Annotated in this window: 58 protein-coding genes and 3 tRNA genes (2 of these 61 only partly in view); 46 read left to right on the top strand and 15 right to left on the bottom strand. The window is 71.7% G+C overall.

The genetic code is table 11. The features are described 5' to 3' along the window. Window positions 1–513, bottom strand: the 5' portion of a protein-coding gene (gene tenA, locus DMP15_RS06070) for a thiaminase II (protein ID WP_100878750.1). The gene continues 156 nt to the left of window position 1, outside the view; 513 of the gene's 669 nt are visible here — the first part of the coding sequence; the start codon lies at window positions 511–513; the stop codon falls past the left edge of the window. 211 nt (window positions 514–724) lie between these two features. Between tenA and DMP15_RS06075 the strand changes: the two genes are divergently transcribed. Further along, window positions 725–955, top strand: a complete 231-nt coding sequence (locus DMP15_RS06075; protein ID WP_224401401.1) for a hypothetical protein — start codon at window positions 725–727, stop codon at window positions 953–955. 6 nt (window positions 956–961) lie between these two features. Here the strand turns inward: DMP15_RS06075 and DMP15_RS06080 are convergent, their stop codons facing one another. The 6 genes from DMP15_RS06080 to mrf form a co-directional block, all read right to left on the bottom strand. Beyond that, a complete protein-coding gene (locus tag DMP15_RS06080; protein WP_157818347.1) occupies window positions 962–1,483 on the bottom strand; it encodes a hypothetical protein in 522 nt (173 codons plus the stop codon). A gap of 210 nt (window positions 1,484–1,693) precedes the next feature. Continuing rightward, window positions 1,694–3,394: a class I adenylate-forming enzyme family protein gene (locus DMP15_RS06085; protein WP_073576505.1), complete on the bottom strand. Its 1,701-nt coding sequence runs from the start codon at window positions 3,392–3,394 to the stop codon at window positions 1,694–1,696. A gap of 183 nt (window positions 3,395–3,577) precedes the next feature. After that, entirely contained in the window at window positions 3,578–6,622 is a 3,045-nt protein-coding gene (locus tag DMP15_RS06090; protein WP_337825531.1) for a helix-turn-helix transcriptional regulator, read from the bottom strand. 70 nt (window positions 6,623–6,692) lie between these two features. After that, window positions 6,693–6,971: a hypothetical protein gene (locus DMP15_RS06095; protein ID WP_337825532.1), complete on the bottom strand. Its 279-nt coding sequence runs from the start codon at window positions 6,969–6,971 to the stop codon at window positions 6,693–6,695. A 91-nt stretch (window positions 6,972–7,062) separates the two neighbouring features. Beyond that, on the bottom strand, window positions 7,063–7,242 hold the full coding sequence (gene rpmF, locus DMP15_RS06100; protein WP_161151242.1) for a 50S ribosomal protein L32: 180 nt from the start codon (window positions 7,240–7,242) through the stop codon (window positions 7,063–7,065). Continuing rightward, the gene (gene mrf / locus DMP15_RS06105) at window positions 7,242–8,495 is read right to left on the bottom strand and encodes a ribosome hibernation factor-recruiting GTPase MRF (protein WP_337825533.1); all 1,254 of its coding nucleotides are present in this window, start codon (window positions 8,493–8,495) and stop codon (window positions 7,242–7,244) included. Before mrf ends, rpmF begins: the two co-directional genes overlap by 1 nt. Before the next feature lie 81 nt (window positions 8,496–8,576). Here mrf and rpmG (DMP15_RS06110) point away from each other — a divergent pair, with 81 nt between their 5' ends. From rpmG (DMP15_RS06110) to rplA, 14 genes are all read left to right on the top strand, one after another. Next, on the top strand, window positions 8,577–8,744 hold the full coding sequence (gene rpmG, locus DMP15_RS06110) for a 50S ribosomal protein L33 (protein ID WP_020623297.1): 168 nt from the start codon (window positions 8,577–8,579) through the stop codon (window positions 8,742–8,744). Next, window positions 8,744–8,986: a 30S ribosomal protein S18 gene (gene rpsR, locus DMP15_RS06115; RefSeq protein ID WP_073576501.1), complete on the top strand. Its 243-nt coding sequence runs from the start codon at window positions 8,744–8,746 to the stop codon at window positions 8,984–8,986. Before rpmG (DMP15_RS06110) ends, rpsR begins: the two co-directional genes overlap by 1 nt. 3 nt (window positions 8,987–8,989) lie before the next feature. After that, window positions 8,990–9,226 carry a 50S ribosomal protein L28 gene (rpmB, locus tag DMP15_RS06120; RefSeq protein ID WP_073576500.1) on the top strand — a complete coding sequence of 79 codons (237 nt, stop codon included), beginning with the start codon at window positions 8,990–8,992 and terminating at the stop codon, window positions 9,224–9,226. Beyond that, a complete protein-coding gene (gene rpsN, locus DMP15_RS06125) occupies window positions 9,226–9,531 on the top strand; it encodes a 30S ribosomal protein S14 (RefSeq protein ID WP_073576499.1) in 306 nt (101 codons plus the stop codon). Before rpmB ends, rpsN begins: the two co-directional genes overlap by 1 nt. Before the next feature lie 126 nt (window positions 9,532–9,657). Next, window positions 9,658–9,730, top strand: a tRNA-Thr gene (locus tag DMP15_RS06130). A 40-nt stretch (window positions 9,731–9,770) separates the two neighbouring features. Next, window positions 9,771–9,846: transfer RNA gene (locus tag DMP15_RS06135), tRNA-Met, on the top strand. A gap of 42 nt (window positions 9,847–9,888) precedes the next feature. Next, window positions 9,889–10,056 (top strand): 50S ribosomal protein L33, encoded by a 168-nt coding sequence (gene rpmG / locus DMP15_RS06140; RefSeq protein WP_020623293.1) that lies wholly within the window; start codon window positions 9,889–9,891, stop codon window positions 10,054–10,056. A gap of 26 nt (window positions 10,057–10,082) precedes the next feature. Beyond that, a complete protein-coding gene (locus DMP15_RS06145; protein ID WP_100878745.1) occupies window positions 10,083–10,550 on the top strand; it encodes a MaoC family dehydratase N-terminal domain-containing protein in 468 nt (155 codons plus the stop codon). Beyond that, entirely contained in the window at window positions 10,547–10,996 is a 450-nt protein-coding gene (locus DMP15_RS06150; protein WP_161151963.1) for a MaoC/PaaZ C-terminal domain-containing protein, read from the top strand. The genes DMP15_RS06145 and DMP15_RS06150 overlap by 4 nt, the downstream gene beginning before the upstream one ends. Before the next feature lie 109 nt (window positions 10,997–11,105). Beyond that, window positions 11,106–11,181, top strand: a tRNA-Trp gene (locus DMP15_RS06155). 132 nt (window positions 11,182–11,313) lie between these two features. Further along, the gene (secE, locus tag DMP15_RS06160; RefSeq protein WP_062397901.1) at window positions 11,314–11,661 is read left to right on the top strand and encodes a preprotein translocase subunit SecE; all 348 of its coding nucleotides are present in this window, start codon (window positions 11,314–11,316) and stop codon (window positions 11,659–11,661) included. Window positions 11,662–11,719: 58 nt separating this feature from the next. Beyond that, window positions 11,720–12,682, top strand: a complete 963-nt coding sequence (gene nusG, locus DMP15_RS06165) for a transcription termination/antitermination protein NusG (protein ID WP_337825534.1) — start codon at window positions 11,720–11,722, stop codon at window positions 12,680–12,682. 71 nt (window positions 12,683–12,753) lie between these two features. Beyond that, the gene (gene rplK, locus DMP15_RS06170) at window positions 12,754–13,188 is read left to right on the top strand and encodes a 50S ribosomal protein L11 (protein WP_073576496.1); all 435 of its coding nucleotides are present in this window, start codon (window positions 12,754–12,756) and stop codon (window positions 13,186–13,188) included. Between the two features lie 85 nt (window positions 13,189–13,273). After that, window positions 13,274–13,996 carry a 50S ribosomal protein L1 gene (gene rplA / locus DMP15_RS06175; RefSeq protein WP_161151962.1) on the top strand — a complete coding sequence of 241 codons (723 nt, stop codon included), beginning with the start codon at window positions 13,274–13,276 and terminating at the stop codon, window positions 13,994–13,996. 71 nt (window positions 13,997–14,067) lie between these two features. Here the strand turns inward: rplA and DMP15_RS06180 are convergent, their stop codons facing one another. From DMP15_RS06180 to DMP15_RS06195, 4 genes are all read right to left on the bottom strand, one after another. Further along, a complete protein-coding gene (locus tag DMP15_RS06180) occupies window positions 14,068–15,168 on the bottom strand; it encodes a CaiB/BaiF CoA transferase family protein (protein ID WP_161151961.1) in 1,101 nt (366 codons plus the stop codon). Window positions 15,169–15,227: 59 nt separating this feature from the next. Then, entirely contained in the window at window positions 15,228–15,512 is a 285-nt protein-coding gene (locus tag DMP15_RS06185; protein ID WP_073576493.1) for a hypothetical protein, read from the bottom strand. A gap of 92 nt (window positions 15,513–15,604) precedes the next feature. Continuing rightward, window positions 15,605–16,015, bottom strand: a complete 411-nt coding sequence (locus DMP15_RS06190; protein ID WP_062397890.1) for a sterol carrier protein — start codon at window positions 16,013–16,015, stop codon at window positions 15,605–15,607. A gap of 141 nt (window positions 16,016–16,156) precedes the next feature. After that, on the bottom strand, window positions 16,157–16,831 hold the full coding sequence (locus DMP15_RS06195; RefSeq protein WP_062397888.1) for a response regulator: 675 nt from the start codon (window positions 16,829–16,831) through the stop codon (window positions 16,157–16,159). Between the two features lie 55 nt (window positions 16,832–16,886). Here DMP15_RS06195 and DMP15_RS06200 point away from each other — a divergent pair, with 55 nt between their 5' ends. After that, window positions 16,887–18,170: a sensor histidine kinase gene (locus DMP15_RS06200; RefSeq protein ID WP_301549010.1), complete on the top strand. Its 1,284-nt coding sequence runs from the start codon at window positions 16,887–16,889 to the stop codon at window positions 18,168–18,170. Window positions 18,171–18,253: 83 nt separating this feature from the next. Then, entirely contained in the window at window positions 18,254–19,360 is a 1,107-nt protein-coding gene (locus DMP15_RS06205; protein WP_073576491.1) for an NDMA-dependent alcohol dehydrogenase, read from the top strand. A gap of 70 nt (window positions 19,361–19,430) precedes the next feature. Here DMP15_RS06205 and DMP15_RS06210 read toward each other — a convergent pair whose 3' ends face one another. Then, complete coding sequence (locus DMP15_RS06210) at window positions 19,431–19,739, bottom strand: hypothetical protein (protein WP_301549249.1); 309 nt, start codon at window positions 19,737–19,739, stop codon at window positions 19,431–19,433. Window positions 19,740–19,792: 53 nt separating this feature from the next. Here DMP15_RS06210 and DMP15_RS06215 point away from each other — a divergent pair, with 53 nt between their 5' ends. From DMP15_RS06215 to rplL, 15 genes are all read left to right on the top strand, one after another. Next, window positions 19,793–20,173, top strand: a complete 381-nt coding sequence (locus DMP15_RS06215; RefSeq protein ID WP_073576490.1) for an aldehyde dehydrogenase family protein — start codon at window positions 19,793–19,795, stop codon at window positions 20,171–20,173. 65 nt (window positions 20,174–20,238) lie between these two features. Further along, entirely contained in the window at window positions 20,239–20,817 is a 579-nt protein-coding gene (locus tag DMP15_RS06220; protein WP_139282877.1) for a TetR/AcrR family transcriptional regulator, read from the top strand. A gap of 308 nt (window positions 20,818–21,125) precedes the next feature. Then, a complete protein-coding gene (locus DMP15_RS06225; protein WP_073576489.1) occupies window positions 21,126–22,253 on the top strand; it encodes an ABC transporter ATP-binding protein in 1,128 nt (375 codons plus the stop codon). Next, window positions 22,250–23,029, top strand: coding sequence for an MlaE family ABC transporter permease (locus DMP15_RS06230; RefSeq protein WP_073576488.1), 780 nt, complete (start codon window positions 22,250–22,252; stop codon window positions 23,027–23,029). Before DMP15_RS06225 ends, DMP15_RS06230 begins: the two co-directional genes overlap by 4 nt. Window positions 23,030–23,032: 3 nt before the next feature. Then, a complete protein-coding gene (locus DMP15_RS06235) occupies window positions 23,033–23,875 on the top strand; it encodes an MlaE family ABC transporter permease (RefSeq protein WP_073576487.1) in 843 nt (280 codons plus the stop codon). Next, window positions 23,872–25,323 (top strand): MCE family protein, encoded by a 1,452-nt coding sequence (locus DMP15_RS06240; protein ID WP_073576486.1) that lies wholly within the window; start codon window positions 23,872–23,874, stop codon window positions 25,321–25,323. The genes DMP15_RS06235 and DMP15_RS06240 overlap by 4 nt, the downstream gene beginning before the upstream one ends. After that, on the top strand, window positions 25,320–26,570 hold the full coding sequence (locus DMP15_RS06245) for an MCE family protein (RefSeq protein WP_073576485.1): 1,251 nt from the start codon (window positions 25,320–25,322) through the stop codon (window positions 26,568–26,570). Before DMP15_RS06240 ends, DMP15_RS06245 begins: the two co-directional genes overlap by 4 nt. Further along, entirely contained in the window at window positions 26,570–27,535 is a 966-nt protein-coding gene (locus DMP15_RS06250; RefSeq protein ID WP_073576484.1) for an MCE family protein, read from the top strand. Before DMP15_RS06245 ends, DMP15_RS06250 begins: the two co-directional genes overlap by 1 nt. Further along, a complete protein-coding gene (locus tag DMP15_RS06255; RefSeq protein WP_073576483.1) occupies window positions 27,535–28,929 on the top strand; it encodes an MCE family protein in 1,395 nt (464 codons plus the stop codon). Before DMP15_RS06250 ends, DMP15_RS06255 begins: the two co-directional genes overlap by 1 nt. Then, window positions 28,926–30,239: an MCE family protein gene (locus DMP15_RS06260; protein WP_073576482.1), complete on the top strand. Its 1,314-nt coding sequence runs from the start codon at window positions 28,926–28,928 to the stop codon at window positions 30,237–30,239. Before DMP15_RS06255 ends, DMP15_RS06260 begins: the two co-directional genes overlap by 4 nt. Continuing rightward, window positions 30,236–31,528 carry an MlaD family protein gene (locus DMP15_RS06265; RefSeq protein WP_337825535.1) on the top strand — a complete coding sequence of 431 codons (1,293 nt, stop codon included), beginning with the start codon at window positions 30,236–30,238 and terminating at the stop codon, window positions 31,526–31,528. Before DMP15_RS06260 ends, DMP15_RS06265 begins: the two co-directional genes overlap by 4 nt. A gap of 190 nt (window positions 31,529–31,718) precedes the next feature. Further along, window positions 31,719–32,342 (top strand): hypothetical protein, encoded by a 624-nt coding sequence (locus DMP15_RS06270; RefSeq protein WP_337825536.1) that lies wholly within the window; start codon window positions 31,719–31,721, stop codon window positions 32,340–32,342. A gap of 80 nt (window positions 32,343–32,422) precedes the next feature. Then, the gene (locus DMP15_RS06275; protein ID WP_073576480.1) at window positions 32,423–33,214 is read left to right on the top strand and encodes a nuclear transport factor 2 family protein; all 792 of its coding nucleotides are present in this window, start codon (window positions 32,423–32,425) and stop codon (window positions 33,212–33,214) included. 309 nt (window positions 33,215–33,523) lie between these two features. Then, window positions 33,524–34,090 carry a 50S ribosomal protein L10 gene (rplJ, locus tag DMP15_RS06280; RefSeq protein WP_073576479.1) on the top strand — a complete coding sequence of 189 codons (567 nt, stop codon included), beginning with the start codon at window positions 33,524–33,526 and terminating at the stop codon, window positions 34,088–34,090. 42 nt (window positions 34,091–34,132) lie between these two features. Further along, window positions 34,133–34,522: a 50S ribosomal protein L7/L12 gene (rplL, locus tag DMP15_RS06285; protein ID WP_073576478.1), complete on the top strand. Its 390-nt coding sequence runs from the start codon at window positions 34,133–34,135 to the stop codon at window positions 34,520–34,522. 65 nt (window positions 34,523–34,587) lie between these two features. Here the strand turns inward: rplL and DMP15_RS06290 are convergent, their stop codons facing one another. Next, window positions 34,588–36,270: an AMP-binding protein gene (locus DMP15_RS06290; RefSeq protein ID WP_337825537.1), complete on the bottom strand. Its 1,683-nt coding sequence runs from the start codon at window positions 36,268–36,270 to the stop codon at window positions 34,588–34,590. Continuing rightward, window positions 36,270–37,241 (bottom strand): cyclase family protein, encoded by a 972-nt coding sequence (locus DMP15_RS06295; protein ID WP_073576476.1) that lies wholly within the window; start codon window positions 37,239–37,241, stop codon window positions 36,270–36,272. Before DMP15_RS06295 ends, DMP15_RS06290 begins: the two co-directional genes overlap by 1 nt. Window positions 37,242–37,758: 517 nt before the next feature. On the opposite strand from DMP15_RS06295, the gene rpoB reads away from it, so the two are divergent. After that, the gene (gene rpoB / locus DMP15_RS06300; protein ID WP_073576475.1) at window positions 37,759–41,268 is read left to right on the top strand and encodes a DNA-directed RNA polymerase subunit beta; all 3,510 of its coding nucleotides are present in this window, start codon (window positions 37,759–37,761) and stop codon (window positions 41,266–41,268) included. A 47-nt stretch (window positions 41,269–41,315) separates the two neighbouring features. Then, on the top strand, window positions 41,316–45,227 hold the full coding sequence (locus DMP15_RS06305) for a DNA-directed RNA polymerase subunit beta' (protein WP_073576474.1): 3,912 nt from the start codon (window positions 41,316–41,318) through the stop codon (window positions 45,225–45,227). A 138-nt stretch (window positions 45,228–45,365) separates the two neighbouring features. Here the strand turns inward: DMP15_RS06305 and DMP15_RS06310 are convergent, their stop codons facing one another. Next, on the bottom strand, window positions 45,366–46,262 hold the full coding sequence (locus DMP15_RS06310; RefSeq protein WP_337825538.1) for an alpha/beta hydrolase: 897 nt from the start codon (window positions 46,260–46,262) through the stop codon (window positions 45,366–45,368). 641 nt (window positions 46,263–46,903) lie between these two features. On the opposite strand from DMP15_RS06310, the gene rpsL reads away from it, so the two are divergent. The 12 genes from rpsL to rpsC all read left to right on the top strand — a co-directional run. Further along, complete coding sequence (gene rpsL, locus DMP15_RS06315; protein WP_020622943.1) at window positions 46,904–47,278, top strand: 30S ribosomal protein S12; 375 nt, start codon at window positions 46,904–46,906, stop codon at window positions 47,276–47,278. Further along, the gene (rpsG, locus tag DMP15_RS06320; RefSeq protein ID WP_020622942.1) at window positions 47,278–47,748 is read left to right on the top strand and encodes a 30S ribosomal protein S7; all 471 of its coding nucleotides are present in this window, start codon (window positions 47,278–47,280) and stop codon (window positions 47,746–47,748) included. Before rpsL ends, rpsG begins: the two co-directional genes overlap by 1 nt. Before the next feature lie 47 nt (window positions 47,749–47,795). Beyond that, window positions 47,796–49,898, top strand: coding sequence for an elongation factor G (gene fusA / locus DMP15_RS06325; protein ID WP_100878740.1), 2,103 nt, complete (start codon window positions 47,796–47,798; stop codon window positions 49,896–49,898). A 146-nt stretch (window positions 49,899–50,044) separates the two neighbouring features. After that, window positions 50,045–51,238, top strand: coding sequence for an elongation factor Tu (gene tuf / locus DMP15_RS06330; protein WP_073576471.1), 1,194 nt, complete (start codon window positions 50,045–50,047; stop codon window positions 51,236–51,238). Window positions 51,239–51,727: 489 nt separating this feature from the next. Then, window positions 51,728–52,033, top strand: coding sequence for a 30S ribosomal protein S10 (rpsJ, locus tag DMP15_RS06335; RefSeq protein WP_003938093.1), 306 nt, complete (start codon window positions 51,728–51,730; stop codon window positions 52,031–52,033). 16 nt (window positions 52,034–52,049) lie between these two features. Then, complete coding sequence (gene rplC, locus DMP15_RS06340) at window positions 52,050–52,736, top strand: 50S ribosomal protein L3 (RefSeq protein WP_161152693.1); 687 nt, start codon at window positions 52,050–52,052, stop codon at window positions 52,734–52,736. Beyond that, window positions 52,733–53,407, top strand: coding sequence for a 50S ribosomal protein L4 (gene rplD, locus DMP15_RS06345; protein ID WP_073576470.1), 675 nt, complete (start codon window positions 52,733–52,735; stop codon window positions 53,405–53,407). Before rplC ends, rplD begins: the two co-directional genes overlap by 4 nt. Continuing rightward, window positions 53,404–53,703, top strand: a complete 300-nt coding sequence (rplW, locus tag DMP15_RS06350; RefSeq protein WP_020622937.1) for a 50S ribosomal protein L23 — start codon at window positions 53,404–53,406, stop codon at window positions 53,701–53,703. Before rplD ends, rplW begins: the two co-directional genes overlap by 4 nt. 16 nt (window positions 53,704–53,719) lie before the next feature. Further along, window positions 53,720–54,553, top strand: a complete 834-nt coding sequence (gene rplB / locus DMP15_RS06355) for a 50S ribosomal protein L2 (protein WP_073576468.1) — start codon at window positions 53,720–53,722, stop codon at window positions 54,551–54,553. A 15-nt stretch (window positions 54,554–54,568) separates the two neighbouring features. After that, the gene (gene rpsS, locus DMP15_RS06360) at window positions 54,569–54,850 is read left to right on the top strand and encodes a 30S ribosomal protein S19 (RefSeq protein ID WP_062397841.1); all 282 of its coding nucleotides are present in this window, start codon (window positions 54,569–54,571) and stop codon (window positions 54,848–54,850) included. A 37-nt stretch (window positions 54,851–54,887) separates the two neighbouring features. Continuing rightward, window positions 54,888–55,307, top strand: a complete 420-nt coding sequence (gene rplV, locus DMP15_RS06365; protein ID WP_073576467.1) for a 50S ribosomal protein L22 — start codon at window positions 54,888–54,890, stop codon at window positions 55,305–55,307. Continuing rightward, window positions 55,307–55,606: the beginning of a 30S ribosomal protein S3 gene (gene rpsC, locus DMP15_RS06370; RefSeq protein ID WP_020622933.1), read on the top strand. The gene runs 546 nt beyond the window's last position; 300 of the gene's 846 nt are visible here — the first part of the coding sequence; it begins with the start codon at window positions 55,307–55,309; the stop codon falls past the right edge of the window. Before rplV ends, rpsC begins: the two co-directional genes overlap by 1 nt.

Below are 55,606 nucleotides of genomic sequence, written 5' to 3' on the forward strand. Positions count from 1 at the left end.
GTGGTACTCCTCGCCCGCGTACATGTCGATCCAGCGCTGGTAGACCGGGTCGGGGGATCCGGCGCCGACCAGGTGCTCGCCGACCCGGCCGTAGATCCAGTAGCAGGGCAGCACCGCGGCGACGCCCTCGGCGTAGGACCCGCCGTAGGCGGCCGCCAGCAGGTAGCTGACGTAGGCGCGGGTGGCCGGGGCGACCGGCAGCTCGCGGGCCTGCTCCGAGGTGAGGCCGAGCGCGCCCAGCAGGTCGGCGTGCAGCTCCCGCTCGGCGGCGATCGCGCCGGCGGTGTGCTCGGCGAACATGAGGGTGTCGTCGTCGGTCGGAGCCTTCGCCGCGCACACGGCGAGCGCCGTGGCGTAGCCGCGCAGGTAGTGCGCGTCCTGGACGATGTAGTGCCGGAACGTCTCGTGCGGAAGCGAGCCGTCGGTCAGCCCGGTGACGAACGGGTGGGCGAGGATCGCCCCGTACAGGGTGTCGACGTCGGACCAGAGCAGGTCCCGGGTGCGGTCGGCCATGCGGCCACGGTATCCACCGGGGCCCGGCCGGTCGTGTGATCGACCCCGCAACGCCGGCGTGACCGGCGGGGAACACCCCGGTGACACGGTGCCTGAGATCCTGCGCACGTCGCCCGGTACTGCGGCGTGGGGGTGTCACCATGGAACGCAGGCGAGCCGCTCAGTGTGGAGGACGCGCCACGTCCAGTCCCCCTGACGTGGAGGTGAGGGTATGAGCGACCCGCAACCCATGGATCACCACGAGAAGATGCGGATCCGCGCGGCCGCGTTCCGTGCGACCCGGATCTACCCCGGGCCGGTCGGCGAGCTGATCTCGCGCGAGCTGCTCGGCTGGGAGGACTTCGGGTACCGCCTCGGCGGGAACCGCATGGTCCTGGACCTGGTCGACCACGTCATGAAGGCGGTGCCGCCGGACCGGGCGGCGCGCTCCGACGCGGCCTGACCCCGCTCAGCGCAGGGTCGCCACGGCGACCTCGGCGGCCGCACCGCTCGGCGGGGTGCCGTCGGCGAGCCCGGCCAGTGCGGCGGACAGGACCAGCATCGCGGCGATCGTGGTGATGCTTCCGACCCGGCCGAGGACGTCCAGGGTGCGTGCGACGGCCGACGGCCCGCCGGTGCGTACGGCGCCGGTCCGGACCCCGCGGGGAGCGGTGCCGGTAGCCGGGGTCTCGGTGGTGTGTCCTCGCGCCCCGGCGGTGGAGTGCTGCGCCGCCGCACCCGGCCGCGACGCCGACGACCCCGGCGACGCCGGTCGCGGTGCGGGGATGCCCGGCGTCAGCGGCGAGGTCGACCGCGGACGCTCCCGGCGGGGCGCCGGCAGGTCGACGTGGTCCTCGCGACGGCGGTGCCGCCCCTCGACCCGGTCCGCACGACCGGTCCCACCGGCCCGCGGTGCGGGGACCGACGGGGAGAGGGGGACGGCGCCCAGGGGGCGGCGCGGGCTGGGGATGTGGACGGCGGGCGCGGACATGACGATCACCACGATCTCGGGGGAGTCGAAACGGGGTTCTTCGGGATCCGGTGCGCGCCGCCGGCTCCTGCTTCCACCCGTCTGTCGTGTCGTACGACCAGCCTGTTATCCGGTCATCCCCTACGCCAACCGTCGGAGTGACTACTCCACCCATCGGACGTACCTGCCCACCCGTGCAGGCCCCTCTTCCTCACGAGGAGTGACTGTTCGTCACTCCTTCGCCACGTCCGGGGACAGGGTCGGCAGCTGCTCGCGGAGGTCCCGCTTGAGCACCTTCCCCGCCGCCGAGACCGGGATCGCCCCGACCAGGTGCACCTCCCGCAGCCGCTGGTAGGGCAGCAGGCGCTCGTTCAGGCCGTCGACGGCGGCGCGGACCGCGGCCCCGTCGGCGCCGGTCGCGGTGGTCAGGAACGCGACCGGGTGCTCGCCGTCGACCCCCACCGGGCGCCCGACGACGGCCGCACCGGTCACGCCCGGCAGCGCCAGCAGCCGCTCCTCCAGGTCGCGCGGGTACACGTTGTAGCCCTTGTGGAGCAGCATGTCCTTGAGCCGGTCCACGATGCGCAGGTAGCCGTCGCCGTCGAGGACGCCGACATCGCCGGTGTGCAGCCACCCGTCGCCGTCGAAGGCGGCCGCGGTCTCGGCCGGGCGCCGGTGGTAGCCGCCGGTGACCTGCGGCCCGCGGATCCACACCTCGCCCTCGGCGCCGGCGTCGAGCTCCTCGCCGTCCGGTCCGGAGATGCGGATCTCGGTGCCCGCGATCGGCAACCCGACGGTGCCCGGGCGCCGGTCCGCGGACCGGGCGGCGGGGCCGAGGGTGGCGGCCATCGTGACCTCGGTCAGGCCGTAGCCCTCGGAGATGACCAGGTCCTCGCCGAACCAGTCGCGCAGCGCCCGGATGATCTCGACCGGCAGCGGTGCCGCGCCCGAGGTCAGCGACCGCACCGAGGACAGGTCCCCGGCGGCCTCGCGGTGGGCGAGCAGCGCCGCGTACACCGGTGGCGCGCCGGACAGCGAGGTCACGGCGAACCGGGTGGCGTCGGCCAGATAGGCGCGCGGGTCGAAGCGGGCGTGCACGATCGTCGTCGTCCCGGTGAGCAGCGGGACGTTGAGCCCGCCGATCGTGCCCATGGCGTGGAACCAGGGGGCGATCCCGATCGCCCGCCCGGTGCCGATCGGGGTCGGGAACTCCGTCGCCGGACCGGGATCGGCCAGGACGACGCCGGGCCCGTGCGCGGTGGCGGTCACGTCCGGCCGGGCGCCGGTGCCCCAGCAGGCGGCCTGCAGCGCGTTGGTGAGCACGTGCCGGTGGGTGACCCGCACGCCCTTGGACCGGCCGGTGGTGCCGCCGGTGTAGGCCAGGTGGGCGAGGTCGCGGTCCGGGTCCACCTCCAGGTCGGTGCCCGGCGGGGTGGCCGGCCTGCCGTCGAGGTGCGCCCGGAGCCCGGTCACCTCCGGGGGCAGCTGCTCCGGGTCGCCGTGGGCGCCGGTGACGAGCACGCGCTTCAGCGACGTCGCCGGCCGCGCGGCGAGCACCGCGGGCAGCGCCGCCTCCCAGCTGACGACGACGGCCGCCCCCGCGTCCGCGAGCTGCGCGCCCAGGTCGTCCGGGGCGAGCAGCGGGTTCGCCGGGGTGACGGTCGCCCCGGCCAGCAGCGTCCCCCAGTAACCGATCGCGTACTGCGGGCAGTTCGGCAGGTGCAGTGCGACGACGTCGCCGCGGCCGACCCCGTCGGCGTGCAGCGCGTGCGCGAACGCCGAGGCGCGGGCCAGCAGCCCGTGGAAGGTGACCTCGTGCCCGGCCTGGTGCAGGACCGTCGCGTCGCCGAACCGGTCGGCCGCGCCGCGGAGCGTCGCGGAGGCGGGCAGGGCGGGCACGTCCAGGTCCGGGGCGGGCGAACGGGCGATCATGCGGTCACCCCCGCCCCGCTGCCGGTCCGGGACGACGGGACGAGCCCGTGGACGACCATGCGACCTCCATCGGTCTGCCGGTGACGTGCGGCACGACCGACCCTAGGCACGGCGGGTGGCACACGTCTCGGCCCGCACGGGCCCGGTCCGGTCCGGAGGGGACAGACCGGCGTGCCCCGGTCCTCAGTCGCGGGGGGTGAGCAGACCCCGGGAGTGCGCGAGGGCGACCGCCTCGGCACGGCCGGAGGCGCCGAGCTTCGCCATCGCCCGGGACAGGTGCACGCTCACGGTCTTCTCGGAGATGAACAGCCGCTCGCCGACGGCCCGGTTGGTCAGCCCGTGCGCGACCAGCTCCAGCACCGCGTGCTCGCGCGGGGTGAGCGGGGAACCACCGGCGCCCGACGGCGGTGCGGGCCGGGGACCGCCGTCGCCGGCCCGCAGCCGCAGCGCGGCGACGGCCTCGGCGAGCGGGCGCGCCCCGAGCCGGTCGGCCCCGGTGGCGGCGACGGCCAGGTCCTCGGCGGCGGCGCGGCGGTCGGCCTCGCCGTCGGTGCCGGGGCCACCGCGGTGCGCCCGTCCGAGCAGGGCCTCGGCCCGCCGCCACCGGGCCTCCGCGGCGCGGTAGCCGTCGCCGTACCCGGCGAAGGTCTCCACGACGGCGTCCCAGACCTGTGGTGCCGCCTCGCCGTGGGCCCGGGCGGCCTCGGCCCGGGCCCGGGCCAGCCACGCCCGGCCCTCCGGCCCGACCGCGGTCCCGCGGGGCAGGCCGCGCTCGGCGGTGAGCGCGGCCTCGTCGGCGAGGCCGGCCGCCGCCCCGGCGTGCGCCTCGGCCCCCGCCGGGTCGCCCGCGGTACGGGCGGCCTCTGCGAGGTCGGCACGGGCCGCTGCGCCCAGTGCGCACAGCGCCAGCTCGCCGAGGTGGTGCGGGTACTCCGCCCGCAGCACCCCGAGCGCGGTGGCGACGCGGTCCACGGCCAGGGCCGCGTCGCCCCGCCAGCGCGCCGACTCGGCCCCGACGACGCCCTGCAGCAGCGCGGCCTGGTCGTGCACCGGTGGCTCGGTGGCCAGCACGGAGAGCAGCTCCTCGGCGCCGTCGAGGTCGCCGCGGGCCACGCCGACCAGCGCCCCCGCCACCGCCAGCTGCCCGGTGACGCGCAGCGGGAGCGTGGGGTCGACATCCGCGGCGGTCCGGACGGCGGCGTCCCACTCCCCGCGCTGGACGTCGACGCGGACCTGCGCGATCCGGAACTCCAGGCCGTACCCGCCCCAGGGCAGGCCGTACGCGGCGGCCCGGCGGGCCCCCTCGGCGAGCTCGTCCGCGGCGGCGTCGAGCAGGCCGTCCTCGATGAACGACACCCCGCGGTTCCACACCGTCCGCAGCTCGACGACCCGGTTCCCGGACGCGGCGGCCAGCGAGGACGCCCCGGCGAGCCGGTCCCGGGCCGCCTGCGGGTCCCCCTCCATCCGGGCGCAGAAGGCCAGGGTGATGAGGGCGTCCGCGCAGACCGCGCTGAGGTCGCGGTACGCGGCCGACCCCTCCGCGGGCGGTGCGGTGTCGTGGACGGCACGGGCCACCGCCAGCGACGCGCGGGCGTGCGACCAGGCGGGCTCGGCGTGGTCGGCGTTGAGGTGCGCCCGCGCGAGCACGGCGTGCGCCCAGGCCGGCTCCGTGCCGGGCGGGCCCCCGGCCAGCAGCTCGACGGCCTCGGTGGCCGCGGCCACCGCCGCGTCCACCCGGGCTCCGCTGTCGAGCAGCCGCATCGCGTAGTGCCGGCGCGTTTCGGCCCTGGCGTGTGGATCCTCGCCGAGGTCGGCGACACGGACCGCGCGGGCCCCGAGGGCGATGCCCCGTTCCGGGTCGCCCGAGGCGCTCGCCGCCCAGGCCGCCTCCCGGGTCAGCGCGCTCTCGGAGACCCCGGTGAGCCGCTCGGGGTCCTCGACGGCGGACCACAGCTCCAGTGCCCGCTCGGCGTGGGCCAGCATCTCGGCCGGTCCGTGCCGCCGGTGGGCCTCCTCGGCGGCACGCACCGACGCCGCGAGCGCCCGCGGCAGGTCGTGCGCGGCCAGCGCGTGCCGGGCGAGCGCGGCGGCCACCCCGGGGTCGTCTTCCCGGCCGGCGAGCAGCGCGGTGAGCCGGGCGTGCAGCCGGACCCGTTCGGCCGGGAGCAGGTCGTCGTGGACGGCCTCGCGGAGCAGGGCGTGCCGGAAGGCGTAGGACTCCGCGCCCGGCGCCGGGTCCGGGACGAGCAGGTGGTGCGAGACCGCCTCCCGCAGCCCCGCCTCCAGCTCGGCCGCGGACAGCTCGGACGCGTCGCGCAGCAGGTCGTGGGGGATGCTCCGCTCGGCCAGCGACGCCACCCGCAGCACCTCGCGCGCCGGTCCGCCGAGCCGGTCCAGCCGGGTGAGCAGCACGTCGGCCAGGCCGCCCGGCAGGCCGTCGGACCCCGCCGCGACCAGCTCCTCGGCGTAGAAGGCGTTGCCCTCGCTGCGGGCGGCGATCCGGCGCAGGGTGGCCTCGTCGACACCCCCGGTGGCCGCCCGGGCCCGGACCAGGGCCAGCACGGCGTCGGGTGTGAGCGGGCCCAGCTCGACCCGCCGGACGGCGGGCAACCGGACGAGCTCGGCCAGCGACGAGCGCAGCGGGTGCCTGCGGTGCAGGTCGTCGGAGCGGTAGGTGCCCAGCACCAGCAGCCGTTGCGAGCCCAGCCGGGCGAGCAGGAACGCGAGCAGCTCCCGGGTGGAGCGGTCCGCCCAGTGCAGGTCCTCCAGCACGACCAGCAGCGGCGCCGCCGCGGCCGCGTCGCGCACGGCACCGGCCACCGCGTCGAACACCTGTAGGCGCCCGGAGTCCCCGTCACCCGTCGCGGGACGGGGCGCCTCCGCCGCGCCGGGCAGCAGCCCGTGCAGCACCGGCCGTACCGCGGTGCCCGCCCGGGCCAGCGCGTCGAGCACCTCGGAGAAGGGAAGGTAGGGGAGTGCGGCGCCGCCCGCGTCGAGACACCGCCCGACGACGACCTGCGCGCCCGCCCCCGCGGCGGCCCGGCCGAGTGCGGTGGCGAGCCGGGACTTGCCGATCCCCGCCTCCCCGGCGAGCAGCACGGCGCGGGCCCGCCCTGCCCGGGCGGCGTCGAGGTCGCGGAGCAGACCGGCGAGCTCGTCCGCGCGGCCCACCAGTTCGTCCGGGTCCGGGCCGGGCGCGCCGTCCCCGTGGGTGGCTCCCGCGGTCATGGAGCGCATCGTGGCACGGGCCACCGACACTCCCGGGGGCGCGACGGCGGCACCCGCCCGTCCGCGCGGCTCAGGCACGCGGCCCGGCCGGGACCTGCCCGTCCGGTGCCGCCGGGTGGGCTGTCCGGTCCGGTGCCGGTCCGGCGACGGTGGTCCCGCGGGGGACCGGCCGCCGGGCGGCGGTGAGCCGGGCCCGCAGCCGCAGCCACAGCCGCCCCATCGCCGACGGGCCGGCCGCGCCGCGCGCCAGCCGCTCCGTGCGGTACCGGTCCGCCTCCTCCCGCAGCCGGGCCTGCCGCTGCTCGGCGAGGGCGACGAGATGGTCCATCGGGATGTGCGTCATCAGCATGACGACGACACTGCGGCTGAGGGGCCGCCCGGGGCATCGGGCGATCACGCCGTCCCGCGGGCCGCCCGGGGCCCGCGGGTAAGGGGTGCCCTCAGCCCCGTCCGGCGGGCGGGGACAGCAGGCCCCGGCGGTAGGCCGGGACGAGGGCGCGCGGCACCAGGTGACGGCGTCCCTCCAGGGTGAGCGGCACCAGGTCGGGTGTGGTCGCCTTCCACTGCGACCGGCGGTGCCGGGTGTTCGATCGCGACGTCCGTCGCTTGGGAACGGCCATCAGAGGTCTCCTTCTCGGTCGGAACGGACGGTGGGGTCGTCCAGGGTGGCGGGCCCCACGGGCTCGGACTCGGCGCAGGGCTCGTCGTGGGCCCAGCCGAACGGGTCGGGCAGGGCGGCCCAGGCGTCCTCGCCCGCGGCGATCTCGGCGTCGGTGAGCAGCGCGGAGCGCAGGGCGGCGTCGATCTCGTCGGGGTCGGCGTCGTGGCAGATCGCGACGAGGTCCTGGGCGCGGTCGCCCCAGCGCGGGTGCCAGGCCAGGGCCGCCAGCGCCCGGCGCTGGTCGCCGGCCTCGGTCCACGCCTGCTCGGCGGCGCCGGCCAGCCAGTCGCCGGCGTGGCCGATCCGCATGCCGCCGCCCGCGCTCTCCACCCACAGCACCGCGCCGGGACGGGTGGCGAGCCAGACCCGGCCGCGGGCCCGCACGACGCCGTCGAGCAGGCTGTCGATCGCGTCGTGCAGCCGGTCCGGGTGGAACGGGCGTCGGGCGGAGAACAGCAGGGTGCGGACGCCGCTGTCGGCGTCCAGCGGGGGTGTCCCGCGCAGCAGCGGGTCGTGCACGCCACCCGGGACGCCGCGGCGGGACGCGGGGTCGAGCCCGTCGCAGAAGACCCGGTGGTCGGCCCGCCCGGCGAGCAGCCGGGGTGCGGTCGGGCACAGCCGGTCCAGGACGGCGGCGGTCCGGTCCGCGCCCCCGGGCCCGACTGCGTGGGTCAGCACCAGGACGTCGGCGAACTCGGCCTGCCCGACGGCGAGCTGGGCGACGGTCCGCTCGTCGTCGGGCAGCGTGGACAGCCCGCGCTCGGGCAGGGTCGCGTCCCCGGTGGCGTCGTCCAGCCAGTGGTCCGGGTCGAGCACGGCCACCACCCCGCGCAGGTCGACGAGGTCGGTCGCGGTGCAGGCCTCGCCGCCACCCGGCGGCTCGAACACCACCGCCCCCAGCGCCCAGCACACCGGCTCCGGTTCCAGGCGCGGGTCCAGGTGCAGCACCACCCGGTCCACCGTCCCGGCCAGCGCGGCCAGGGTCGGCAGCACGTCCTCGCGGATGGTGCAGCTCACACAGCCGTGGGCGAGCTCCAGCACGGTGCGCTCGTCGCGGCCCGCGTCGCGCAGTCGCCGGTGCACCACACCGCGGCCCAGGTCGCGCAGGTCGTGGTGGAGCACGACGACACCCGGGTCCAGCTCGCGCATCCGCGTGATCGTCCGCTCCACCCCGTCGGGCTCGGTCCCGCACAGGACCACCAGCTCGGTCATGTCTTCCTCCCGGAGTCGGACGTGGTCACGGTCCGGTGTAGCGTAAACGAAAACGATTCCCATGTTGAGAGGAGGGGCGCGATGGCCAAGTCGACCGACGTCCGGCCGATCGTGAAGCTGCGCTCGACGGCGGGGACGGGCACGACCTACGTGACCCGCAAGAACCGCCGCAACGACCCGGACCGCCTGGTCCTGCGCAAGTACGACCCGAAGGTGCGCAGGCACGTCGAGTTCAAGGAGGAGCGCTGATGCCCGCACGTCCCAAGCCGGTGCGCGCGCCGCGACGCAAGCCCAACCCGCTGAAGCAGCGGGGGATCGAGCACGTGGACTGGAAGGACGCCGCGCTGCTGCGCACGTTCATCTCCGACCGCGGCAAGATCCGCGCCCGCCGGGTGACCGGACTCACCGGCCAGCAGCAGCGGCAGGTGGCCACCGCGATCCGCAACGCGCGGGAGATGGCCCTGCTGCCCTACCCGCACGCGGGACGGTGAGCGATGGCGAAGCGCTGTGACCTGACCGGCCGCGAGCCGGGCTTCGGCAAGTCGGTCTCGCACTCCCACCGGCGCACCAGCCGGCGCTGGGACCCCAACGTGCAGACCCGCCGCTACTGGCTGGCCGAGGAGAACCGCTGGGTGCGGCTCACGCTCTCGGTGAAGGGGATCAGGACGGTGGACCGGATCGGCGTCTCCGCCGCGGTGGCGAGGATCCGGGCGAACGGGGTGAAGGTCTGATGGCCACGACCGGGCAGATCGCGAAGAACGAGCGACGGAAGGAGATCGTCGCCCGCTACGCCGAGCGGCGGGCCGAGCTCAAGGCGCTCATCGCCCGCCCGTCGACGCCGGAGCCGGAGCGGGCCGCCGCGGTCGCCGAGCTGCGCCGCCAGCCGCGCGACGCCAGCGCGACCCGGGTCCGCAACCGCGACTCGGTCGATGGACGCCCCCGCGGGCACCTCCGCAAGTTCGGGGTGTCCCGGGTCCGGCTGCGCGAGCTCGCACACGACGGCGCACTGCCGGGTGTCCGCAAGTCGAGTTGGTGACGAACGGCGGTTGACCTGCAGGAACCGGGTTCCGGGACCCCCCGTTCGGGGGCCCGGGACCCCGGTGTAAAGTTCTTCCCGTCGGTGAGAGCGAGGCCCTCGGGCCCGCGGGACACCGGTGCTGCCGCCCCCTTAGCTCAGTCGGCAGAGCGTCTCCATGGTAAGGAGAAGGTCTACGGTTCGATTCCGTAAGGGGGCTCTACAAGGGGCCTCGCCGCATGCGGCGGGGCTTCTTGCATGACGGTGTAGCTCAGTTGGTAGAGCAAGCGGCTCATAATCGCTGTGTCGCCGGTTCAAGTCCGGCCATCGTCACCACGTTGGCGCATCATTCACGAGACATGCTGGGAGGCACCCGCGATGGCCAAGGCCACGGACGTGCGGCCGAAGATCACTCTGGCCTGCGAGGAGTGCAAGCACCGCAACTACATCACCAAGAAGAACCGGCGGAACGACCCCGACCGGCTCGAGATCAAGAAGTTCTGCCCGAACTGCGGCACCCACCGGGCGCACCGCGAGACCCGCTGAGTGCGTAGCGAGTCCCGGAGCTGACAGTGGTCGACCAGTCCTGGGTCGGGCACAGTTCGGACCCGGTCGGGCCGTACCAGGTCGGTCGCGAGAAGATCCGCGAGTTCGCCGTCGCCATCGGTGACGGCGATCCGCTCTTCCGTGACGTGGACGCGGCACGTGCCGCGGGTCACGCGGACCTGGTGGCCCCGCCGACCTTCCCGACCTGCTTCACGATGCCGGTCATCGAGGGCTTCCTCCGGGAGCCCGCCTTCGGGTGGGACTACACCCGCATGGTCCACGGCGACCAGCGGATCACGTTCCGCAGGCCGGTCGTCGCCGGCGACGAGCTCACCACGGTGCTGCACGTCGACGAGCTGCGCACCCGGGCCGGCAACCACATGTTGACGCTGCGCTGCGAGGTCACCGACGCGGCGGGCGAGCCGGTGGCGACCACGCACTCGATGCTGGTCAGTCCCGCCGGTGAGGACGCGGGCAGCGAGGGGGACGCGTGAGTGCACCGCTGACCCGGCAGACCGCCGCCGCCTGCGCCAAGGGCGACGCGCTGCCGTCGCTGACCGTGCAGGTCACCCGCGCCGACCTGGTGCGCTACGCCGGTGCTTCCGGCGACCTCAACCCGATCCACTGGAGCGACCGCGTCGCCGCGGTCGCCGGGCTGCCCGGTGTGATCGCGCACGGCATGCTCTCGATGGCCCTCGCCGGCCGCGTGCTGACCGCGTGGACCGGGGATCCGGCCGCGATCCGCAGCTACGGCACCCGCTTCACGCGGCCCGTCGTCGTCCCGGACGACGACGCCGGCGCCACCGTCGAGCTCTCCGGCACCGTCGCCGAGGTGCGCGAGGAGGGCGGGGAGCGGATCGCCGTCGTCGATCTCAAGGCGGCCTTCGAGGGGAAGACGGTGCTCGGCCGGGCCCGCGCCGAGGTCGTCCTCCCGGGGTGAGGCGACCCGGGGTGCGGGCCCGCGGAAGCGGGTGCGTACACTCGTTCCAGCCGGACGCACCGGACGATCCGTTGCGTCCGCCCCGCCGCCACGTGGCGGATCGGGGCAAAGGGGTGTAGCTCAATTGGCAGAGCAGCGGTCTCCAAAACCGCAGGTTGCAGGTTCAAGTCCTGTCACCCCTGCCACGACGCCGCAGGCCGCCGGAGATCACGGCGGTGCGGCCGACGGCACGGACGGCGAAGCGACGAGGGTTCTCCCGAAGCGGAGGACGTGACCGAGGGCGGGCGGACGCCCGCCACGTGCGGAGGGCGACACGCGTGAGCGACGAGCACGAGTCGGAGCGGCCCGGGCGGGAGCGCCCGAGCAACGCCGCCGACCGTCGTGGGCGGCGGGCCTCCGGCTCCGCGAGCACCCCCGGCAAGGGCCGTGCCACCCCGACCCGCGCCACCGCGGCGACGAAGGAGAAGAAGCCGTCGCTCTTCGCCCGCCTCGCCCGGTTCCTGCGCGAGGTCGTCGCCGAGCTCCGCAAGGTGATCTGGCCCGACCGCGGCCAGATGGTGAAGTACACCATCGCGGTCCTGATCTTCGTGTCGATCATGGTGGCGCTGGTGTTCGTGCTGGACTCGGCGTTCGCCGAGGGCGTCGCCCTGCTGTTCGGCAACTGACGCGAGTACGAACGCCGACCGGCTCCGACCGACACCGAACAATGGAAGCGAGTAGGACGTGACCTCCGACAGCAAGGCGTACGACGAGGCGGCCGACGAGGCCGCGATCGACGCCGTCGCCGAGAACGCGGCCGACGAGACGCTGCCCGAGCAGTCCGTCCAGGACGCCGACGTCGAGGCGGCGCACGGTGAGGACGCCGTCTCCGGCGACTACACCGAGGCCGACGACGACAGCACCCCCGGCGCCGAGGCGGAGACGCTGGACGGCGAGGGCGAGACGGTCCCGACCGCCGAGGACGCGGACGACACCGGCGACGCCGTCTCCGGGGACGCCGACGCCGACTCCGGGGACGCCGACTCCGGGGACGCCGCCGCGGAGGAGCCGGCCGAGGACGTGGATCCGGAGGAGGAGCTGCGCGCCGCACTGCGTCGCGCGCCCGGTGACTGGTACGTCGTCCACTCCTACGCGGGCTACGAGAACAAGGTGAAGTCGAACCTCGAGACCCGGGCGCAGACCCTGGACGTCGAGGACTACATCTTCCAGGTCGAGGTGCCCACCGAGGAGGTCACCGAGATCAAGAACGGGCAGCGCAAGAAGGTCCAGCGCAAGGTGCTGCCCGGCTACATCCTGGTGCGGATGGAGCTCAACGACCAGTCCTGGGGCGCGGTGCGGAACACGCCGGGCGTCACCGGTTTCGTCGGCGCGACGTCCAAGCCGTCGCCGCTGACGATCAACGAGGTCGTGAAGTTCCTGCTGCCGAAGGTCGAGGCCCCCAAGAAGGAGGCCGAGGCCGGCAGGACCGCGTCCGGCGGCGGCTCCGGCTCGTCCGGCGGCGCCCCCACCATCGAGGTCGACTTCGAGGTCGGCGAGTCGGTCACCGTCATGGACGGTCCGTTCGCCACGCTCCCCGCGAGCATCTCCGAGGTCAACGTCGACGCCCAGAAGCTCAAGGTGCTGGTCTCGATCTTCGGCCGGGAGACCCCGGTCGAGCTCGGGTTCAACCAGGTCTCCAAGATCTGATCGCACCCGTGAGGAACGTCCGCGGCATGGCAGGGCCGCGTGGCGTGCACATCGATCACTGAGGAACGGACATGCCCCCCAAGAAGCGGAAGCTCTCCGCGATCATCAAGCTCCAGATCCAGGCAGGCGCAGCGACGCCGGCCCCGCCGGTCGGCCCCGCACTGGGTCAGCACGGCGTCAACATCATGGAGTTCTGCAAGGCCTACAACGCGGCGACCGAGGCCCAGCGCGGCAACATCGTGCCGGTCGAGATCTCGGTCTTCGAGGACCGGTCGTTCTCCTTCGAGCTGAAGACCCCGCCCGCGGCGCGGCTCCTGCTCAAGGCGGCCGGTGTCGAGAAGGGCTCCGGCGAGCCGCACAAGACCAAGGTCGCCAGCGTGACCATGGCCCAGGTCCGGGAGATCGCCCAGGTCAAGATGAATGACCTGAACGCGAACGACCTCGACCAGGCCGCCAAGATCATCGCCGGCACCGCCCGGTCGATGGGCATCACGGTCGACGGCTGAGCGAGCCCCCCACACCACCCGTACGCGTGGGAGAGCCGGGCGCGGCTCCGACCACGACCTGACCTCTCTAAGGAGACGAGGACAGATGGCACAGCGCAGCAAGGCCTACCGAGAGGCCGCCGCGAAGATCGACGCGGACCGCCTCTACTCGCCGCTGTCGGCGGCGAAGCTGGCCCAGGACACGTCCAGCAAGAACACCGACGCGACCGTCGAGGTCGCGATGCGGCTGGGCGTCGACCCCCGCAAGGCGGACCAGATGGTCCGCGGCACCGTGAACCTGCCGCACGGTACCGGTAAGACCGCCCGGGTCATCGTGTTCGCCACCGGCGACAAGGCCACCGAGGCCGAGGCCGCCGGCGCCGACGCCGTGGGCGCCGAGGACCTCATCGAGCGGATCCAGGGCGGGTGGCTCGACTTCGACGCCGCCATCGCGACCCCGGACCAGATGGCCAAGGTCGGCCGCATCGCCCGCATCCTCGGCCCGCGTGGCCTGATGCCGAACCCGAAGACGGGCACCGTGACGCCGGACGTCACGAAGGCCATCAACGAGATCAAGGGCGGCAAGGTCAACTTCCGGGTCGACAAGCAGGCCAACCTGCACCTCGTCATCGGCAAGGCCTCGTTCGACACCGAGAAGCTGGTGGAGAACTACGGCGCCGCCTACGACGAGATCCTGCGGCTCAAGCCGTCGGCCGCCAAGGGCCGCTACGTCAAGAAGATCACCGTCTCCACCACCACCGGGCCGGGCATCCCGGTGGACCCGAACCGCACCCGCAACCTGCTGGTCGCGGACGAGGAGACCGACTGATCGACTGATCAGCACCTGACACGACGACGCCCCCGGTTCCCTGCGGAACCGGGGGCGTCGTCGTGTGCGGGTCAGGCCCAGTCGCGCAGGACGTCCTCGACGCTCTCCGGGCCGGTGCCGCGACCGGCGGTCTCGGTGACCGTGCGGGAGAAGCGCGGTGCCGGGGCGGCCTGGGGCACGCCGTCGGAGGTGACGATCGTGCCGCGCGCGGTCAGGTGCGCGTTCTCGCGGGCCTCGGCGAACGACAGCACCGGGGTGGTGCAGGCGTCGGTGCCCTCGAAGACCGCGGCCCACTCGTCGCGGGGCTTGGAGGCGAACACCTCGGTGAACCGGGCCCGCATGGCCGGCCAGCCGCCGCGGTCGTACTGCGGGCCGAGGTCGTCCTCGGTGAGCCCCAGGCCGGCGATGAGCTGGGCGTAGAACTGCGGCTCCAGCGCCCCGACGGCCATGTGCCCGCCGTCGGCGCAGGTGTAGGTGTCGTAGAACGGGGCGTGCCCGTCGAGCAGGTTGGAGTCGCGCTCGTCGACCCAGGCGTCCTGGGACAGGAAGCCCCAGAACATCTGGTTCAGCACGCTGACACCGTCGACCATGGCGGCGTCGACGACCTGGCCCTGCCCGGAGGCCTTCGCCTCCCAGATCGCGGCCAGCACGCCGACGACGAGCAGCATCGACCCGCCGCCGAAGTCCCCGACCAGGTTCAGGGGCGGGACCGGACGCTCCCCGGCGCGGCCGATCGCGTGCAGCGCACCGGTCAGCGAGATGTAGTTCAGGTCGTGCCCGGCGCGCGGCGCCATCGGGCCGTCCTGGCCCCAGCCGGTCATCCGCCCGTAGACCAGGCGCGGGTTGCGGGCGTGGCAGTCCTCGGGGCCGACGCCGAGGCGCTCGGTGACGCCCGGCCGGTAGCCCTCCAGGAGGACGTCGGCGGACTCGACCAGCCGCAGCACGGTCTCCCGGCCCGCCGGGTCCTTCAGGTCCGCGGTGACCGAGCGCCGGCCGCGCGCCGTCGGGTCGGGTACCGCGTCGGACCCGAGCTTCAGCCCGCCCGACGGCCGGTCGACGCGGACGACGTCCGCCCCGAGATCGCCCAGGATCATCGCCGCGTGCGGCCCCGGCCCGATCCCGGCCAGCTCGATCACCTTCAGTCCGGCCAGCGGACCCTTGCCCCGTGTCACCGTGGACCTCCTCGTCGCGCGATCGGTTCCCGGCGACGGTAGCGACCCGGCGCCGGTGCTCAGCCGGTCGACTCGCGAGCCGGCTCCTCGTAGTCCCAGATGTCCTTGCCGATCTCACGGACGGGATGGTCGGTCGCGTCCCGTTCCTGGATCGTGTAGGCGTAGCGGCCGTGCTGCCAGCCGTCCCGCGTCGCGACCTCCAGCAGGCAGGCCTCGGCCCAGCCGTGCCACTCGTCGAAGTCGCGGGGCAGCGGGTCGGGTGCGTCGCACTCGATCTCGGTCATCCGGTGCAGCACGCCCCGCAGGGGCTGCCAGGCGTGCACGTCCAGCCAGATGTTGTCCATCGCCGGCGCCTCCGTCGGGTGGGGTCGACCCCCAGTCTCGCCGGGCGCCGTCGTGGCGGGCCGGACGGCCGGGGGTCTTCACCCGATCGTGGTCAGGCCTTCAGCAGGTCCTCGCGGCCCTCGGCCTCGAGCTTCGCCTTGTACGGGCCGAAGAGCTGCTTGGCGATCGGCAGCAGCTTGAGGACCTTCGAGACCGGGCCCTTGGCGCGGACGTCGCCCTTGGCCATCGCGACCGGGAGGATGACCTTGCCCAGCCAGAACCGGTTGCCGGTGTCGGCGGACATGAACAGCTCGATGTTCGGGTCGGGGCCCTGCCCGGCGCCGGTGTGGATCTCGGAGTTCGGCATGTCCACGGTCAGGACGGCGTCCGGGTTCGTGTATGTGATCCGCAGGACGACCCCGGACGGCTGCAGCTTCGCCACCAGGTCCGGGTCGGCCATCCCGATCCGGAACACCCCGCCCAGGTACTCGTAGACCTCGGCCTCGTCGGCGAACACGGCCATCAGCGCCTCCTCGCGAGATGTGGCCGGGCAGGATGCCGCCCGGCACGTCGCCGCGAGTCTGTCCCGCGCCGTCCGGGGCGCGCAGCCGATCACCGGGCCAGGCTTGGCCCGTCCGGGCCGTGCGGCGTGCCGGCACGGACCTCAGCGGCCGGCCGGGTGCTCGTCGAGCAGCCCGCAGCGCCCCGCCAGCGCGGCCGCCTCGATCCGGTTCGCCGCGCCCAGCTTGTGCAGCAGCGAGGCGATCATGCGCTTGGCGGTGCGCTCGCTGACCAGCATCGGGCGGGCGATGTCGGCGGTCTCCAGGCCCCGCGCCAGCAGCGTCCACAGTTCGATGTCGCGCTCACCGAGCCGGTCGAGCAGGCCGTCGGCGGTGCGGTCGGCCGCGACGAGCAGCGCGTCGAGCAGCTCCGCACGCAGTACCCGCACCCCGGCCGCGATCGACAGCAGCGGCGCGACCAGTACCTCCGGGTCGGCGGACTTGCCCAGGTAGCCGTCGGCGCCGGCGCGCATCGCGGCGGCGGCGAGGTCCAGGTCCTCGGTGCCCGACAGCGCCAGCACCCGGGTGGCGGGGTAGGCGGCCTTGACCCGGCGGATCGTCTCCACCCCGCCCAGCGGGGGGAGCGCGAGGTCGACGATCGCGATCCCGGCCCGGTGCCTCCCGACCAGCGCGACGGCGTCCTCCCCGGCGGTGGTCGAGCCCGCGACCCGGAAGGTGTCCCCGGCGCGGGACTCCAGCAGCAGGGCGAGGCCCTGTGCGAACAGGGCGTGGTCGTCGACGATGACGACCACGTGCGGCGCTGTCGGCACGGGCGGCATGGTCGGTGAGCCTAGTGTGGCCGCCGACCCCGTCCGCTCCCGAGAGGCCTCGACCGTGACCGCGCACGCCGGTGAACTGCCCGAACGCACCCGGGAGGAGCGCCAGGCCGTCGTCCTGAGGATCTGCGTCGTGCTCGGCGCTGTCGGCCTGCTGGTGGCCCGGCCGGACCTCACCGGAGCCCGGCCGGTCGTCGCCGCCGTCCTGATCGGGCTGAGCGCGGTCTACGCGGCCGCGCTCGGCGTCGTCTCGGTGCTCCGCGGGCGGCTGCCCGTCCCGCCGGCCGTGCTGACCGGGATCGACGGTCTGCTCGCCCTGCTCGCCTGCGGACTCACCGGCGGGGTGGCGAGCCCGATGGTGGCCGCGCTGCCGCTGGTCGTCATCGCGATCGCGCTCCGCGGCGGGCACCGGCTCGGGCAGCTCGTCGCGCTCGGTCTCGGCGTCGGCTACACCGTGGCGGCGCTACTCGGCTCCGACCCGGGGGTCACGGTCGGCGCCGCGGTCGTCGCGGGACTGTGGTGGACCGGTTTCCTGTTCGCGACGGCGGTGCTCACCGGGGTGCTCGTGCGCCTGCTGGAACGCCAGCTCGCCGACATCGCCACCACCCGGGCCCGGGCCGAGAGCGAGCACGAGCGTTACCTGTCCGAGCGCGCGCTGCGGGACCGGATCGTGTCCCAGAGCCGGGCCCGGCTGGACGGGGCCCGCGTCGTGCTGCACGAGTTCCGGACCCCGGTCGCCTCGCTGACCGCGCTGTCGGCCGACCTCGCCGCGGGCAGGCTGGGCGGGGACGCCGCCCGGCGGGCGTCGCGGCTGCTCGCCGACCACGCCGCCCACCTCCAGGACATGCTCGACGGGCTGGCCGACCTGGCCGTCGCCGACGGCAGCCCGCTCGGGCGCGACCGGCCCCGCCGCGTCGCGCTCGCCGAGCTGGCCGACGCCGTGCTCGACGCCGCCGGGATCGCCGCGCACCGGCGGCACCCGGTCGTCGAACCGGCCGGGGCCGCGGTCCACTGCGACCCGCAGCGGCTGCGCCGGATGCTCACCAACCTGGCCGAGAACGCCGCCCGGCACTCCGGTGACGAGGTCGTGGAGCTGCACCTGGCCCACGACGGCGCCGTGCTCACCGCCGAGGTCCGCGACCGCGGGCCCGGGCTTCCCGCGGGTCAGGAGGGCGTCGTGACGGCCAAGGGCGTCGCGCTGGGGGAGCGTCGCGGTACCGCCGGGCTGGGCCTGTGGATCGCCGAGGCGCTCGCGTCCGCGATGGACGGTGAGCTGAGCCTGCTCCCGCGTGAGGGCGGCGGCCTCGTCGCCCGGCTCACCCTGCCGCTCGCCGGCACCTGAGGACCTCCCCTGGCACCCGGGGGCCAGCGCTGGCGCGGGCGACGGCTGTGCCGGAGGTCTCCGCGCGGCCAGGATCGACCGCCATGCGTACGACGGCAGCGGTGCTGTGGGAACCCGGTGGCAAGTGGGAGATCGAGGAGGTCGAGCTCGACTCCCCGAACGCCGGGGAGGTCATGGTCGAGCTGACCGCATCGGGGCTGTGCCACTCCGACGAGCACCTCGTGACCGGTGACCTGCCCGCGGTCCTGCCGATGGTCGGCGGCCACGAGGGCGCGGGCCGGGTCATCGAGGTCGGCCCGGGCGTCACCGAACTCGAGGTCGGCGACCCGGTCGTCATGACCTTCCTGCCCTCCTGCGGGCGCTGCCCGTACTGCTCCAAGGGCCAGCCGAACCTCTGCAACGACGGCGCCGGCGCCACCCTCGGCCCGCAGCTCGACGGCACCTACCGGTTCCACGCCCGTGGCGAGGACCTGGGCCAGATGTGCCTGCTCGGCACGTTCGCCCGGCACACCGTGGTCCCGGTGAAGTCCGCCGTGAAGATCGACGAGGGCTTCCCGCTGGACCTGGCCGCGCTGGTCGGCTGCGGCGTCACCACCGGCTTCGGCTCCTCGGTGCGCACCGCGGACCTGCGGGCCGGGGACACCGCCGTGGTCATCGGGATCGGCGGCATCGGCGCGAACGCGGTGCAGGGCGCCCGGGCGGCGGGCTGCCGGTACGTCGTGGCCGTCGACCCGGTCGAGCACAAGCGGGAGCGCTCCCGCGAGCTGGGCGCCACGCACGTCGCCGCGAGCATCGACGAGGCCTGGGAGATCGTCAGCGAGCTGACCCGCGGGCAGATGGCCGAGGCGGCGGTCCTGTGCACGGGCGTCGCGATGGGCGAGGACCTGCAGCCCGCGCTGCAGCTGGTCGGCAAGCGCGGCCGGGTCGTCGTCACCGCGCTGGCCCGGGCCGAGGAGGAGACGGCGTCGCTGTCGCTGCTCGACCTCACGCTCTACGAGAAGCAGATCCGCGGCGCGCTGTTCGGCAGCTCCGCGGCCCAGTTCGACATCCCGCGGCTGCTGGAGATGCACAACCTCGGCCACCTCAAGCTCCGTGAGCTGATCACCAAGGAGTACACCCTCGACCAGGTCAACGAGGGCTATGAGGACATGCGTTCCGGACGCAACATCCGCGGCCTGATCCGCTACTGACCGCCCCCGGCGCGCATCGACGGCCCCGGCCCGCACGAGCGGGACCGGGGCCGTCGGTGTGGGGAGCGGGTCAGCCGTCGACGAGCTCGCGCACGGTGCGCAGGTGCTCCGGGCTGCCGTCGACGACCATCGTCGTGATCAGCGAGTCGCGGAACACCGGCAGCTCCTCGGCGATCTTCGCCTTCGGGCCGATCAGGGCCACCTGCTCGACCATCGAGGTCGGGATGGCCGTCGCGGCCGCGTCCTTGTCCCCGCCCAGGTAGAGCTCCTGGATGCGGGCGCACTCGTCGTCGTAGCCCATGCGGGCGAAGACCTCGTAGTGGAAGTTCGCGCCCGTGGCGCCCATCCCGCCGATGTAGAGCGCGAGGAACGGGCGGATCCGGTCCGCGGCGGCCTCGACGTCGTCGTCGACCGCGGCCGGGGTCCCGGCTCATGACCGAGGAGATCTTCGGCCCGATCCTGCCGGTGCTGACCGTCGACGGTGTCGACGCCGCGATCGCGCACGTCAACGCCGGTCCGAAGCCCCTGGCCGCCTACGTGTTCACCAGCTCGTCGCGCACCGCGGAGCGGGTCACCCGCGAGGTCCCCGCCGGGGCGACCGTCGTCAACCACCTGATGTTCCACCTACTGGTGCCCCGGCTGCCCTTCGGGGGAGTGGGGCGCAGCGGCTCCGGCGCCTACCACGGGCGGTTCGGGTTCGAGAACTTGTCGCACCGGCGGGCGGTGCTGCGCAAGCCGGCCCGGCCCGATCCCGGCATCGTCTACCCGCCCTGCGATGGGCGGACCGAACGCCTGCTGCGCAGGATCTTCTGATCGGACACGCGTCCGGCGTGGCACCCTGGTGGGTCGGCACGGGTCGTGGAGAGGGGGCGGGCGGGGTGGCCAGGAGAGCGGGTCGGCAGATAGCTGCCGAGCAGTACTACGACGCCGCGTTGTCGATCCTCGCGCGCGAGGGCGCGGCCGGGCTCAAGATCGGTCCGTTGTGCCGGTCGCTCGGCGTGACCAGCGGGTCGTTCTACCACCACTTCGGCGGCTGGGCGGGCTTCGTCCGTGGCCTGCTGCGCTACTGGGAGGCCGGGCAGACCGACCGGATCGTCGAGCTGGCCCGGGTGACCGCGGACCCGGTCGAGCGGATCGACGTGGTCAAGCAGCTCACGGCGGGCCTGCGGCACGACGCCGAGGCCGCGATCCGGGCGTGGGCCCAGATCGACCCCGAGGTCGGCCGCGCCCAGGCGCGGGTGGACGTGCAGCGCCGGATCGCGCTGGAGCAGGTGGTGGCCGACGTCGTGCCCGACCCGGACGACGCCCGCAGGCTCGCCGTCTTCGGCATCTCGCTGATGGCCGGCTACCAGCAGACCTGCGACCCCCGCGACCGGGATCTCCTGCGTGCCCTGTTCGACGACTACCAGCGCCTCATCCTGTCGCACGCCCCGCACGTGACGCCGCCGATCGGGTGATCCTCCGTGCGGGTGGGGGCGTGGTCGCCGACTCGGTCGTACCGCGGCAATCGGGCCGTTCGGACCAGCCCTGCTACCCGGCCGGGAGCACTGTTACCCACGGTCCGCAACATTGCACGGTAATCTGTAACCCACGGTAACCATAACGTAGATTACGGCATGGTCACCGATCGGCAACCCCGCCGACCCGCCAGTAACCCCCGACGCGCAGACTCGTTGTGCCGTTCAGCACCGACGACTGGCCCCCGCTCCCCAGCGTTCCCGGGCCCCGGTGCGGTTCGTCGGTCTATTGCGCGAGGAGGCGACACGTGACCGGTGTCGAGGTGAAGGTCGAGGGACTGACGAAGTCCTTCGGTCGGGCCAACATCTGGTCGGACGTGACCCTGACGCTGCCCGCGGGTGAGGTGTCGGTGCTGCTCGGGCCGTCGGGTACCGGTAAGTCGGTGTTCCTGAAGTCCCTGATCGGGCTGCTGAAGCCGGAGCGGGGGTCGATCGTGATCGAGGGCGTCGACCTGTGCAAGTGCTCGGAGTCCGAGCTGTACGAGATCCGGAAGCTGTTCGGGGTGTTGTTCCAGGACGGTGCGTTGTTCGGGTCGATGAACCTGTTCGACAACATCGCGTTCCCGTTGCGGGAGCACACGCGTAAGTCGGAGTCGGCGATCCGCGACATCGTCATGGAGAAGATCGACATGGTCGGTCTGGTCGGTGCCGAGGGCAAGCTGCCGGGTGAGATCTCGGGTGGTATGCGTAAGCGGGCGGGGCTGGCGCGGGCGTTGGTGCTGGATCCGAAGATCATTCTGTTCGACGAGCCGGACTCGGGTCTGGATCCGGTGCGTACGGCGTATCTGAACCAGCTGATCATCGATCTGAACGCGATGACGGACTCGACGTTCCTGATCGTCACCCACGACATCAACTCGGCGCAGACGGTGCCGGACAACATCGGGCTGCTCTATCGCAAGCATCTGTCGATGTTCGGTCCGCGGGAGGTGCTGCTGACCTCCGACGAGCCGGTGGTGGCGCAGTTCCTGAACGGTCGTCGTGAGGGGCCGATCGGGATGTCGGAGGAGAAGGACGCCGCCCAGGCCGCCCGTGAGATGGAGGAGGCGGGTGGTGAGCTGGAGGGGCGTCCGGAGATGAAGCCGCAGCTCGTCGCGTCGACCGGGATGCCGGACCGGCAGGCGGTGCATCGCCGCCGTGAGCGGGTGCAGGCGATGCTGCACGAGTTGCCGGAGTCGGCGCAGGAGGCGATCCGGGAGCAGTACGCCGACAGCGACGCGCAGGCGGGCGGCCCGTCCCGAAACGGCACCACCCGCCAGACGGCCCGCAGCGGCGCGACGGTGAGCGACGACCGTCCCACCGACATCCACCCGCGCATCACCGACGACACCCCCGACCCGGGCGGCCGTCACCAGCTCTCCGGCGGTGAGCGGTGAGCACCCCCAGCCCCGTCACGCGGGCGCTCACCCCGGTCGGCAAGTTCTTCGGCCTGTTCGCCGAGATCGGCCGCCAGGGACTGCGCCGGCCGTTCCAGTGGCGCGAGCTCGTCGAGCAGACGTGGTTCGTCACCAAGGTCTCCGCGCTGCCGACCGCCCTGTTCACGATCCCGTTCGGCGCGACGATCGCGCTGCTGCTCGGTGAGCTGACCCGCCAGTTCGGCGCCCAGTCCCAGACCGGCGCCGGCGCGGTCCTCGCGATCGTGCAGCAGGCCGCCCCCATCGTCACCGCACTGCTGATCTCCGGCGCCGGTGGCTCCGCGGTCTGCGCGGACCTCGGAGCCCGGACCATCCGCGAGGAGATCGCGGCGATGGAGGTGCTCGGCATCTCGCCGATCCAGCGCCTGGTCGTGCCGCGGGTGCTCGCCATGGGCATCACCGCGCTGGTCCTGAACGGGCTCGCGACCTGCGTCGGCGTCGCGGGCGGCTACTTCTTCAACGTGATCATCCAGGGCGGGTCGCCCGGTGCGTACATCAACAGCTTCTCGGCGATCGCGCAGGTCAGCGACATCGTCGTGTCGGAGCTGAAGGCGTTCCTGTTCGGCATCGTCGCCGGTGTCGTCGCCGCTTTCCGCGGCCTCAACCCGCCGCCCGGTGCGAAGGGCGTCGGTGACGCGGTGAACCAGGCCGTCGTCATCTCCTTCGTGCTCGTCTTCCTGATCAACCTCGTGCTCACCGCCCTGTACCTCGAGCTCGTCCCGCCGAAGGGCTTCTGATCCATGGCCACCCCACTCGGAACGCGGGCCCGACGGGCCGCCCAGGCGCCGCTGAACCAGCTCGAGGAGCTCGGCGACCAGCTGTCGCTCTACGTCCGGTCGATCCTCTGGATCCCGAAGACGCTGACCCGGTACAAGAAGGAGGTCGCCCGGCTGCTCGCCGAGGTCTCCTTCGGCTCCGGCGCGCTGATCGTCATCCTCGGGACCGTCGGCGTGATGGCGTCGTTGTCGCTGTTCGTCGGCTCGCTGGTCGGCCTGCAGGGCTTCCGCGCCCTGGACGCCCTGGGCGTCGAGGCGCTGACCGGCTTCATCACCGCCTACTTCAACACCCGCTCGATCGCCCCGCTGGTCGCCGCCTCGGCGCTGACCGCGACGCTCGGCGCGGGCTTCACCGCCCAGCTGGGCGCCATGCGGATCTCCGAGGAGATCGACGCGCTGGAGGTCATGGCGGTGCCCTCGGTGCCCTACCTGGTGACCACCCGGATGGTCGCCGGCATCGTCGCGATCATCCCGATCTACACGCTCGGCCTGCTCGCCAGCTACGCCGCCTCGCGGATCAACGTCACGCTGATCAACGGTCTGCCCGGTGGTACCTACGACCACTACTTCGACCTGTTCCTGCCGGTCAGTGACGTACTGCTGTCCTACCTCAAGGTGATCGTGTTCGCGACGGTGATCATCCTGATCCACTGCCACTACGGCTACTCCGCCAAGGGCGGCCCCGCCGGCGTCGGCGTCGCGGTCGGTCGCGCGGTGCGGCTGTCGATCGTGAGCACCGCCATCCTGGACTTCTTCCTGACGCTGGTCATGTTCGGCACCTCGACCTCGGTGCGGGTGGCCGGATGAGGTCCCCGAAGCGAGTGCTGCAGGGCCTGGCCTTCGTCACGGTCATCGTCGTCCTGCTCGGGCTGGCCGTCGCCCAGTACGTCGGCGTCTTCTCCTCCGGTGTCCCGGTGACCCTGAACGTCGCCCGGGTCGGCACCCAGATGCAGGAGCGTTCCGACGTCAAGGTCAACGGCCTGATCGTCGGGCAGGTCGACCAGGTCGTCTCGAACGGCACGAACACCAGCATCGAGATGTCGATGGACCCGCAGTTCCTCGACCAGATCCCGGAGAACGTCACCGCCCAGCTGCTGCCCAAGACGCTGTTCGGCGAGAAGTTCGTGTCGCTGGTCCCGCCGGCCGCGCCGTCGACAGCCCGGCTCGCCGCGGGCGACGTCATCCCCGAGGACCGCAGCCAGGCCGCGCTGGAGGTCGAGCGGGTGCTCGACGAGCTGCTGCCGCTGCTGCAGACCGTCCGTCCGCAGGACCTGGCGACCACGCTCGGCTCGCTCTCCCAGGCCCTGCAGGGCCGGGGCAACCAGCTCGGCGAGACCCTGACCCAGCTGAACACGCTGGTCGAGGGCCTGAACCCGGCCGTGCCGGACCTGCAGGAGGACATCCGCCAGCTGGCGACCTTCTCCGACAACCTGAACCAGGCCGCGCCCGACCTGCTCGACGCGCTCGACAACCTCACGGTCACCAGCCGCACGATCGTCGAGAAGCGCGAGGGGCTGCGGAACCTCTACCGCTCCATCACCGGCGCGTCGGACGACCTGCGGTCCTTCCTCGACGCGAACGGCGAGAACATCATCGGGCTGTCGGCGGCCAGCCGGCCGACGCTGGAGACGCTCGCGCGCTACTCGCCCGAGTTCCCCTGCCTGACCCGCCAGCTCGTCGAGCTGATCCCGAAGATCAACGACGCGGTCCGGCCGGGCACCGACCGGGTCGGCTTCAACTTCACCGTCGAGATCGTGGCGAGCAAGGGCAAGTACCTGCCGAACCAGGACGAGCCCGAGTACGGCGAGGACCGCGGGCCGCGCTGCTACCCGATCCCGGTCCCGACCGGCACCCAGTACCCCCCGGACGGCCCGTTCCGGGACGGCTCCGTCCCGGGCCCGGCCCCGGCCGGGCAGCCGATGGGCAACCCCGAGGACTTCGGGGTCGACACCTTCGGCACCTACGACGGCACCGACAGCTTCGGTCTCATCCAGGACCAGAGCGCGCAGAACGGCGCGGGCGTGCTCCCCCCGCTGACCACCACGCTCGGCCAGGCGGGCATCCAGCCGTCGTCCTACGACGGGACGCACCAGAGCGGCTCGGTCGACATGGGCGTCGCGAACTCCGCCGGCGAGCAGGACGTCGTCGCGCAGCTGCTGGCCGCCCACCAGGGCGGCTCCCCGCAGGCCGTGCCGGCCTGGAGCAGCACGATGGTCGGCCCGCTCCTGCGCGGCACGGAGGTGACGCTGACGTGAGTAGGCTCCCGATCTCGGCGCTGGTCAAGTTCCTGGTCTTCGCGCTGGTCACAGCGCTGGGCACCACGCTGCTCGGCCTGACCATCGCGAACGCCCGGGGCGGCCAGGTCACCGAGTACACCGCCCGGTTCAGCGACGCGACCGGCCTGCTGGCCGGCGACGACGTCCGCATCGCCGGCGTCGTCGTCGGATCGATCAAGGACGTCCGCATCGTCGACCAGCGGGTCGCCGAGGTGGCGTTCGACGTCGACTCGTCCACCCCGCTGCCGTCGACGGTCAGCGCGACCCTGAAGTACAAGAACCTCATCGGCCAGCGGTACATGGCGCTGGACCAGGGCGCGGGCCCGACCGGGGAGGACCTCCCCGCCGGCGGCCAGATCCCGATCGACCGGACCCGCCCCGCGGTCAACCTGACCGTGCTGTTCAACGGCTTCCAGCCGCTGTTCCAGGGCCTGGACCCGGACCAGATCAACAAGCTGTCGATGGAGATCGTCCAGGTCCTGCAGGGCGAGGGCGGCACGGTGCAGAGCCTGCTGGCCTCGACGTCGTCGCTGACCAACTCGATCGCCGACCGCGACCAGGTCATCGGCCAGGTCATCGACAACCTCAACCTGACCCTCGACACCGTCAACCGCAACGACGAGGGCCTCAACGAGCTGATCAGCTCGCTGCAGGCGCTGGTGTCCGGGCTGGCCCAGGACCGCGAGCCCATCGGCAACGCGATCCAGTCCATCGGCGAGCTGACCCAGGTCACGGGGTCGTTCCTGGAGGACGCCCGACCGCCGCTGCGCGACGACATCCGCAACCTCGGCGACCTCGCGACCCAACTCGACCAGGGCCGACCCGCGATCGAGCGGTTCCTGCAGTACACGCCGTTCAAGCTGAACCGGATCGCCCGCGTCGGCTCCCACGGCAGCTGGTTCAACTTCTACCTCTGCGGCCTCGACGGCCAGATCGGCATCTCGCCGATCCTGCAGCAGACCTCGCTGGAGGACCTGGGCATCGGCCCGGTCCGCAACCCCGAGCGGCGCTGCGGCCCGGACCCGTCCGGGCTCGGGGCCGGCAACACCGTCCCGACCGACGGCTCGCAGCCCGGCGACCCCGCGGACAACCGCGCCCAGGACAACCCGTCGATGCGTGAGCCGACCACCGAGTCGGTCGGCGGCCTGCTGGACCAGGCAGCCGGCCGTGGCCCGGTCGACTCCAGCAGCGACCCGACCGCAGCGCTGCAGCCGGGAGGCAACTGATGGCACAGGCAGGGCAGAAGCGCCCCGTCCTGACGGCGGTGATCGGGCTCGTGCTGATCGCGGCGCTGACACTGGCCGCGTTCAACTACGAGGCCATCTTCTCCGGGGCCACCCGCTACACCGCGGAGTTCCCCGAGGCGGCGGGTCTGCAGGCCAACGACCGCGTCACAGTGGCCGGGGTCGAGGCGGGCCGGGTGCAGGACGTCTCCCTCGACGGCGACCACGTGAAGATCGAGTTCACCGTCGAGGACGCCTGGGTCGGCAACCGGACCACGGCGTCGATCGAGATCGCCACGCTGCTCGGCTCCAAGTTCCTCGCCCTCGACCCGCGCGGCGACGCCGAGCAGGACCCCGACCAGCCGATCGGCCGGGACCGGACCAAGTCCCCGTTCGACGTCGTCGACGCCTTCAACGGCCTCTCCGGCACGATCGACCAGCTCGACACCACGCAGCTCGCGTCGAGCCTCACCACGCTCTCGGACACCTTCCGCGACACCCCACCGGAGATCCGCGGGGCCTTGGACGGGCTGTCCCGCCTGTCGAACACGATCTCCAGCCGCGACGGCGAGCTGAAGAAGCTGCTCGCCAACACCCGGCAGCTGTCGACCACGCTGGCCGACCGCCGTGGCGACGTCGTGAAGCTGGTGAACGACGGCAACCTGCTGCTCGGTGAGCTGCAGCGGCGCAAGGACGCGATCGCCAACCTGCTCGACGGCGTGCAGCGCCTGTCGATCCAGCTGCGCGGCCTCGTCGCCGACAACCAGGCGCAGCTGCGCCCGGCCCTGGAGACCCTCGACCGCGTGCTGGCGGTGCTCGAGGAGAACCGCGACAACCTCGGCGAGATCCTCGACAAGGAAGCGGTGTTCATCCGCGTGTTCGGCAACGCCCTCGGCAACGGCCGTTGGTTCGACAACTACCTGTGCGGCCTGCTGCCGCCGGTCGTGCCGCTCGGGGGTGACTGCTGATGGGCTCCTGGGCCAACGACCGGCGCCAGATCCAGTTCGGTGCCCTGATCGCCGTCGTCGCGGTCCTGGTGGCGAGCGCGATCTGGCTGATCACCTCCGGCGGCGGCCGCCAGGTCACCGCCTACTTCACCAGCTCCGCCGCGCTGTTCCAGGACAACGACGTCCGGGTGCTCGGTGTCCCGGTCGGCAAGATCGACCGGATCACGCCGGAGGGCGACCGGGTGCGGGTCGACATGACCATCACCGACGACGAGGTGCGCCTGCCCGCCGACGTCAAGGCCGCCGTCGTCTCGCCGAGCCTGGTCACCGGCCGCTACGTGCAGCTGACCCCGGTGTGGACCGGCGGTCCGGAGTGGAACGGCGAGCCGATCCCGCTGGAGCGCACCGCGTTCCCGCTCGGCGTCGACGACCTCACCCGGACCGCGACCGAGCTCTCCCGGGCGCTCGGGCCGCAGGGGGCCAACAAGGACGGCGCGCTCAACGACGTCCTGGACGTCACCGCACAGAACCTCGACGGCAACGGCCGCGCGCTCAACGACACCATCCGCAACCTCGGCGGGCTCTCGGCGACGTTGAACGGGTCCAGCGGCGACCTGTTCGGCACCATCACCGAGCTGCAGAAGTTCGTCGGGACGCTGCGGGAGAACGACCCCGGCATCCGCGAGCTCAACGGGAAGCTGGCCGACGTGACCGGATTCCTCGCGAGCCAGCGCGGCGAGCTCGGCGGGGCGCTGAACCAGCTGTCCTACGCGCTCGGGGAGGTCGCCGACTTCGTGCAGGACAACCGGTCGACGCTGCGGTCGAACGTGGACAAGCTCGCGAGCGTCTCGCAGGAGGTCGTCGACCACCAGCGGGCGCTGTCCGAGATCGCCGACCTCGCCCCGGCGGCGCTGAACAACCTCACCAACATCTACAACGGCTCCTCGGAGACCCTCGACACCCGGGCCAACATCAACGAGCTGGCCTACCCGCTGCCGGTCGCGATCTGCGAGATCCTCCGCCGCGGCGCGGGTGCGATCCCGGGTGGCCTGGACCAGCCCACCGCCGCGCTCTGCGACGGCCTGGCCCCGATCCTCGATGGCGCCGTGCCGCTGCCGACCCCGCAGCAGGTGCTCGAGCAGCTCCAGGCAGGCGGCTCCGGGGTCAACCCGGCCGTGCCCCAGCTGATGCCGGGCTCGCCGCTGTCGCTGACCGACCCGGGCTCGCAGCTGCGCGCCCCGGCCGACCCGCAGGCTCCCGCCCCCGGTGGGCAGCCCGCACCGGGCGCCACCGGCGCCCCGGCCACCCCGGCGCCGTCGACGACGACGGCCCCGCAGGCCACTCCCACCCCGGTCCCCGAGACCGAGGAGCGCGGGGGCGGCGGACTGTTCGGCCTGTTCGGAGGTGGATCGTGATCGGCTCCAGCGGCCGTGTCGGCCGGGTGTCGGCGCTGCTGACGGCCGTGGCGCTGTTCGCGGGCGGCTGCGGTGCGGTGGACGGCGGCCTGCGGGGCATCCCGCTGCCCGGTGGCGCGAACCTGGGCGACGACCCGTACTTGGTGCAGATCGAGTTCGCCGACGTCGTCGACCTCGTCCCGCAGTCGATCGTGCGCGTCGGTGACGTGCCGGTCGGCGCGGTCGAGACCGTCGCCGTCGAGCCGGGGTCGTGGAACGCGCTGGTCACCGTCGCGGTGAACCGCGGCGTCACGCTCCCGGCCAACGCCACCGCGCGGGTCCGCACGACCTCTCTGCTCGGTGAGAAGTTCGTCGAGCTGTCCCAGCCGACCGTTCCCGCCGAGGGCGACCTCGCGCGGAGCGGGAGGATCGGGCTGCAGGCCAGCGGTCGCGCGGCCGAGGTCGAGGAGGTCCTCGGGGCCCTGTCGCTGCTGCTCAACGGCGGTGGCGTGGCCCAGATCCGGACCATCTCCACCGAGCTGAACAACGCGCTGTCCGGGCGCGAGCCGCAGGTGCGGGCGCTGCTGGACAACCTCGACCGGCTCGTCGGCTCGCTCGACAGCTCCAAGGACGACATCAACCGGGCGCTCGACGGGCTCAACCGCCTGTCGGCCACCCTCGCCGAGCGTCGCCCGCAGATCGAGAACGCCTTGCAGAACGTCAGCCCCGGCCTGCGCGAGCTCGAGTCCCAGCGCAGGCAGCTGGTCGGCATGCTGCAGGCGCTCGACCGGCTGTCCGGTGTCGCGACGAACGTCGTCAACCGGTCGCGCGACGACCTGCTGGCCGACCTGGAGGCGCTGCGCCCGGTGCTGCGGAACCTGGCCGACTCCGGCCAGAACCTGCCGGACTCGCTGCAGCTGCTGCTGTCGATCCCGTTCACCGACGCGGCCACCGACGCCGTCGCCGGTGACTACGCCAACCTGTACGTGAAGCTGGACCTGGACCTGGGTTCGGTCCTGCGCAACATCCTGAACTCCAACCAGCTCGGGCTGCCGCTCGACCCGACGCAGCTGGCCCAGCTGCCGCCCACCGCGCAGCTGCTGACGCCGCTGCTCGGCGCGACACCGCGGCAGCCGGACCCGGCGGTCCCGGGTGCGCCCGCGCTGCCGTTGCTCGGGGCCGAGCAGCCCACCACCGCACCGCCGCCGCCCGCCTCGGGCACTGAGCCGGCCACCCCGGCACCGTCGGCGACCCCGGCACCGAGCCCGACGCCGGAGCAGGGCTCCGGTGGCGGCGGCCTGCTCGGCGGACTCTTCGGAGGCGGATCGTGATCACCAAGACCGTCCGCTGGCAGCTGACCGCGCTGGTGCTCGTCACCATCGTGGCGGTCGGCTACGCGGGCTTCCGCTACGCCGGTCTCGACCGCATCTTCGGGGCGACGACGTACCCGGTCACGGTGGAGCTCGCCGACTCCGGCGGGATCTTCAGCGGCGCCGACGTCACCTACCGCGGCGTGAGTGTCGGACGGGTCGGGCCGCTGTCGCTGACCGCCCGCGGCGTCGACGTCCAGCTCGACATCGATAACTCCGCGCCGGCCATCCCGGCCGACGCCCGGGCCGTCGTCGGGAACCTGTCGCCGATCGGTGAGCAGTACGTCGACCTCCAGCCGGTGGCCGACGGCGGCGAGGCGCTCGCCTCCGGCTCGGTCATCCCGCAGGACCGCACCCGGACCCCGGTCCAGATCAACACCTTCCTGACCGAGCTGGACCAGCTCGTGTCGACGGTGCCGAAGGACTCGCTGCAGACCGTCGTCCGCGAGCTCGGCCAGGGCTTCGAGGGCACCGCGCAGCCGCTGCAGCAGCTGCTCGACACCACCGGGGAGTTCACCCGGGCCGCCACCGACGCGCTGCCGCAGACGACCGCGCTGATCCGCGACGCCCGCCCGGTGCTCACCACGCAGAACGAGGTGGCCCCGCAGTTCCAGGAGTTCAGCCGCGGCCTGCGCGAGGTCACCGAGCAGCTCAAGCAGTCCGACCCGGACCTGCGCCGGATCATCGACGACGGCCCGCGCCTGGGCGACCAGGTCAGCGGCCTGCTCCGGGAGAGCGGCCCCGGGCTCGGCGAGTCGATCGCGAACCTGCGGACGGTGACCGAGCTGCTGGCCCCGCGCCAGGCGGGCCTGCGCCAGCTGCTCGTGACCTACCCCGGCCTGGTGGCCGTCGCGCCGAAGGTCGTGCCCGGCGACGGGACCGCGCACCTCGGTCTGGTCGTCAACATCGCCGACCCGCCGGTCTGCACCCGGGGCTACGAGGGCACGCCCAACCGCGGTGGCCTCGACGTCTCCGAGCGACCGGTGAACGAGGACGCCCGCTGCACCGAGCCCCCCGGCAGCCCCACCAACGTGCGCGGAATGCAGAATGTCCAGAGGCCCCAGCCGCTCGAGGTGCCGGACTACTCCGGCAACTCGGGGTTCGGCGGCCACGGTGACGGTCCCCACGGCGGCGACACCGCCGACGGACCGGCCCCGCGGCCGAACGCCGGGTCGCTCGGCGACGACCGCGCCGAGCGGGTCGCGACGCCGGGCCTGGTGACGAGCTTCGCCCAGATCCTGGGCGGTTGAGCACGACGGTCGCGCCCCGTCCGGGGCGTGACCGGCACGACGGCCGGGCCACACCCGGGCCCGGCCGGCACGACGACCGCGGGGGACCGCCGTCCGCCGGACGGCGCGGACCCCCACGGCCGGCCCACGGCCGCCCGGTGCGGTCGCCGAGCGGCTGTGCCCCCGCAGCCGGGAGGAGGAACGCTCCCCGATGAACACCGACGTTGCCGGCTCCGACGCCGACACGAAGGCCGACCCGACGGCCGACACCCCCGACGGTTCCGCGCCCGTGGAGCCTGCCACCGGTCCGGACGGCGGCCAGACCCCGCCCGGACCGCTCGCCAGGGCCCTGCCCGTGGCCGCCGCCGTCGCGGCGGTGCTCGCGCTCGTGCTGGGCGGCCTGTGGCTGTTCGCGCTGAACAGCGACGCCACCCAGGTCGCCCAGGCCCGCGACGAGGCGCTCCGTGACGCCCGCCAGGCCGTGATCAACCTGAACACCCTGGACCATACGGACGCCCAGAAGGGCCTGGACCTGTGGATCCAGTCCTCGGCCGGGTCGGTCCGCGACGAGTTCGTGTCCAACCGCGACGCCTACGCCAAGCTGGTCACCGACCAGAAGCGCACCACCGCCGCGACCGTCACCGACGCCGCGGTGACCGAGGTCGACCCGCGCGCCGGGACCGCCCGGGTGCTCGCCGGCGTCGACGTGACCGTCACGCCCGAGGGCGGTCAGCCCGCCGTGACCCGCCAGCGCATCGAGCTCGGCATGGTCCGCACCGACGACGGCTGGAAGGTCGACGCACTGGAGCCGCTGGTCACCCCGGGTACGGGCTGACCCTCCGGCCCGACCCCCGGCCCCCCGGCGGTGCCCCGCACCGCGCCGCTCCCAGGTCGACCACCCCAGGAGGTCACCGCATGTCCACCCCCCGCCGCCGCCCTGCGGGCGGCATCCGCAGGCCCCAGGTCGCGGGCCGCCCGCGCACCCGCGCCGACGAGCCCGACGAGGAGGAGACCGGCACCGGCGGTGTCGCCCTCGACGAGCGCTCCGGTGACGCGGTCCCGTCCGCCGCACCGGTCCGCTCCGGCGACGCCGGGCGCACCGACGCCCCCGGCACGGCCGACGACGACGACGCCGACGGCACCCCGGCCGGCGCCGACGGCACCCCGCGTCGCCGGTCGTTGCTGTCCGCCCCGACGAGCCGGCGCGCGACCGGGCTGCTGCTCGCCGTCACGGTGCTGCTCGTCGCGGCCGCCGCGTTCTTCGGCGCCGAGTGGTACCGCACGACCTTCACCGGGTCGGCGTCCAACACCGCGCTCACCGACGTCGGCACCACCGCGCAGGTCGGCGAGCAGGTCGGTGAGGCGATCACGAAGGTCTACTCCTTCGACTACGCCCGCCTCCAGCAGGCCGAGGACGACGCCCGCGGCGTCATCACCCCGGGCTTCCAACCGGAGTTCGACAAGATCTTCGGCAGCGTGAAGGACCTCGCCCCGCAGCAGAAGGCCGTGGTCACCGCGACGATCCCGAAGCTCGCCGTGGCGAGCATCGACGGCGACCGCGCGACCGTCTACGCCTTCGTCAACCAGGTCATCCGCCGCCAGGCCGACGGCGGCGCCCCGCAGGAGGGCTCCGCGGCGGCGCGGCTGCGGGTCGACGCCCAGTTCGTCGACGGCCGCTGGAAGATCTCCGCGATGACGCCGGCCTGAGCAGGCCCGCCCCGCCGTACCCCCGGGTGAACCGGGGGTACGGCGAGGAGCTACAGTTGGTCCCGATCCACCGAAGACCGCAGGTCCGCGTCCTTCCCGAAGGGCGTACGAAGGTTCCGGGAACGTCCGGACGGCCCGCGCAGGAGGACGAGGCGACACCGGGCGCGCGAGTGCCCCACGAACTTCCGACGCCCCGTGCTGCTGCGCACGGGGCGTTCGTCGTCTCCGGGGTCGGAGTGGGAACTGCGTCGGTGGCACCCCCAAGCACGTCCCACGTGCACGAGACCGACCCCCGAGAGGAGGGCAGCGATGGCAGCACCTGACAAGGTCGCAGCGGTCGAGGAGATCACCAACCGCTTCCGCGAGTCGGACGCCTCGGTCGTGACCGAGTACCGCGGGCTCAGCGTCGCCAAGCTGACCCAGCTGCGCCGGGACCTGGGTTCGGACGCGAACTTCCGCGTCGCGAAGAACACCCTGGTCAAGCGCGCGGCGGCGGAGGCCGGGGTCCAGGGCCTGGACGACCTGCTCGCCGGCCCGACGGCCATCACCTTCATCAAGGGTGAGCCCGTCGAGGCCGCGAAGGCGATCAAGCAGTTCGCGAAGGACAACCCCGGTCTGACGATCAAGGGCGGGTACATGGACGGGCGCGCCCTGTCCACCGCCGAGATCGAGCAGCTGGCGGACCTCGAGACCCGTGAGGTCCTGCTGGCCAAGCTGGCCGGCGCGATGAAGGCCAACCTGTCCAAGGCCGCGGGGCTGTTCAACGCCCCGGCCTCGCAGGTCGCCCGCCTCGCGCAGGCACTGGCCGACAAGAAGGCCGAGTCCGGCGAGTCCGCCGCTCCGGCCGATGCCGACGGCGACTCCGCCGAGAGCTGATCACCACCCCCATCTGTCTTTCGTAGAGAAAGGACCGCCACCATGGCGAAGCTGTCCACCGACGAGCTGCTCGACGCCTTCAAGGAGCTCACCCTGCTCGAGCTCTCGGACTTCGTGAAGAAGTTCGAAGAGACCTTCGAGGTCACCGCGGCCGCCCCGGTCGCCGTCGCCGCCGCGGGTGCCCCCGCCGCCGGTGCCGCCCCCGCCGAGGAGGAGAAGGACGAGTTCGACGTCGTCCTCGAGGCCGCCGGTGACAAGAAGATCCAGGTCATCAAGGTCGTCCGCGAGGTCGTCTCGGGCCTGGGCCTGAAGGAGGCGAAGGACCTCGTCGAGTCCGCGCCGAAGTCGCTGCTCGAGGGTGTCGCCAAGGAGGCCGCCGAGGCCGCCAAGACGAAGCTCGAGGAGGCCGGCGCCAAGGTCTCGCTCAAGTGACCTGAGCACCGCTCGCACGACGGGGCGCCGACCCACCGGGTCGGCGCCCCGTCGTCGTCTCCGGGTCAGGTCTGCTCGCGGGCCCGCAGCTCGCGGCGCAGCACCTTGCCCGTGACGGTCTTGGGCACCTCGTCGAGCAGCTCCACCTGCCGCGGGTACTTGTAGGCCGCCATCCGTTCCCGGGTGAACGCGATCAGCTCCTCCGGGGTGGCCGAGGCACCGGCCCGCAGTGACACGAACGCCTTGACCGTCTCGCCCCGGTACTCGTCGGCGACGCCGACCACCGCGGCCTCCCGCACCGCGGGGTGCTCGTAGAGGACGTCCTCCACCTCGCGCGGCCACACCTTGTAGCCGCCCGCGTTGATCTGGTCCTTCTTGCGGTCGACGATGTAGAACCAGCCGTCGGCGTCCATGTAGCCGACGTCCCCCGTTCTGAGTTCGGGCTGCGCGAGCTCCCCGGTGGGGAACGCGTGGGCCGTCTCCTCGGGCTTGCCCCAGTAGCCCGCGACGACCTGTGGCCCGGACGTGCAGATCTCCCCGATCTCGCCGGGCGGGAGCTCCGCGCCGTCGTCGTCGAGGATGCGCACGACGGTGCCGTAGATCGGAACGCCCACCGACAGCGCCCCGGACGCGGAGTCCACCGGCCCCTGGGTGCCGATCGGCGTCGCGTGCGACGGCGAGGTGGTCTCGGTCAGCCCGTAGATGTTGTGGATCCACAGCCCGAACGCCTCGTGGAACGCGGTGACCGTCGACGGCGGGATCGGCGCCCCGCCCGAGCAGATCGTGCGCAGCGACGCGAGCGCCTCCCGGTCGGCGTTCGGGGCGTTCATCAGCGCGATGAACACGGTGATCGCCCCGACGGTCAGGGTCGGCCGGTGCTCCCGGATGACGTCGACGCCCAGCGACGGCTCGAACCGGTGGAACAGCACCAGCGGCGCGGCCAGGTACTGGGCGAGGGTCACGTGCGCGATCAGACCGGTGATGTGGAACAGCGGGGCGATGCCGAGGACGACCTCGTCGTCGCCGAGGCCGCACCACGTGGCGTAGGCCTGGCTGGTGAAGACGACGTTGCCGTGGGTGTTCATCGCGCCCTTGGGCGGCCCGGTGGTCCCCGAGGTGTAGGTGAGGAACGCGGTGTCGCCGGCGGTGAACGACACCGGCGGGGGAGTGCCGCCCCGGTGCGTCTCCAGGAACGCGCCGAGGTCGGTGACGTCGTCGCCGGACAGGTCCGGCCGCGCGGTGTCGGGGAGCGCACGCCGGTCGTCGCGGGTCTGGAACTCGCGCTCGGAGGTGGTGAGCACGGTGCGCACGCCCGGCTGCCCGGCCAGCACGGTCCGCGCGACGCCGTCGTAGAGCGACTCCAGGCACAGCAGCACCGACGACCCGGAGTCGCGCAGCAGCAGCTCCAGCTCCCGCTCCCGGTTCATCGGGTTGATCGACACCGCGACGCCGCCGGCCTTCCAGGTGCCGACCAGGCCGAGGACGAACTGCGGCACGTTCTGCAGGTACATCGCGACCCGCTCGCCCGCGGTGAACCCGCCGGCGAGCAGCCCGGCGGCGAAGGCGTCGGTGAGCCGGTCGAGCTCGCGGTAGGTGAGCGCGCCGTCGAAGTAGCGGATCGCGTCGCCGTCGGGGTTCCGCGCCACCGCGGCGCGGAACATCGACAACGCGTCCGGGAAGTCCGGGGTGATGTCGTGCGGCTGGCCCTCGGCGTAGCGGGCCAGCCAGGGGCGGTCGGCGGAGGACATCAGCGGATCACGATCGGGTTCACCGGTGCCCCCGTGCCGTTGACGACCTTCAGCGGGGCCGCGGCGTAGAGGAAGCTCCACCGTCCGTCGGCGGCGCAGGCGTCGGCGAGGTCGTCGAGCCAGGCGATCTCGGTGAGGGCGACGCCGAGGTTGCGCATCAGCGCGCAGTGCAGCGGGAGCGCGACGCCGGTGTGCGGCTCGCTGGTCACCTCGTTGGCGATCGTGTCGGTGACGAGGTTCGGGATCTCCTTGCGCTGGAACCACTCCACGAGCTCGCGTGAGTAGGTGAGCCCGGGCTCGGTGAAGTCGGTGTAGAAGGTGGCCGGGTCGTTGAGCTCGTACCAGTACTTCATCCATCCGGTGCGGATGACGAGCACGTCGTGCGGCTCGATGTCGACTCCCTGTGCCTGCGCGGCGGCCTCGAGGTCGGTGTGGTCGAAGGTCTCGCCCTTGTCGAGCCACTCCTTGCCGCGGTGCCGGGCCATGTCGATGAGCACGCCCCGCCCGACGACGCCCTTCTCCGCGATCGGCAGCACCGAGGCCCGGTCCATCGCGTCGACGGTGGAGCGCGCGTCGTAGCCGTTCCAGAGCTTGCCGTCGTACCAGACGTGGCCGAGCGCGTCGTACTGCGTGGAGCCCTGCAGGAAGATGAGGGCGGTGTCGTCGGCGTAGTGCAGACCGCCGGGGAACTGCGGTGCGTCGGCCGAGTCCCAGGTGCCCTCGTCCATGACGTTCTGGCGCTTGATGCCCTCGCGGCCCGGCCACAGCGGGTCGCCCGGCGCCTCGGTGCGTCCCATGTGGATCTGCAGGGTGAACACCTCGCCGGAACGGACGTGCTGCACGCCCCGCAGGACCTCGCCCGCGTCCAGGTAGTTCAGGCAGCCGAGCTCGTCGTCGGGACCCCACTTGCCCCAGTTGCTGGGGGCGTCGTCACCGAGGAGCTCGCGCATGGGAGGAGTGCTGTCGGACATCGTCGTCCTTTCGTCGCCGCCGGCCGTCACCGACCTGTGACCGATCGTTGGCGTCCCGACGACACCGTGTCAACCGTCACGCGGATCGCCCCGGACGGGCGTCGGTGGACCGGTCGTCCCGGCAGGATGACCGCTCGTCGACGAAGTGGGACTTGACTCGGTGCGGCGTGCAGGTCACCCTTGGGCAACGGTGGTTGCCTGGATGCTGGAATCGGCGACCTGTCTCGACAGCTGCGCTCGCAGCGTCTATAGTCATTCTTTGCGCTGTCTGCGTCCAGGCTCACGCGCTCATGACCGGGGAAGACTTCCGGACCGATCCGTCGGCCGCCGGAGAGGGTTCGGCGGACATGGGTGCGGGGGTTTCGTTCGTCCGTCAGCGCCCGACAACAGACGGCGTGCGACGTGGCCGGCTACCGGCTTCTCGATCCGGGGGGGACCCCGATCGGATCGAGGGAGACGGTAGCGCCCGCCACCGGCGCACGCCAGACGAGAAGCGCAGTTCTCGGAAGGACGCATCTTGGCTGTCTCCCGCGCCGCCGCGACCACCTCGACCCTCTCCGCTTCGGCGAACCCGAACTACCCCGGCGCACCCACCCGGGTCACCTTCGCGAAGATCGCCCAGCCGTTGGAGGTCCCCGACCTTCTCGACCTGCAGATCCAGTCGTACGAGTGGCTGGTCGGCAGCGAGGCCTGGTTCCAGCGCCGGATCGAGGCCGGTGACGATCTCCCGGTGAGCGGTCTGGAGGAGATCCTCACCGAGATCTCGCCGATCGAGGACTTCTCGGGCTCGATGTCGCTGTCCTTCTCCGACCCCCGCTTCGACGAGGTCAAGGCCTCCGTCGAGGAGTGCCGGGACAAGGACATGACCTACGGTGCCCCGCTGTTCGTGACGGCGGAGTTCACGAACAACACCACCGGTGAGATCAAGTCCCAGACGGTCTTCATGGGCGAGTTCCCCGTGATGACCGACAAGGGCACCTTCATCATCAACGGCACCGAGCGCGTCGTCGTGTCGCAGCTCGTCCGTTCGCCGGGTGTCTACTTCGACCACGCGATCGACAAGACGACCGAGAAGGACGTCTACTCGGTCAAGATCATCCCGAGCCGGGGTGCGTGGCTGGAGTTCGACGTCGACAAGCGCGACACCGTCGGTGTCCGCATCGACCGCAAGCGCCGTCAGCCGGTCACCGTGCTGCTGAAGGCCCTGGGGTGGACCGCCGAGCAGATCGGTGAGCGTTTCGGGTTCTCCGAGACGATCATGACGACGCTCGAGAAGGACAACACCGCGGGCCAGGACGAGGCGCTGCTCGACATCTACCGCAAGCTGCGCCCCGGCGAGCCGCCGACGCGCGAGTCGGCCCAGGCGCTCCTGGAGAACCTGTTCTTCAAGGACAAGCGCTACGACATGGCCAAGGTCGGTCGTTACAAGGCCAACAAGAAGCTCGGCCTCGACATCGAGAACTCGGTCGGCACGCTGACCGAGGAGGATGTCGCCACCACCATCGAGTACCTCGTCCGGCTGCACGCCGGCGAGACCACGATGGCCGTGGGCTCCGGTGACTCCGCGCGGGAGATCCCGGTCGAGACCGACGACATCGACCACTTCGGCAACCGGCGCCTGCGCACCGTCGGCGAGCTGATCCAGAACCAGGTCCGGGTCGGTCTGTCCCGCACCGAGCGGGTCGTCCGCGAGCGGATGACCACCCAGGACGTCGAGGCCATCACGCCGCAGACCCTGATCAACACCCGGCCGATCACGGCCGCGATCCGGGAGTTCTTCGGCACCTCGCAGCTGTCGCAGTTCATGGACCAGCACAACCCGCTGGCCGGACTGACCCACAAGCGCCGCCTGTCGGCGCTCGGCCCGGGTGGCCTGTCCCGTGAGCGTGCCGGCATGGAGGTCCGTGACGTCCACCCGTCGCACTACGGCCGTATGTGCCCGATCGAGACCCCCGAGGGTCCGAACATCGGTCTGATCGGCTCGCTGGCCTCGTTCGCGCGGGTCAACCCGTTCGGCTTCATCGAGACGCCGTACCGCAAGGTCGTCGACGGCGTCGTCACCTCGCAGATCGACTACCTGACCGCCGACGAGGAGGACCGCTTCGTCGTCGCCCAGGCCAACGCCCAGCTCAACGAGGACGGCTCGTTCGCCGAGGAGCGCGTCCTGGTCCGCCGCAAGGGCGGCGAGGTCGACCTGATCTCGCCCTCGGGCGTGGAGTACATCGACGTCTCGCCGCGCCAGATGGTGTCGGTCGCGACGGCGATGATCCCGTTCCTCGAGCACGACGACGCGAACCGCGCGCTGATGGGCGCGAACATGCAGCGCCAGTCGGTGCCGCTGCTGCGCTCGGAGTCGCCGCTGGTCGGTACCGGCATGGAGCTGCGTGCCGCCGTCGACGCCGGTGACGTCGTCACCGCCGAGTCCGCCGGTGTGGTCGAGGAGCTGTGCGCCGACTACATCACCGTCATGGACGACGAGGGGCAGCGTCAGACCTACCGTCTGAACAAGTTCCGCCGCTCGAACCAGGGCACCTGCAACAACCAGAAGCCCATCGTCGACGAGGGCGCGCGGGTCGAGGTGGGCCAGGTGCTCGCCGACGGTCCCTGCACCGAGAACGGCGAGATGGCGCTGGGCAAGAACCTGCTCGTGGCGATCATGCCGTGGGAGGGCCACAACTACGAGGACGCGATCATCCTGTCGCAGCGCCTCGTGCAGGACGACGTGCTCACCTCGATCCACATCGAGGAGCACGAGATCGACGCGCGCGACACGAAGCTGGGCGCCGAGGAGATCACCCGGGACATCCCGAACGTCTCCGAGGACGTGCTGGCCGACCTCGACGAGCGCGGCATCATCCGGATCGGCGCCGAGGTCCAGCCCGGCGACATCCTGGTCGGCAAGGTCACGCCCAAGGGCGAGACCGAGCTGACCCCGGAGGAGCGCCTGCTCCGCGCGATCTTCGGTGAGAAGGCGCGCGAGGTCCGCGACACCTCGCTGAAGGTGCCGCACGGCGAGAACGGCAAGGTCATCGGCATCCGGGTCTTCTCCCGCGACGACGACGACGAGCTGGCCCCGGGCGTCAACGAGCTGGTCCGCGTCTACGTGGCCCAGAAGCGCAAGATCTCCGACGGCGACAAGCTCGCCGGCCGGCACGGCAACAAGGGCGTCATCGGCAAGATCCTCCCGCAGGAGGACATGCCGTTCCTCCCGGACGGCACGCCGGTCGACATCATCCTGAACACCCACGGTGTGCCGCGTCGTATGAACATCGGCCAGATCCTGGAGACCCACCTCGGGTGGATCGCCAAGTCCGGCTGGGAGATCGAGGGCACGCCCGAGTGGGCGGCGCAGATGCCCGAGGAGCTCTACTCGGTGCCCGCCGACACGAACACCGCGACGCCGGTGTTCGACGGTGCGCGCGAGCACGAGATCACGGGTCTGCTGGGCTCGACCCGTCCCAACCGGGACGGTGAGCGGATGGTCGGTCCGGACGGCAAGGCGCAGCTGCTCGACGGCCGCTCCGGTGAGCCGTACCCGTTCCCGGTCGCGGTCGGCTACATGTACATCCTGAAGCTGGCCCACCTGGTGGACGACAAGATCCACGCCCGGTCGACGGGCCCCTACTCGATGATCACCCAGCAGCCGCTGGGCGGTAAGGCACAGTTCGGTGGCCAGCGCTTCGGTGAGATGGAGTGCTGGGCGATGCAGGCGTACGGCGCCGCCTACACCCTGCAGGAGCTGCTGACGATCAAGTCCGACGACGTCGTGGGCCGCGTGAAGGTCTACGAGGCGATCGTCAAGGGCGAGAACATCCCGGAGCCGGGGATCCCCGAGTCGTTCAAGGTGCTCCTCAAGGAGCTGCAGTCGCTCTGCCTGAACGTCGAGGTGCTCTCCAGCGACGGTGCGGCGATCGAGATGCGGGACGCCGACGACGAGGACCTCGAGCGTGCCGCGGCGAACCTGGGCATCAACCTGTCCAGCCGCCCGGGCTCGGAGTCGATGACCGTCGACGACGTCGTCAACTGACCCCCGTCCGACCAGCCGCCCTTTAAACGAAGAAACAGAGGACATACGTGCTCGACGTCAACTTCTTCGACGAACTGCGCATCGGCCTGGCCACCGCCGAGGGCATCCGCCAGTGGTCGCACGGTGAGGTCAAGAAGCCCGAGACCATCAACTACCGCACCCTGAAGCCGGAGAAGGACGGGCTCTTCTGCGAGAAGATCTTCGGTCCGACCCGGGACTGGGAGTGCTACTGCGGCAAGTACAAGCGCGTCCGCTTCAAGGGCATCATCTGCGAGCGCTGCGGCGTGGAGGTCACGCGCGCCAAGGTGCGTCGTGAGCGGATGGGCCACATCGAGCTGGCCGCCCCGGTCACGCACATCTGGTACTTCAAGGGCGTCCCGAGCCGGCTGGGCTACCTGCTCGACCTGGCCCCCAAGGACCTCGAGAAGATCATCTACTTCGCGGCGTACGTGATCACCTCGGTGAACACCGAACTGCGGCACAACGACATGTCCACGCTCGAGAACGAGATGAGCGTGGAGCGCCGTCGGGTCGAGCAGACCCGCGACGCCGACCTCGAGGCCCGCGCCCAGAAGCTCGAGGCCGACATCGCCGAGCTCGAGGCCGAGGGTGCCAAGGGCGACGTCCGCCGCAAGGTCAAGGACGGCGGCGAGCGCGAGATGCGTCAGCTGCGCGACCGTGCCCAGCGCGAGCTGGACCGGCTCGACGAGATCTGGACGACGTTCACCAAGCTCGACGTCCAGCAGCTCATCGCGGACGAGTCCATCTACCGCGAGCTCTACGACCGCTACGGCGACTACTTCACCGGCGCCATGGGTGCCGAGGCGATCCAGAAGCTGCTGGAGAACTTCGACATCCCCGCCGAGGCCGAGAAGCTGCGCGAGATCATCCGGTCCGGCAAGGGCCAGAAGAAGCTGCGTGCGCTCAAGCGCCTGAAGGTCGTCGCGGCGTTCCAGACCACCGGCAACTCGCCGATGGGCATGGTGCTCGACTGCGTGCCGGTCATCCCGCCGGACCTGCGTCCGATGGTGCAGCTCGACGGTGGCCGCTTCGCGACCTCGGACCTGAACGACCTGTACCGCCGGGTCATCAACCGGAACAACCGCCTCAAGCGACTGATCGACCTGGGCGCGCCCGAGATCATCGTCAACAACGAGAAGCGGATGCTCCAGGAGTCCGTCGACGCGCTGTTCGACAACGGCCGCCGTGGCCGGCCGGTGACCGGTCCGGGCAACCGCCCGCTCAAGTCGCTGTCCGACCTGCTGAAGGGCAAGCAGGGCCGGTTCCGCCAGAACCTGCTCGGCAAGCGCGTCGACTACTCGGGCCGTTCGGTCATCGTCGTCGGCCCGCAGCTGAAGCTGCACCAGTGCGGTCTGCCCAAGCAGATGGCGCTGGAGCTGTTCAAGCCGTTCGTGATGAAGCGCCTGGTGGACCTCAACCACGCGCAGAACATCAAGTCCGCCAAGCGGATGGTCGAGCGCGGCCGCTCGCAGGTGTGGGACGTGCTCGAGGAGGTCATCTCCGAGCACCCCGTGCTGCTGAACCGTGCGCCCACGCTGCACCGTCTCGGCATCCAGGCCTTCGAGCCGCAGCTGGTGGAGGGCAAGGCCATCCAGCTGCACCCGCTGGTCTGCGAGGCGTTCAACGCGGACTTCGACGGTGACCAGATGGCGGTGCACCTGCCGCTGTCGGCCGAGGCGCAGTCCGAGGCCCGCGTGCTGATGCTGTCGTCGAACAACATCCTGTCCCCGGCGTCGGGTCGCCCGCTGGCGATGCCGCGTCTGGACATGGTCACGGGTCTGTACCACCTGACCCGTCTCCGGGAGGACGCCCACGGCGCCGGGAACCACTACGGCTCCGCGGCCGAGGCGATCATGGCCTACGACCGCAAGGTCCTCCACCTGCAGGCGCCGATCAAGATCCGGCTTCCGCAGGTTACCCCGACCCCGGGCTCGGACGCCGGGACCGTGACCGAGGACGGCGTCTGGACCGCGGAGACCACGCTCGGGCGGGTGCTGTTCAACGAGCTCCTGCCGGCGGACTACCCGTTCGTCAACGAGCCGCTGCCGAAGAAGCGCCAGGCCACGATCGTCAACGAGCTGGCCGAGCGCTACTCGATGACCGAGGTCGCGCAGGTCCTGGACCGGCTGAAGGACGCGGGCTTCTACTGGGCCACGCGCTCCGGCGTCACGATCTCGATCGCGGACGTGCTGGTCCCGCCGGCCAAGGCGGGCATCCTCGAGGAGTACGAGGCGAAGGCCGACCAGATCAACAAGCGCTACCAGCGTGGTGCCCTGTCGCACCAGGAGCGCAACGACGAGATGGTCAAGATCTGGAGCCGGGCGACCGAGGAGGTCGCCAAGGCGATGGAGCAGAACTTCCCCGAGGACAACCCGATCCCGACGATCGTGCAGTCCGGGGCCGCGGGCAACATGACCCAGATCCGCCAGCTGGCGGGTATGAAGGGTCTGGTCGCGAACCCCAAGGGCGAGTTCATCCCGCGTCCGATCAAGGCCTCGTACCGCGAGGGCCTGTCGGTGCTGGAGTACTTCATCTCCACGCACGGCACCCGTAAGGGTCTGGCGGACACCGCGCTGCGGACCGCGGACTCCGGGTACCTGACCCGTCGTCTGGTCGACGTGTCGCAGGACGTCATCGTCCGCGAGGTCGACTGCGGCACCGAGCGTGCCATCCCGATGGCGGTCACCGAGGAGACGAGCGACGGTCGGTTCATCCCGCACCGTTACCTGCGTACCTCGGTGTACGCCCGGACCTCCGGCGAGGAGATCACCGCGGCGGACGGCACCGTGCTGGTGCGCAAGGGCGACGACCTCGGCGACGCCGTGCTGGACGCGCTCGTCGCGGCCGGCGTCAAGACGGTCCGGGTCCGCTCCGCGCTGACCTGCGCCTCGGCCACCGGTATCTGCGGCATGTGCTACGGCCGATCGATGGCCACCGGCAAGCTGGTGGACGTCGGCGAGGCCGTCGGCATCGTCGCCGCGCAGTCCATCGGTGAGCCCGGCACCCAGCTGACGATGCGTACGTTCAAGCAGGGTGGCGTCGCGGGTGACGACATCACGACCGGTCTGCCGCGTGTCACCGAGCTGTTCGAGGCCCGGGTCCCGCGCGGTAAGGCGCCGATCGCCGACGTCGACGGCCGCATCCGCATCGAGGACGGCGACCGGTTCTGGAAGATCACGCTGATCCCGGACGACGGCGGCGAGGAGATCGTCTACGAGAAGCTGTCCAAGCGGCAGTGGCTCGGGATGACCACCGTCGACGGCACCGAGCGTCCGCTCGCGGACGGCGACCACGTGACGGTCGGCCAGCTGCTCCTCGAGGGCATGGCGGACCCGCACGAGGTGTTGCGTGTCATGGGCCCGCGTGAGGTGCAGTTGCACCTCGTGCGTGAGGTGCAGAAGGTGTACCGCACGCAGAGCGTGGACATCCACGACAAGCACATCGAGGTCATCGTCCGGCAGATGCTGCGCCGGGTCACGATCATCGACTCGGGTGCGACCGAGTTCCTGCCCGGCGCACTGGCCGAGCGGGGCGAGTTCGAGTCCGAGAACCGCCGGGTCGTCGCCGAGGGGCTGGAGCCGGCCTCCGGCCGTCCGGTCCTGATGGGGATCACCAAGGCCTCGCTGGCGACGGAGTCGTGGCTGTCCGCGGCCTCGTTCCAGGAGACCACCCGCATCCTCACCGATGCCGCGATCAACGGAAAGCGCGACAAGCTCGTCGGGCTCAAGGAGAACGTGATCATCGGTAAGCTGATCCCGGCCGGTACCGGCATCAACCGGTACCGCAACATCCAGGTCCAGCCGACCGAGGAGGCCCGCGCGGCCGCCTACGCACTGCCGAGCTACGACGACGGCTACTACAGCCCCGACGTCTTCGGCACGGGCACCGGTGCCGCGGTGCCGCTGGACGACTACGACTTCGGTCGCGACTACCGCTGAGGTAGCCGTCCGGTCCGGACCCACGACGGTGGGTCCGGACCGTGACCGGACAGGTCCCGGACGGGGCCGGACACCGCGCTCCCGTGGCGGTGCCCGGCCCCGTTCGTGCGTTCCGGGGCTGTACGCGGGGAGCGGGCCTCAGCGCAGGCAGTCCGCCCGCAGGGCCAGGCCCAGGGTGCGCAGCGAGGCGTCGGCCTCCGCCAACAGCCCGGCCAGCGTCGGGAAGGCGTGCCACATGCCGGGCGCGCGCTCGTAGGTGACCGGTGTCCCGGCCGCGCGGGCGCGCTCGACGAGGGTGTCGGCGTCGTCGACGAGGATCTCGTCGGCACCGGCGACGACGTGGAGCGGCGGCAGCCCGGCCAGGTCCGCGTCGAGAGGCAGGAGCTCGGGGACGCCGGTGTGCGGGCCCGCGTAGTCGGTGACGGCGTCGGGCAGCCACGACGGATCCAGCATCGCGTCGGAGGCGACGTTGCGGGTGAGCGCGTCCGCGGTGCAGGACAGGTCCAGCCAGGGCGAGATCAGTCCGATGGAGCCCGGGAGATCCTCGCCGGTCGCACGCAGTCGCAGCAGCAGCGACATGGTCAGCCCGCCGCCCGCGGAGTCGCCGGCCACCGCGATGTGCCGGGCCGGGATCCCCGCGGCCCGCAGGGCGGCCCAGGCGGCGTACGCGTCGTCGAGGGCGGCCGGGAACGGGTGCTCCGGGGCGAGCCGGTAGTGCGGAGCGAGGACCGCGCTGCCGGTGGCGTGCGCGAGCCCGGCGAGCAGCGGCCGGTGCGACGCCGAGGACCCCACGAGGTACCCGCCGCCGTGCAGGTAGAGCACCCGGTGCGGGGCCAGCGGCCCGGGCGGTGCGACGACCGCGGTGGGCACGCCGCCCAGCGTCCCGAGGTCGCGGCGGGTGCCGCGGGGGAGCGGGAGCGAGGCGCCGACGAGGTCGAGTCCACGCCGTCTCAGGGCGACGGGTAGTGTCGGGGCGAGCAAGGGCGCGATGAGTGCGCGCGTGGCGAGGCGGTTGACGGCCGTCGGCAGGTGCATACCGGACCGTAACCGTCCCTCCGTCGCCACCGTCCACAGGGTGATCCACACCGTGATCGACACGGCGGGATCGTGCTGTGGCGCAGTCATCGCCCACACCGATCCGACCGCGACGAGCGGCCGTCGATCTGCGACGAGCGGGTGAGTCCGCTTGCCAGTGACGGCGTCGTACGGCATCGTCGGGTCATCACAGGTCTCCTCCGGGGCGTCGTCCCGGGGGATCCGAGGACCATCGAAGCCCCCGATGGTCCCGAAGGCAGGTCCGAGGCGAACGCCCGGAACGGACCCGCTTTGACCGTGTCGAAGAGGGCCGGGTATTCTCATGTCCTGTGCTCGGCTCCGGTCGGGCAGGTCCGCGTGTCCCGTGGTGTGCACCGATCCGTTGGTTCCGACCCTCAGATCTGTGGTTGCGCCCCGGAGCAGGGCACGCCGGACGTCCCGACAGCCTCCGCGGGGCCCTTCCGGCCCCGAGCGTGCCCGGGACGACACGCCCGACCTCGGGGTCCGGCGCGACGGTGGCGGAGTCCGGCGAGAGCCGGCAGCCACGCCGGCGCCCGGAGCCCGGGACACCGAACGAAGATCACCAGTGTCACGGCGAGCGAGACAGTCGAGCCACGTCGACGGGAAGAAGTAGACGGTTCATGCCCACGATCCAGCAGCTGGTCCGCAAGGGCCGCGAGGACAAGGTCTCCAAGACCAAGACCGCCGCGCTGAAGGGAAGCCCCCAGCGCCGCGGGGTCTGCACCCGCGTGTACACCACCACGCCCAAGAAGCCGAACTCGGCGCTGCGCAAGGTCGCCCGTGTGCGCCTGTCCAGCGGCATCGAGGTCACCGCGTACATCCCCGGTGAGGGCCACAACCTGCAGGAGCACAGCATCGTGCTCGTGCGCGGTGGTCGTGTGAAGGACCTCCCCGGCGTGCGCTACAAGGTCATCCGTGGGTCGCTGGACACCCAGGGCGTGAAGAACCGCAAGCAGTCCCGCAGCCGCTACGGCGCGAAGAAGGAGAAGAGCTGATGCCCCGCAAGGGCCCCGCCCCGAAGCGTCCGCTGGTCTCGGACCCGGTCTACGGCTCGCCGCTGGTCACCCAGCTGGTGAACAAGGTCCTCAAGGACGGGAAGCGGTCGCTCGCCGAGCGCATCGTCTACGCCGCCCTCGAGGGCACCCGTGACAAGACCGGCACCGACCCGGTCGTCACGCTGAAGCGCGCTCTCGACAACGTGAAGCCGGCCCTCGAGGTCCGCAGCCGCCGCGTCGGTGGCGCGACCTACCAGGTCCCCGTCGAGGTCCGTGCCGTCCGGCAGACCACCCTGGGGCTGCGTTGGCTGGTCACCTACTCCGGCCAGCGCCGTGAGAAGACCATGGTCGAGCGCCTCATGAACGAGCTGCTCGACGCCAGCAACGGCCTCGGCGCCAGCGTCAAGCGGCGCGAGGACATGCACAAGATGGCGGAGTCGAACCGCGCCTTCGCCCACTACCGCTGGTGACCGGCCGACCGTCGGGCGCCAACTCGCGATCCAGGGAGAGCTGAGCAGTGGCAGCACAGGACGTGCTGACGGACCTCACCAAGGTCCGCAACATCGGCATCATGGCCCACATCGACGCCGGTAAGACGACCACGACCGAGCGGATCCTGTACTACACGGGGATCAACTACAAGCTCGGCGAGGTGCACGACGGCGCCGCCACCATGGACTGGATGGAGGAGGAGCAGAAGCGCGGCATCACGATCACGTCGGCCGCGACGACCTGCTTCTGGAAGAACCACCAGATCAACATCATCGACACCCCCGGGCACGTCGACTTCACCGTCGAGGTGGAGCGTTCGCTGCGGGTGCTCGACGGCGCGGTCGCGGTCTTCGACGGCAAGGAGGGGGTCGAGCCGCAGTCCGAGCAGGTCTGGCGGCAGGCCACCAAGTACGACGTCCCCCGCATCTGCTTCGTCAACAAGATGGACAAGCTGGGCGCGGACTTCTACTTCACCGTTCAGACGATCAAGGACCGCCTGAACGCGACCCCGCTGCCGCTGCAGATCCCGATCGGCTCCGAGAACGACTTCATCGGTGTCATCGACCTGGTCGAGATGCGCGCGCTCACGTGGCGTGGCGAGGTCGCCAAGGGCGAGGACTACACCGTCGAGGAGATCCCGGCGGACCTCCAGGCCAAGGCCGAGGAGTACCGCACGGCGCTCGTCGAGGCCGTCGCCGAGACCGACGACGAGCTCATGGAGCTCTACCTCGGTGGCGAGGACCTGACGACCGAGCAGATCAAGACCGGTGTCCGCGCGCTGGTGACCAACCGCGCCGCCTACCCGGTCCTCTGTGGCTCGGCCTTCAAGAACAAGGGCGTGCAGCCGATGCTGGACGCGGTGATCGACTACCTGCCGTCGCCGTACGACGTGCCGCCGGTCGAGGGTTTCCTCACCGACGGCGAGACGCCGGCGAGCCGCAAGCCTGCGAAGGACGAGCCGTTCTCGGCCCTCGCCTTCAAGATCGCCGCGCACCCGTTCTTCGGCAAGCTGACCTACATCCGGGTGTACTCGGGTCAGGTCGCCGCCGGCGCCCAGGTCATCAACTCGACCAAGGACCGGAAGGAGCGCATCGGGAAGCTCTTCCAGATGCACTCCAACAAGGAGAACCCGGTCGACGAGGCCGTGGCCGGCCACATCTACGCGGTCATCGGTCTGAAGGACACGACCACCGGTGACACGCTCTGCGACCCGCAGAACCCGATCGTCCTCGAGTCGATGACCTTCCCGGACCCGGTCATCCAGGTCGCCGTCGAGCCCAAGTCGAAGGCGGACCAGGAGAAGCTCTCGCTGGCGATCCAGAAGCTGGCGGAGGAGGACCCGACGTTCCAGGTCTCCCTGGACGACGAGACCGGCCAGACCATCATCGCCGGCATGGGCGAGCTGCACCTCGAGGTGCTGGTCAACCGGATGAAGTCCGACTACAAGGTCGAGGCCAACATCGGTAAGCCGCAGGTGGCCTACCGGGAGACCATCAAGAAGGCCGTCGAGAAGTTCGAGTACACGCACAAGAAGCAGACGGGTGGTTCGGGCCAGTTCGCCCGCGTCATCATCAAGCTCGAGCCGCTCACCAGCGGTGACGGTGCGCTGTACGAGTTCGAGAACAAGGTCACCGGTGGCCGTGTCCCGCGGGAGTACATCCCGTCGGTCGACGCCGGTGCCCAGGACGCCATGCAGTACGGCATCCAGGCCGGTTACCCCGTCGTCGGTGTGAAGCTCACGCTGCTGGACGGTCAGTACCACGAGGTCGACTCCTCGGAGATGGCCTTCAAGGTCGCCGGTTCGATGGCGTTCAAGGAGGCGGCCCGCAAGGCGAGCCCCGCCATCCTCGAGCCGATGATGGCCGTCGAGGTGATGACGCCCGAGGACTACATGGGTGACGTCATCGGCGACCTGAACTCCCGCCGCGGCCAGATCCAGGCCATGGAGGAGCGGGCCGGTGCCCGTGTCGTGAAGGCGACCGTGCCGCTGTCCGAGATGTTCGGCTACGTCGGCGACCTGCGGTCGCGGACCCAGGGCCGGGCGAACTACACGATGGTCTTCGACTCCTACGCCGAGGTTCCGGCGAACGTGGCGAAGGAGATCATCGCGAAGGCCACGGGCGAGTAAGAGCTCCCCGGGGCGGGCCCCAGTGCCCGACCTGCTCGGAGGGTGCGGTCCGCGGATCGGTAAGGTCCGCGGCCCGCACCACCCGACACCCACAGACCTGCCGTCAGCACGGCGGAGTACAGACACGAGTCCAGGAGGACCCAGCAGTGGCGAAGGCGAAGTTCGAGCGGACCAAGCCGCACGTCAACATCGGCACCATCGGTCACATCGACCACGGCAAGACCACGCTGACGGCGGCCATCACCAAGGTTCTGCACGACAAGTACCCGAACCTCAACGAGGCTTCGGCGTTCGACATGATCGACAAGGCGCCGGAAGAGCGCCAGCGCGGTATCACGATCTCCATCGCGCACGTCGAGTACCAGACCGAGAAGCGGCACTACGCGCACGTCGACTGCCCCGGGCACGCCGACTACGTGAAGAACATGATCACCGGTGCCGCCCAGATGGACGGCGCGATCCTGGTGGTCGCCGCGACCGACGGCCCGATGCCCCAGACCCGTGAGCACGTGCTGCTCGCGCGTCAGGTCGGCGTGCCGTACATCGTCGTCGCCCTGAACAAGGCGGACATGGTCGACGACGAGGAGATCATGGAGCTCGTCGAGATGGAGGTCCGCGAGCTCCTGTCGGATCAGGACTACCCGGGCGACGACCTCCCGATCGTGCGCGTCTCGGCGCTGAAGGCGCTCGAGGGCGACGACAAGTGGGCCGAGGCCATCGTCGAGCTCATGGACGCGGTCGACGAGGCCATCCCGGAGCCCGAGCGCGACATCGAGAAGCCGTTCCTCATGCCCGTCGAGGATGTCTTCACGATCACCGGTCGCGGCACGGTCGTCACCGGCCGTATCGAGCGCGGCATCGTCAAGGTCAACGAGACCGTCGACATCGTCGGCATCCGGCCGAACAAGACCTCGACCACCGTCACCGGGGTCGAGATGTTCCGCAAGATCCTCGACGAGGGTCGCGCCGGCGAGAACGTGGGTCTGCTCCTGCGCGGTATCAAGCGTGAGGACGTGGAGCGCGGCCAGGTCGTCGTGAAGCCGGGTTCGATCACCCCGCACACCGAGTTCGAGGGCCAGGTGTACATCCTGGGCAAGGACGAGGGCGGCCGTCACACCCCGTTCTTCAACAACTACCGTCCGCAGTTCTACTTCCGGACGACCGACGTGACCGGCGTCGTGACCCTCCCGCAGGGCACCGAGATGGTCATGCCGGGTGACAACACCACCATGAGCGTTCAGCTGATCCAGCCGATCGCCATGGAGGAGGGCCTGCAGTTCGCCATCCGTGAGGGTGGCCGCACCGTGGGCGCCGGCCAGGTCACCAAGATCAACGCGTGATGTGACGGGGCCGTCCCCCGGGGCGGCCCCGTTACCCACCCCCCGGTCGAGGGTGCCGCACAGCGGTGTGTCATCCTTGACGGGTTGCACGATGAGCATGGCGCGTGGAAGCGCCGCCTCTGTTCCCGGTCTCCCCGGTAGTCCAGGGGTCGCGCACCACGCGCCATGTTCGTTGTCACCCCCGGTTCTGCGGTCCGCTGCGTTACCGGGGAGATTCCGAGCGACATGCCCGCCCCAGATGGGGGTGGGACGCGGTGACCCGGGCACAACCATGCGGGCAGGGCGCGACACGCCCGACCTCGTGGACCGGAGAGCCCCGGCAGGACGAGTGCTCCAGGGAACTGGACGCGCGACTCCGGGCCGACAGAGACCTGAACAGAGCACGGGCCGCAGCCGGCCCGCCGGACATCCGGTGGCAGCACGGCGCGAGTTCTTACGGGGCCGAACCGCGACACCCCCGCGGCAGGAAGAAGAGGACGACCGACGACCATGGCGGGACAGAAGATCCGCATCAGGCTCAAGGCCTATGACCACGAGGCAATCGACGCGTCTGCTCGCAAGATCGTGGAGACCGTGACGCGTACCGGTGCCCGGGTCGTCGGCCCCGTGCCGCTGCCTACCGAGAAGAACGTGTACTGCGTCATCCGCTCGCCGCACAAGTACAAGGACTCGCGCGAGCACTTCGAGATGCGCACGCACAAGCGACTCATCGACATCCTCGACCCGACGCCCAAGACGGTCGACGCGCTCATGCGCATCGACCTGCCGGCGAGCGTCGACGTCAACATTCAGTGACGGCGGGGTGGAGACGATGACTGCTGCATTCAAGAAGACGACTGCCACCAAGCAGACGAAGAAGGTCACCGGCCTCCTGGGCACCAAGCTCGGGATGACCCAGTTGTTCGACGAGAACAACCGCATCGTGCCGGTCACCGTGGTCCAGCTCGGACCGAACGTCGTGACGCAGGTGCGCTCGCAGGAGACCGACGGCTACACCGCCGTCCAGCTGGCCTACGGGGCCATCGACCCGCGCAAGGTGAACAAGCCGGAGTCCGGCCACTTCGCCAAGTCCGGCGTCACCCCCCGTCGCCACGTCCTGGAGCTCCGCACCTCCGACGCCGCCGAGTACGCCACCGGCCAGGAGGTCACCGTCGAGGCGTTCGCCGAGGTGGCCGAGGTCGACGTGGTGGGCGTGACCAAGGGCAAGGGCTTCGCCGGTGTCATGAAGCGCCACGGGTTCAAGGGCCTGGGCGCCTCGCACGGCACGCAGCGCAAGCACCGTTCGCCGGGCTCCATCGGCGGCTGCGCCACCCCGGGCCGCGTGTTCAAGGGTGTGCGGATGGCCGGCCGGATGGGTTCCGACCGCCAGACCACGCAGAACCTGAAGGTCCACCGGGTGGACGCCGAGCGCGGGCTGCTGCTCGTCAAGGGCGCCGTCCCCGGTCCGCGCGGTGGCCTCGTCGTGGTGAAGACCCCCGCGAAGGGTGATGGCAAGTGAGCACCGTGCAGATCAAGACTCCCGAGGGTTCCGCCTCCGGCAGCGTCGAGCTGCCGGACCACGTCTTCGACGTGACGGCGAACATCGCCCTCATGCACCAGGTGGTGACCGCGCAGCTCAACGCCGCGCGTCAGGGCACGCACGACGTGAAGGGTCGCGGCGAGGTCCGCGGCGGTGGCAAGAAGCCGTACCGGCAGAAGGGCACCGGTCGCGCCCGTCAGGGCTCGATCCGTGCGCCGCAGTTCGCCGGTGGTGGCATCGTCCACGGCCCGACGCCCCGCGACTACTCGCAGCGGACCCCGAAGAAGATGAAGGCCGCCGCCCTGCGTGGCGCCCTCTCCGACCGGGCCCGCGCCGGCGCCGTGCACGTCGTGTCCGCCTTCTCCGAGGGCGACGCACCGTCGACCAAGGCCGCCCGCAAGGCGATCGAGGCCGTCGTGCCCGACGCGCGCCGGGTGCTCGCTGTCGTCGAGCGCTCCGCGGAGAACGCTCTGCTGAGCCTGCGCAACCTGCCGCAGGTCCACCTGATCGCGCCCGACCAGCTGAACACCCACGACGTGCTCGTCAACGACGTCGTGCTGTTCACGCAGGCGGCGCTGGACGAGTTCCTGGCCGGCCCGATCGCGAAGCCGAAGGCTGCCGGCCGCCGCGCTGAGGAGGCCGACAAGTGATCACGGACCCGCGGGACGTGCTGCTCGCGCCGGTCGTCTCGGAGAAGAGCTACGGGCTGCTCGACGAGCGCCAGTACACCTTCGTCGTGGCACCGGACGCGAACAAGACCCAGATCAAGATCGCCGTGGAGAAGGTGTTCGGGGTCAAGGTGACCAGCGTGAACACGCTGAACCGCCCGGGCAAGCGCAAGCGCTCCCGCACCGGCTACGGCAAGCGCAAGGACACCAAGCGCGCGATCGTCACGCTCTCCGAGGAGAGCAAGGCGATCGACGTGTTCGGTGGCCCGGCGAGCTGAGGGAGCGAGCTGACCCATGGCCATTCGTAAGTACAAGCCGACCACCCCGGGCCGTCGTGGCTCGAGCGTGTCGGACTTCGCCGAGATCACCCGGGACACCCCCGAGAAGTCGCTGCTGCGCCCGCTGCACAACAAGGGCGGCCGCAACGCGCACGGGCGGATCACCACCCGTCACCAGGGTGGCGGACACAAGCGCGCCTACCGTCTGATCGACTTCCGTCGTAACGACAAGGACGGCGTGCCGGCGAAGGTCGCGCACATCGAGTACGACCCGAACCGCACCTCGCGGATCGCACTGCTGCACTACGCCGACGGCGAGAAGCGCTACATCATCGCGCCGGCGAAGCTCAAGCAGGGCGACAAGATCGAGAACGGTCCCCGGGCCGACATCAAGGTGGGTAACAACCTGCCGCTGCGCAACATCCCGACGGGCACCGTGGTGCACGCGATCGAGCTCCGCCCCGGTGGCGGCGCCAAGATCGCGCGCTCGGCCGGTGTCGGCGTCCAGCTGGTCGCCAAGGACGGGCCCTACGCGCAGCTGCGGATGCCCTCCGGCGAGATCCGCTACGTCGACGTGCGCTGCCGCGCCACCGTCGGCGAGGTGGGCAACTCGGAGCACGCCAACATCAACTGGGGTAAGGCCGGCCGTATGCGGTGGAAGGGCAAGCGCCCGACCGTCCGTGGTGTCGTCATGAACCCGGTGGACCACCCGCACGGTGGTGGTGAGGGCAAGACCTCCGGTGGCCGCCACCCGGTGAACCCGGCCGGTACGCCCGAGGGCCGTACCCGCCGCAACAAGCCGTCCGACAAGTTGATCGTCCGCCGGCGTCGTACCGGCAAGAAGCGCTGAGCAGGGAGGTAAGACATGCCGCGCAGCCTGAAGAAGGGCCCCTTCGTGGACGACCACCTGCTCAAGAAGGTGGACGTCCTCAACGAGTCCGGCAAGAAGACCGTCATCCGCACGTGGTCCCGTCGGTCCACGATCATCCCGGACATGATCGGTCACACCATCGCCGTGCACGACGGCCGCAAGCACGTCCCGGTGTTCGTGTCCGACTCGATGGTCGGTCACAAGCTGGGCGAGTTCGCCCCCACCCGGACCTTCCGGGGTCACATCAAGGACGACCGCAAGGCGCGTCGGCGCTAGTAGCCGGCCCGAGTAGCGACTAGGAGAGGTGGAGAAAATGGCAGAGACCACTGCCGAGACCACCGGCGCTGCGCTCGAGCCGACTCGTGCGCGCGCCGTGGCGCGGTTCGTCCGCAGCTCGCCGATGAAGACCCGTCGTGTCGTGGACCTGGTCCGCGGCCTGCCGGTCGACGAGGCGCTGGCGATCCTGCGGTTCTCGCCGCAGGCCGCGGCGGAGCCCGTCGCGAAGGTCGTGGCGAGCGCCGCGGCCAACGCCGAGAACAACCTGGACCTGGACCCGGAGACCCTCGTGGTCGCCGTGGCGATGGTCGACGAGGGCCCGACGCTGAAGCGGATCCGGCCGCGCGCCCAGGGGCGTGCGTACCGCATCCGCAAGCGGACGAGCCACATCACCATCGAGGTCGAGTCGGTTCCGCAGAAGGCCGGCCGTCGTGGTGCGAAGGGGAGGGCCCGCTGATGGGGCAGAAGATCAACCCGCACGGCTTCCGCCTGGGCATCACCACGGACTGGAAGTCGCGCTGGTACGCCGACAAGCAGTACTCCGAGTACGTCAAGGAGGACGTCGAGATCCGCCGCATGCTCTCCAAGGGCATGGAGCGGGCCGGCATCTCCAAGGTCGAGATCGAGCGCACCCGCGACCGCGTGCGGGTGGACATCCACACCGCGCGCCCGGGCATCGTGATCGGCCGTCGTGGCGCGGAGGCCGACCGGATCCGGGGCAACCTCGAGAAGCTGACCAAGAAGCAGGTCCAGCTG

It is taken from the genome of Pseudonocardia sp. UM4_GMWB1 (genome assembly GCF_017312155.1).
In the GTDB taxonomy this organism is placed as follows: domain Bacteria; phylum Actinomycetota; class Actinomycetes; order Mycobacteriales; family Pseudonocardiaceae; genus Pseudonocardia; species Pseudonocardia alni.

What these genes read in the sequence shown, in the direction of transcription:
- DMP15_RS06075 (WP_224401401.1), top strand. Translation starts at nt 725, where the DNA reads ATGAGCGACCCGCAACCCATGGATCACCACGAGAAGATGCGGATCCGC.
- DMP15_RS06080 (WP_157818347.1), bottom strand. Translation starts at nt 1,483, where the DNA reads ATGTCCGCGCCCGCCGTCCACATCCCCAGCCCGCGCCGCCCCCTGGGC.
- DMP15_RS06085 (WP_073576505.1), bottom strand. Translation starts at nt 3,394, where the DNA reads ATGATCGCCCGTTCGCCCGCCCCGGACCTGGACGTGCCCGCCCTGCCC.
- DMP15_RS06090 (WP_337825531.1), bottom strand. Translation starts at nt 6,622, where the DNA reads ATGACCGCGGGAGCCACCCACGGGGACGGCGCGCCCGGCCCGGACCCG.
- DMP15_RS06095 (WP_337825532.1), bottom strand. Translation starts at nt 6,971, where the DNA reads ATGCTGATGACGCACATCCCGATGGACCATCTCGTCGCCCTCGCCGAG.
- rpmF (WP_161151242.1), bottom strand. Translation starts at nt 7,242, where the DNA reads ATGGCCGTTCCCAAGCGACGGACGTCGCGATCGAACACCCGGCACCGC.
- mrf (WP_337825533.1), bottom strand. Translation starts at nt 8,495, where the DNA reads ATGACCGAGCTGGTGGTCCTGTGCGGGACCGAGCCCGACGGGGTGGAG.
- rpmG (WP_020623297.1), top strand. Translation starts at nt 8,577, where the DNA reads ATGGCCAAGTCGACCGACGTCCGGCCGATCGTGAAGCTGCGCTCGACG.
- rpsR (WP_073576501.1), top strand. Translation starts at nt 8,744, where the DNA reads ATGCCCGCACGTCCCAAGCCGGTGCGCGCGCCGCGACGCAAGCCCAAC.
- rpmB (WP_073576500.1), top strand. Translation starts at nt 8,990, where the DNA reads ATGGCGAAGCGCTGTGACCTGACCGGCCGCGAGCCGGGCTTCGGCAAG.
- rpsN (WP_073576499.1), top strand. Translation starts at nt 9,226, where the DNA reads ATGGCCACGACCGGGCAGATCGCGAAGAACGAGCGACGGAAGGAGATC.
- rpmG (WP_020623293.1), top strand. Translation starts at nt 9,889, where the DNA reads ATGGCCAAGGCCACGGACGTGCGGCCGAAGATCACTCTGGCCTGCGAG.
- rplK (WP_073576496.1), top strand. Translation starts at nt 12,754, where the DNA reads ATGCCCCCCAAGAAGCGGAAGCTCTCCGCGATCATCAAGCTCCAGATC.
- rplA (WP_161151962.1), top strand. Translation starts at nt 13,274, where the DNA reads ATGGCACAGCGCAGCAAGGCCTACCGAGAGGCCGCCGCGAAGATCGAC.
- DMP15_RS06185 (WP_073576493.1), bottom strand. Translation starts at nt 15,512, where the DNA reads ATGGACAACATCTGGCTGGACGTGCACGCCTGGCAGCCCCTGCGGGGC.
- DMP15_RS06190 (WP_062397890.1), bottom strand. Translation starts at nt 16,015, where the DNA reads ATGGCCGTGTTCGCCGACGAGGCCGAGGTCTACGAGTACCTGGGCGGG.
- DMP15_RS06195 (WP_062397888.1), bottom strand. Translation starts at nt 16,831, where the DNA reads ATGCCGCCCGTGCCGACAGCGCCGCACGTGGTCGTCATCGTCGACGAC.
- DMP15_RS06205 (WP_073576491.1), top strand. Translation starts at nt 18,254, where the DNA reads ATGCGTACGACGGCAGCGGTGCTGTGGGAACCCGGTGGCAAGTGGGAG.
- DMP15_RS06215 (WP_073576490.1), top strand. Translation starts at nt 19,793, where the DNA reads ATGACCGAGGAGATCTTCGGCCCGATCCTGCCGGTGCTGACCGTCGAC.
- DMP15_RS06235 (WP_073576487.1), top strand. Translation starts at nt 23,033, where the DNA reads ATGGCCACCCCACTCGGAACGCGGGCCCGACGGGCCGCCCAGGCGCCG.
- DMP15_RS06240 (WP_073576486.1), top strand. Translation starts at nt 23,872, where the DNA reads ATGAGGTCCCCGAAGCGAGTGCTGCAGGGCCTGGCCTTCGTCACGGTC.
- DMP15_RS06250 (WP_073576484.1), top strand. Translation starts at nt 26,570, where the DNA reads ATGGCACAGGCAGGGCAGAAGCGCCCCGTCCTGACGGCGGTGATCGGG.
- DMP15_RS06255 (WP_073576483.1), top strand. Translation starts at nt 27,535, where the DNA reads ATGGGCTCCTGGGCCAACGACCGGCGCCAGATCCAGTTCGGTGCCCTG.
- DMP15_RS06270 (WP_337825536.1), top strand. Translation starts at nt 31,719, where the DNA reads ATGAACACCGACGTTGCCGGCTCCGACGCCGACACGAAGGCCGACCCG.
- DMP15_RS06275 (WP_073576480.1), top strand. Translation starts at nt 32,423, where the DNA reads ATGTCCACCCCCCGCCGCCGCCCTGCGGGCGGCATCCGCAGGCCCCAG.
- rplJ (WP_073576479.1), top strand. Translation starts at nt 33,524, where the DNA reads ATGGCAGCACCTGACAAGGTCGCAGCGGTCGAGGAGATCACCAACCGC.
- rplL (WP_073576478.1), top strand. Translation starts at nt 34,133, where the DNA reads ATGGCGAAGCTGTCCACCGACGAGCTGCTCGACGCCTTCAAGGAGCTC.
- DMP15_RS06290 (WP_337825537.1), bottom strand. Translation starts at nt 36,270, where the DNA reads ATGTCCTCCGCCGACCGCCCCTGGCTGGCCCGCTACGCCGAGGGCCAG.
- DMP15_RS06295 (WP_073576476.1), bottom strand. Translation starts at nt 37,241, where the DNA reads ATGTCCGACAGCACTCCTCCCATGCGCGAGCTCCTCGGTGACGACGCC.
- DMP15_RS06310 (WP_337825538.1), bottom strand. Translation starts at nt 46,262, where the DNA reads ATGCACCTGCCGACGGCCGTCAACCGCCTCGCCACGCGCGCACTCATC.
- rpsL (WP_020622943.1), top strand. Translation starts at nt 46,904, where the DNA reads ATGCCCACGATCCAGCAGCTGGTCCGCAAGGGCCGCGAGGACAAGGTC.
- rpsG (WP_020622942.1), top strand. Translation starts at nt 47,278, where the DNA reads ATGCCCCGCAAGGGCCCCGCCCCGAAGCGTCCGCTGGTCTCGGACCCG.
- rpsJ (WP_003938093.1), top strand. Translation starts at nt 51,728, where the DNA reads ATGGCGGGACAGAAGATCCGCATCAGGCTCAAGGCCTATGACCACGAG.
- rplC (WP_161152693.1), top strand. Translation starts at nt 52,050, where the DNA reads ATGACTGCTGCATTCAAGAAGACGACTGCCACCAAGCAGACGAAGAAG.
- rplB (WP_073576468.1), top strand. Translation starts at nt 53,720, where the DNA reads ATGGCCATTCGTAAGTACAAGCCGACCACCCCGGGCCGTCGTGGCTCG.
- rpsS (WP_062397841.1), top strand. Translation starts at nt 54,569, where the DNA reads ATGCCGCGCAGCCTGAAGAAGGGCCCCTTCGTGGACGACCACCTGCTC.
- rplV (WP_073576467.1), top strand. Translation starts at nt 54,888, where the DNA reads ATGGCAGAGACCACTGCCGAGACCACCGGCGCTGCGCTCGAGCCGACT.